The 56,768-nt window shown below is 60.8% G+C and carries 54 protein-coding genes and 1 pseudogene (2 of these 55 cut by a window edge); 28 read left to right on the forward strand and 27 right to left on the reverse strand.

The window, feature by feature from the left end; all coding sequences use genetic code 11:
- On the forward strand, positions 1-212 hold the 3' portion of the coding sequence (locus F759_RS0100290) for an SDR family oxidoreductase (protein WP_027798071.1). Its footprint begins 505 nt before the window's first position; 212 of the gene's 717 nt are visible here — the last part of the coding sequence; its start codon lies beyond the left edge, outside the window; the stop codon is at positions 210-212.
- Here F759_RS0100290 and F759_RS0100295 read toward each other — a convergent pair.
- Positions 189-1,121 (reverse strand): LysR family transcriptional regulator, encoded by a 933-nt coding sequence (locus F759_RS0100295; RefSeq protein ID WP_027798072.1) that lies wholly within the window; start codon positions 1,119-1,121, stop codon positions 189-191. The genes F759_RS0100290 and F759_RS0100295 overlap by 24 nt on opposite strands.
- Positions 1,122-1,343: 222 nt before the next feature.
- Complete coding sequence (locus F759_RS0100300) at positions 1,344-2,459, reverse strand: alkene reductase (RefSeq protein ID WP_027798073.1); 1,116 nt, start codon at positions 2,457-2,459, stop codon at positions 1,344-1,346.
- A gap of 253 nt (positions 2,460-2,712) precedes the next feature.
- On the opposite strand from F759_RS0100300, the gene F759_RS43595 reads away from it, so the two are divergent.
- Positions 2,713-2,946, forward strand: a complete 234-nt coding sequence (locus F759_RS43595) for a glutathione S-transferase N-terminal domain-containing protein (RefSeq protein ID WP_051377022.1) — start codon at positions 2,713-2,715, stop codon at positions 2,944-2,946.
- 346 nt (positions 2,947-3,292) lie between these two features.
- Here the strand turns inward: F759_RS43595 and F759_RS0100310 are convergent, their stop codons facing one another.
- The 4 genes from F759_RS0100310 to F759_RS0100325 form a co-directional block, all read right to left on the reverse strand.
- Positions 3,293-4,312 carry a Gfo/Idh/MocA family protein gene (locus F759_RS0100310; protein ID WP_027798074.1) on the reverse strand — a complete coding sequence of 340 codons (1,020 nt, stop codon included), beginning with the start codon at positions 4,310-4,312 and terminating at the stop codon, positions 3,293-3,295.
- 124 nt (positions 4,313-4,436) lie between these two features.
- Positions 4,437-5,231 carry a shikimate dehydrogenase family protein gene (locus F759_RS0100315; RefSeq protein ID WP_244438761.1) on the reverse strand — a complete coding sequence of 265 codons (795 nt, stop codon included), beginning with the start codon at positions 5,229-5,231 and terminating at the stop codon, positions 4,437-4,439.
- A gap of 186 nt (positions 5,232-5,417) precedes the next feature.
- Positions 5,418-5,870 (reverse strand): cupin domain-containing protein, encoded by a 453-nt coding sequence (locus F759_RS0100320; RefSeq protein WP_027798076.1) that lies wholly within the window; start codon positions 5,868-5,870, stop codon positions 5,418-5,420.
- A 122-nt stretch (positions 5,871-5,992) separates the two neighbouring features.
- Complete coding sequence (locus tag F759_RS0100325) at positions 5,993-7,426, reverse strand: MFS transporter (protein WP_027798077.1); 1,434 nt, start codon at positions 7,424-7,426, stop codon at positions 5,993-5,995.
- An 85-nt stretch (positions 7,427-7,511) separates the two neighbouring features.
- Between F759_RS0100325 and F759_RS0100330 the strand changes: the two genes are divergently transcribed.
- The 6 genes from F759_RS0100330 (at position 7,512) to F759_RS0100355 (ending at position 13,700) form a co-directional block, all read left to right on the forward strand.
- On the forward strand, positions 7,512-8,324 hold the full coding sequence (locus F759_RS0100330) for an IclR family transcriptional regulator (RefSeq protein ID WP_027798078.1): 813 nt from the start codon (positions 7,512-7,514) through the stop codon (positions 8,322-8,324).
- Entirely contained in the window at positions 8,321-9,133 is an 813-nt protein-coding gene (locus F759_RS0100335) for a 2-keto-4-pentenoate hydratase (RefSeq protein WP_027798079.1), read from the forward strand. The genes F759_RS0100330 and F759_RS0100335 overlap by 4 nt, the downstream gene beginning before the upstream one ends.
- A 13-nt stretch (positions 9,134-9,146) precedes the next feature.
- Positions 9,147-10,040, forward strand: a complete 894-nt coding sequence (locus F759_RS0100340) for a fumarylacetoacetate hydrolase family protein (RefSeq protein ID WP_027798080.1) — start codon at positions 9,147-9,149, stop codon at positions 10,038-10,040.
- 28 nt (positions 10,041-10,068) lie between these two features.
- On the forward strand, positions 10,069-10,764 hold the full coding sequence (locus tag F759_RS0100345) for a hypothetical protein (RefSeq protein WP_027798081.1): 696 nt from the start codon (positions 10,069-10,071) through the stop codon (positions 10,762-10,764).
- A gap of 97 nt (positions 10,765-10,861) precedes the next feature.
- Positions 10,862-12,433: a UxaA family hydrolase gene (locus F759_RS0100350; protein WP_027798082.1), complete on the forward strand. Its 1,572-nt coding sequence runs from the start codon at positions 10,862-10,864 to the stop codon at positions 12,431-12,433.
- A 79-nt stretch (positions 12,434-12,512) separates the two neighbouring features.
- Positions 12,513-13,700, forward strand: a complete 1,188-nt coding sequence (locus tag F759_RS0100355) for a fumarylacetoacetate hydrolase family protein (RefSeq protein WP_027798083.1) — start codon at positions 12,513-12,515, stop codon at positions 13,698-13,700.
- Between the two features lie 106 nt (positions 13,701-13,806).
- Here the strand turns inward: F759_RS0100355 and F759_RS0100360 are convergent, their stop codons facing one another.
- From F759_RS0100360 to F759_RS0100390, 7 genes and pseudogenes are all read right to left on the reverse strand, one after another.
- Positions 13,807-14,472, reverse strand: coding sequence for a glutathione S-transferase family protein (locus tag F759_RS0100360; RefSeq protein WP_027798084.1), 666 nt, complete (start codon positions 14,470-14,472; stop codon positions 13,807-13,809).
- Positions 14,473-14,946: 474 nt separating this feature from the next.
- On the reverse strand, positions 14,947-15,825 hold the full coding sequence (locus F759_RS0100365; RefSeq protein ID WP_027798085.1) for an isocitrate lyase/PEP mutase family protein: 879 nt from the start codon (positions 15,823-15,825) through the stop codon (positions 14,947-14,949).
- 37 nt (positions 15,826-15,862) lie between these two features.
- Complete coding sequence (locus F759_RS0100370; protein WP_027798086.1) at positions 15,863-17,269, reverse strand: MFS transporter; 1,407 nt, start codon at positions 17,267-17,269, stop codon at positions 15,863-15,865.
- An 80-nt stretch (positions 17,270-17,349) separates the two neighbouring features.
- A complete protein-coding gene (locus F759_RS0100375; protein ID WP_036023288.1) occupies positions 17,350-18,018 on the reverse strand; it encodes a GntR family transcriptional regulator in 669 nt (222 codons plus the stop codon).
- Between the two features lie 424 nt (positions 18,019-18,442).
- A pseudogene (locus tag F759_RS43890) lies at positions 18,443-18,687 on the reverse strand (N-acetyl-gamma-glutamyl-phosphate reductase); the annotation flags it as partial.
- Between the two features lie 297 nt (positions 18,688-18,984).
- A complete protein-coding gene (locus F759_RS41920) occupies positions 18,985-19,269 on the reverse strand; it encodes a hypothetical protein (protein WP_152530554.1) in 285 nt (94 codons plus the stop codon).
- Entirely contained in the window at positions 19,269-19,652 is a 384-nt protein-coding gene (locus tag F759_RS0100390) for a nuclear transport factor 2 family protein (RefSeq protein ID WP_027798088.1), read from the reverse strand. The genes F759_RS41920 and F759_RS0100390 overlap by 1 nt, the downstream gene beginning before the upstream one ends.
- A gap of 494 nt (positions 19,653-20,146) precedes the next feature.
- On the opposite strand from F759_RS0100390, the gene F759_RS0100395 reads away from it, so the two are divergent.
- The 6 genes from F759_RS0100395 to F759_RS42760 all read left to right on the forward strand — a co-directional run bounded on the left by F759_RS0100395 (position 20,147) and on the right by F759_RS42760 (position 26,353).
- Entirely contained in the window at positions 20,147-21,046 is a 900-nt protein-coding gene (locus F759_RS0100395) for a LysR substrate-binding domain-containing protein (RefSeq protein ID WP_027798089.1), read from the forward strand.
- Positions 21,047-21,197: 151 nt separating this feature from the next.
- Positions 21,198-22,493, forward strand: coding sequence for an MFS transporter (locus F759_RS0100400; protein WP_051377025.1), 1,296 nt, complete (start codon positions 21,198-21,200; stop codon positions 22,491-22,493).
- Positions 22,494-22,501: 8 nt separating this feature from the next.
- A complete protein-coding gene (locus F759_RS0100405; RefSeq protein WP_027798091.1) occupies positions 22,502-23,761 on the forward strand; it encodes a metal-dependent hydrolase family protein in 1,260 nt (419 codons plus the stop codon).
- A 180-nt stretch (positions 23,762-23,941) separates the two neighbouring features.
- The gene (gene lhpI / locus F759_RS0100410) at positions 23,942-24,859 is read left to right on the forward strand and encodes a bifunctional Delta(1)-pyrroline-2-carboxylate/Delta(1)-piperideine-2-carboxylate reductase (protein ID WP_027798092.1); all 918 of its coding nucleotides are present in this window, start codon (positions 23,942-23,944) and stop codon (positions 24,857-24,859) included.
- 179 nt (positions 24,860-25,038) lie between these two features.
- Entirely contained in the window at positions 25,039-26,046 is a 1,008-nt protein-coding gene (gene lhpH, locus F759_RS0100415) for a trans-3-hydroxy-L-proline dehydratase (RefSeq protein WP_027798093.1), read from the forward strand.
- Between the two features lie 166 nt (positions 26,047-26,212).
- Positions 26,213-26,353 (forward strand): hypothetical protein, encoded by a 141-nt coding sequence (locus F759_RS42760; protein WP_154670893.1) that lies wholly within the window; start codon positions 26,213-26,215, stop codon positions 26,351-26,353.
- A 340-nt stretch (positions 26,354-26,693) separates the two neighbouring features.
- Here the strand turns inward: F759_RS42760 and F759_RS0100425 are convergent, their stop codons facing one another.
- Entirely contained in the window at positions 26,694-27,725 is a 1,032-nt protein-coding gene (locus tag F759_RS0100425) for an AraC family transcriptional regulator (RefSeq protein WP_027798095.1), read from the reverse strand.
- A 263-nt stretch (positions 27,726-27,988) separates the two neighbouring features.
- Here F759_RS0100425 and F759_RS0100430 point away from each other — a divergent pair, with 263 nt between their 5' ends.
- From F759_RS0100430 to F759_RS0100455, 5 genes are all read left to right on the forward strand, one after another.
- Positions 27,989-28,927 (forward strand): BKACE family enzyme, encoded by a 939-nt coding sequence (locus F759_RS0100430; protein ID WP_027798096.1) that lies wholly within the window; start codon positions 27,989-27,991, stop codon positions 28,925-28,927.
- Positions 28,928-29,042: 115 nt separating this feature from the next.
- Positions 29,043-30,383 carry an MFS transporter gene (locus F759_RS0100435; protein ID WP_027798097.1) on the forward strand — a complete coding sequence of 447 codons (1,341 nt, stop codon included), beginning with the start codon at positions 29,043-29,045 and terminating at the stop codon, positions 30,381-30,383.
- Between the two features lie 213 nt (positions 30,384-30,596).
- Positions 30,597-31,388 carry an SDR family oxidoreductase gene (locus tag F759_RS0100445; RefSeq protein ID WP_027798098.1) on the forward strand — a complete coding sequence of 264 codons (792 nt, stop codon included), beginning with the start codon at positions 30,597-30,599 and terminating at the stop codon, positions 31,386-31,388.
- A 14-nt stretch (positions 31,389-31,402) separates the two neighbouring features.
- Positions 31,403-32,143 carry a 3-oxoacyl-ACP reductase FabG gene (gene fabG, locus F759_RS0100450; protein ID WP_027798099.1) on the forward strand — a complete coding sequence of 247 codons (741 nt, stop codon included), beginning with the start codon at positions 31,403-31,405 and terminating at the stop codon, positions 32,141-32,143.
- 63 nt (positions 32,144-32,206) lie between these two features.
- Positions 32,207-33,907, forward strand: coding sequence for a tannase/feruloyl esterase family alpha/beta hydrolase (locus F759_RS0100455; protein ID WP_027798100.1), 1,701 nt, complete (start codon positions 32,207-32,209; stop codon positions 33,905-33,907).
- Positions 33,908-34,315: 408 nt separating this feature from the next.
- On the opposite strand, the gene F759_RS0100465 is transcribed toward F759_RS0100455, so the two are convergent.
- Both F759_RS0100465 and F759_RS0100475 read right to left on the reverse strand, forming a co-directional pair.
- Positions 34,316-34,831, reverse strand: a complete 516-nt coding sequence (locus F759_RS0100465; protein ID WP_027798101.1) for a DUF2867 domain-containing protein — start codon at positions 34,829-34,831, stop codon at positions 34,316-34,318.
- A gap of 209 nt (positions 34,832-35,040) precedes the next feature.
- Entirely contained in the window at positions 35,041-35,616 is a 576-nt protein-coding gene (locus F759_RS0100475; RefSeq protein ID WP_027798102.1) for a TetR/AcrR family transcriptional regulator, read from the reverse strand.
- Positions 35,617-35,757: 141 nt separating this feature from the next.
- Here F759_RS0100475 and F759_RS0100480 point away from each other — a divergent pair, with 141 nt between their 5' ends.
- Complete coding sequence (locus F759_RS0100480; RefSeq protein WP_027798103.1) at positions 35,758-36,441, forward strand: glutathione S-transferase; 684 nt, start codon at positions 35,758-35,760, stop codon at positions 36,439-36,441.
- A 350-nt stretch (positions 36,442-36,791) separates the two neighbouring features.
- Here the strand turns inward: F759_RS0100480 and F759_RS0100485 are convergent, their stop codons facing one another.
- Entirely contained in the window at positions 36,792-37,547 is a 756-nt protein-coding gene (locus F759_RS0100485) for a TetR/AcrR family transcriptional regulator (protein ID WP_027798104.1), read from the reverse strand.
- 281 nt (positions 37,548-37,828) lie between these two features.
- On the opposite strand from F759_RS0100485, the gene F759_RS0100490 reads away from it, so the two are divergent.
- The 4 genes from F759_RS0100490 to F759_RS0100505 all read left to right on the forward strand — a co-directional run bounded on the left by F759_RS0100490 (position 37,829) and on the right by F759_RS0100505 (position 43,631).
- Positions 37,829-39,010, forward strand: coding sequence for an isovaleryl-CoA dehydrogenase (locus F759_RS0100490; protein ID WP_027798105.1), 1,182 nt, complete (start codon positions 37,829-37,831; stop codon positions 39,008-39,010).
- A 96-nt stretch (positions 39,011-39,106) separates the two neighbouring features.
- Complete coding sequence (locus F759_RS0100495) at positions 39,107-40,714, forward strand: carboxyl transferase domain-containing protein (protein WP_027798106.1); 1,608 nt, start codon at positions 39,107-39,109, stop codon at positions 40,712-40,714.
- Between the two features lie 28 nt (positions 40,715-40,742).
- Positions 40,743-41,528, forward strand: coding sequence for an enoyl-CoA hydratase/isomerase family protein (locus tag F759_RS0100500; protein WP_027798107.1), 786 nt, complete (start codon positions 40,743-40,745; stop codon positions 41,526-41,528).
- Positions 41,529-41,600: 72 nt separating this feature from the next.
- Entirely contained in the window at positions 41,601-43,631 is a 2,031-nt protein-coding gene (locus F759_RS0100505; protein ID WP_027798108.1) for an acetyl/propionyl/methylcrotonyl-CoA carboxylase subunit alpha, read from the forward strand.
- A gap of 39 nt (positions 43,632-43,670) precedes the next feature.
- Here F759_RS0100505 and F759_RS0100510 read toward each other — a convergent pair whose 3' ends face one another.
- Together F759_RS0100510 and F759_RS0100515 are read right to left on the reverse strand one after the other, a co-directional pair.
- Positions 43,671-44,462, reverse strand: a complete 792-nt coding sequence (locus F759_RS0100510) for a phosphate/phosphite/phosphonate ABC transporter substrate-binding protein (RefSeq protein WP_027798109.1) — start codon at positions 44,460-44,462, stop codon at positions 43,671-43,673.
- Positions 44,463-44,493: 31 nt separating this feature from the next.
- Positions 44,494-44,772, reverse strand: a complete 279-nt coding sequence (locus F759_RS0100515; RefSeq protein WP_027798110.1) for a DUF1488 family protein — start codon at positions 44,770-44,772, stop codon at positions 44,494-44,496.
- A gap of 241 nt (positions 44,773-45,013) precedes the next feature.
- Between F759_RS0100515 and F759_RS0100520 the strand changes: the two genes are divergently transcribed.
- Together F759_RS0100520 and F759_RS0100525 are read left to right on the forward strand one after the other, a co-directional pair.
- Complete coding sequence (locus F759_RS0100520; protein ID WP_027798111.1) at positions 45,014-45,202, forward strand: hypothetical protein; 189 nt, start codon at positions 45,014-45,016, stop codon at positions 45,200-45,202.
- Between the two features lie 383 nt (positions 45,203-45,585).
- Positions 45,586-46,737: a porin gene (locus F759_RS0100525; protein ID WP_027798112.1), complete on the forward strand. Its 1,152-nt coding sequence runs from the start codon at positions 45,586-45,588 to the stop codon at positions 46,735-46,737.
- 172 nt (positions 46,738-46,909) lie between these two features.
- Here the strand turns inward: F759_RS0100525 and gph are convergent, their stop codons facing one another.
- The 3 genes from gph to F759_RS0100540 form a co-directional block, all read right to left on the reverse strand.
- Positions 46,910-47,638 (reverse strand): phosphoglycolate phosphatase, encoded by a 729-nt coding sequence (gene gph / locus F759_RS0100530; protein ID WP_027798113.1) that lies wholly within the window; start codon positions 47,636-47,638, stop codon positions 46,910-46,912.
- On the reverse strand, positions 47,635-48,405 hold the full coding sequence (locus tag F759_RS0100535; RefSeq protein ID WP_027798114.1) for an HAD family hydrolase: 771 nt from the start codon (positions 48,403-48,405) through the stop codon (positions 47,635-47,637). The genes gph and F759_RS0100535 overlap by 4 nt, the downstream gene beginning before the upstream one ends.
- 178 nt (positions 48,406-48,583) lie before the next feature.
- Positions 48,584-49,300 (reverse strand): MotA/TolQ/ExbB proton channel family protein, encoded by a 717-nt coding sequence (locus F759_RS0100540; protein WP_027798115.1) that lies wholly within the window; start codon positions 49,298-49,300, stop codon positions 48,584-48,586.
- A 237-nt stretch (positions 49,301-49,537) separates the two neighbouring features.
- On the opposite strand from F759_RS0100540, the gene F759_RS0100545 reads away from it, so the two are divergent.
- Positions 49,538-50,683, forward strand: coding sequence for a YVTN family beta-propeller repeat protein (locus F759_RS0100545; RefSeq protein ID WP_027798116.1), 1,146 nt, complete (start codon positions 49,538-49,540; stop codon positions 50,681-50,683).
- A gap of 63 nt (positions 50,684-50,746) precedes the next feature.
- Here F759_RS0100545 and F759_RS0100550 read toward each other — a convergent pair whose 3' ends face one another.
- Positions 50,747-53,098 carry a TonB-dependent receptor gene (locus tag F759_RS0100550; protein ID WP_027798117.1) on the reverse strand — a complete coding sequence of 784 codons (2,352 nt, stop codon included), beginning with the start codon at positions 53,096-53,098 and terminating at the stop codon, positions 50,747-50,749.
- Positions 53,099-53,302: 204 nt separating this feature from the next.
- On the opposite strand from F759_RS0100550, the gene F759_RS0100555 reads away from it, so the two are divergent.
- Complete coding sequence (locus F759_RS0100555) at positions 53,303-54,325, forward strand: histidine kinase (protein WP_027798118.1); 1,023 nt, start codon at positions 53,303-53,305, stop codon at positions 54,323-54,325.
- Here the strand turns inward: F759_RS0100555 and F759_RS0100560 are convergent.
- The 4 genes in view from F759_RS0100560 to pqqC are tightly spaced (at most 4 nt apart) and all read right to left on the reverse strand, a layout consistent with a single transcriptional unit that may run on beyond the window.
- Positions 54,295-54,957 (reverse strand): response regulator, encoded by a 663-nt coding sequence (locus F759_RS0100560; protein WP_027798119.1) that lies wholly within the window; start codon positions 54,955-54,957, stop codon positions 54,295-54,297. The genes F759_RS0100555 and F759_RS0100560 overlap by 31 nt on opposite strands.
- 2 nt (positions 54,958-54,959) lie before the next feature.
- Positions 54,960-56,162, reverse strand: a complete 1,203-nt coding sequence (pqqE, locus tag F759_RS0100565; protein WP_027798120.1) for a pyrroloquinoline quinone biosynthesis protein PqqE — start codon at positions 56,160-56,162, stop codon at positions 54,960-54,962.
- A gap of 4 nt (positions 56,163-56,166) precedes the next feature.
- Positions 56,167-56,436, reverse strand: coding sequence for a pyrroloquinoline quinone biosynthesis peptide chaperone PqqD (gene pqqD, locus F759_RS0100570; protein ID WP_027798121.1), 270 nt, complete (start codon positions 56,434-56,436; stop codon positions 56,167-56,169).
- Positions 56,433-56,768: the end of a pyrroloquinoline-quinone synthase PqqC gene (gene pqqC / locus F759_RS0100575; RefSeq protein WP_027798122.1), read on the reverse strand. The gene runs 417 nt beyond the window's last position; only the last 336 of its 753 coding nucleotides appear in the window; its start codon lies beyond the right edge, outside the window; the stop codon is at positions 56,433-56,435. Before pqqC ends, pqqD begins: the two co-directional genes overlap by 4 nt.

The raw sequence follows: 56,768 nt of genomic DNA on the forward strand, positions 1-56,768 counted from the left end.
GTCCGACCGAGACCGCGCTGTTTCGCGCGAACAATCCGCCGGGTAGCGAGGGTGAGAAGCGCTATCTGGCCTCAGTGCCCATCGGCCGCTTCGGTCAGCCTCATGAAATCGCCGCGACGATCGACTTTCTGCTTTCTGATGCGGCGGCTTTCATGACCGGTCAGACGCTTTACGTCGACGGCGGCGCATCAATCGGCAAGCTCGCTTTCTGAGGACGGGCCGCCGTTGCTGCTGCCGGCGGCACCGAGTATCTCTTCGACGAAGGCGATGAACGCTCGCGCCTTCGCACTCACCAGGCGTCCGGCCGGGAAGACCGCCCACAGGTCGATCGGGGGCAATTCCCAATCGGTCAGTACCGCTTGAACCGCGCCGTCGGCAAGTTCCGGCGAGAACATCCATTCCGACGCGATCGCAAGGCCCAGTCCACCAAGCACCGTCGTACGCATCCCTTCGGCGGCGCTCACGCTGACGCGCCCGGACACGACCACCGCCACTTCCTTGCCGTGCTGGCTGAACGCCCACGACTCGCCGCCGCCTCGCAACGAATACACGATCACCTGATGCTGGCTGAGGTCCGCAGGGGTTTTCGGCTCGCCCGCTTCGGCGAGGTACGCAGGCGTTCCGACGACCAGCCGACGGCTTTGCGCAATGCGGCGCGCGGTCATTGTCGAATCGTCGAGCGATCCCATGCGCAGGGCAACGTCCACGCCCTTTTCGAGCAGATCGATGGTGCGGTCGTCCAGCACGATATCCATCTGCAAATCAGGGTGCCGATCGAGAAACGTCTTGAGCGCGGGGAGGATATGCAGCCGCGCGAAGGTCACGGCCGCGCTGATACGCAGCACGCCGGACAGCCCGGTAGAAGCATCGCGCGCGACATGTTCGGCGAGGTCGACTTCTTCGATTGCGCGCCTCGCGTGCTCGTAGAAGCGCTGACCGGCATCGGTGGGCGTGAGTCCGCGTGTCGAGCGCAAAAGGAGTCGCACGCCGAGTCGCTCTTCGAGTTGCGCGATTGACTTCGAGACGGCCGGCTGCCCGAGCTTGAGTCGCTTGGCGGCTGCCGAGAACGAGCCCGCCTCCACGACGCTGACGTACGTTTCCATTGCTGCCATCCGGTCCATGCCGCTGCCTCTCCTTGAAGGACTGTGAAGTCCGTGTCGTGGCTGAGATGTGTTAAGGCGAAAGTCTAGCGCGTCAGAACTTGCGGCCGATTAAATTACTGGTGACAAGTCTCTGCCAGCTTCAATTGCAGGCACGATTCACGGACACAATCCGCAAAAGCAAACCGGCCCCGCTGCGGGCGTTCCTGCGGCGGGGCCGGTTTGCTATGGGTGCGCTTCGGCTCACATAACCGGCGCCGTGCTATGGAAGGAATAATCGGTGTACCCGCGTGCATTGCCGCCATAGAACGTCGAGCGGTCGTAACGGTTCAGCGGCGCCCCGACGCGCAGTCGCTCGGGCAGATCCGGATTGGAGATAAACAGGCGCCCGAACGCGACGAGATCGGCGTCACCTGCTTCGATCATGCGATGCGCACTGTCCGCGGTGAAGCCGCCCGCCGCGATGAGCGTGCCTTTGAATACACGCCGCAAGTCTTTCGCCGAGACCGCCGACGCCGCTGCGGCGACGTCATCGTTACCGCGGACACGCGGCTCGACCACATGCAGATACGCGAGCCCATAGCCACCCAGACGACGCGCGACATAGCCGAACGTGGCATGCGGATCGCTGTCGGACATCGTGCCGTACGAGCTTCCGGGCGAAAGACGGACCGCGATCTGGCAGGCGTCCCACACCGAACCGATTGCATCGAGCACCTCGAACAGAAAGCGCGCGCGGTTCTCTAGTGAGCCGCCGTATGCGTCCGTACGGTGATTCGTGCCGTCCTGCAGAAACTGGTCGGGCAGATAACCATTGGCGGCATGCAGTTCGACGCCATCGAAACCGGCCTGTTTCGCAAGCGCCGCCGCGTAACGGAATTCTTCGATTACGCCGGGAATCTCTTCTGGTGCGAGTGCACGCGGGAGCACCTGTTCGACTTCGATAACCTGGCCGTTTTCGTCGTGGATGGCCGAGTGTTCATAGGCGCGCACGGCAGAAGGCGCGATCGGCACTTGTGCGCCGATGTTGGCGGGATGCGCCTGGCGTCCGGCATGCCACAGTTGCAGGAAGATGCGTCCGCCTTTTGCGTGGACAGCGTCGGTAACGCGTCGCCAGCCGTGTGCATGTGCTTCGGTGTAGATGCCCGGCGCGCCCACATAGGCGAAGCCGAGCGGAGACACGGAGGTTGCGTCGGAAATCAGCAAACCGCCCGACGAGGCGCGCTGCGCGTAGTAATCGACCATCAGATCGCCGGGAACGTTGTGCGCGTCGGTGCGCATCCGTGTGAGCGGCGCCATGACGACGCGGTGACCGAGCGAATAGGGGCCGACCTGAGCTGGGGTGAAGAGTGTGTTCATTGCGCGTTACCTGAAAAAAGCAGAAGAGGGAAGACCTCTGGATCTTCAGGGCAAGCGCGAATCTGCAGAAGACAGCACTGGGTGATAGCTGTCATTCCTGCCTGGAATAGTTAGAAGCGCGAGGCGTCGAGCGCCATTGGTCGTTCCTTGCGGGAATAGCGCTTATCACTCCGGCCGGGCTTCAGCGGATGTCGCACGCCGCGCAAAGTTCGTCTCACGTCAAGCCGATATCTCTCTTAAAGAATCACGGGCCATGCATCACGTTCATGCATTTGCTACGCCCAATTCCGTCAAGGTGCCGATCGCACTCGAAGAACTCGGAATTGACTACGCGCTGCATGCCGTCAACGTTCGAAAGGGCGAACGGAAGAGCGATGCGCTTCTCGCATTGAACGCCAACGGGAGGGTGCCCGTGCCGACCACCGACGACCGCGATTTCACGCTACCGAGTCTGCGGCCATATGGCGTCGTGCGTTTCCAAACCTGATACTGGATGCGGGGCGAGCGCCCAGTGGCAACTTCAGCACACGACCCAACTCAGACGTTGCAAGCCGCGATGTTCAATGGCCGCTTTTGAGGCACCATCAGCCTCCCCAGTCGCTATCTTCGAGAAAAGTTTTAAGGAGCGCTACGGGCACCAGTAGGTGCCAGCGAAAAAATGTGGATGGAAAGCTGCATCCTTCAGTTGACCGTAAAAGCCGCAACGTCGCAATGCGATGGAGGCAGCAGCGCACGAACGTGGCGGGATGCTGTTCCCAAGATGTCTTCACACGGAATCGTGCCCTCTGTAGCAATCCTTATTGGCTCCAGGACACTACGAGTCGACGGCTCAGTCACACGGAAATTGGCTTCAACGTCTGAAGTGCGCCGCCCTGCTGGGCCGAAGCGTAGGCGGCGTCCATGACTTGCATCATCCGCTCCGCATCGCGCAACGACGCGATCGGTTTGGCGCCACTTTGACATTCGGCGAGCACCCGCTTGACGAAGAGCGGGTAGTAGATGTCGGTCTCGAGTTGGAGGCGGCGGCTTCGCGTGCCGGCTGAAAGGTTGTTCCTGTCACGAATCTCGATTCGGTCCGGTCCGGATTTCACATACAGACGATCAGAAGCAAGAGTAAAAGAAAATTCGCGCTGCTCGTCGGCAGTACTGGGAAAGCTGTACCCCGTCTCCACCAAGCCAATCACGCCGTCTTCGGTTTGCATGGTCAGCAGCGAATAGTCTTCCACGGCACCCCGATGTGTTCTCGAGTTCATGACTGCGGAGACGCGTGCGATTTCCTTGCCAGTGAGCAATCTGAACAAGTCGATGAAGTGCGTGGCCACATTGATCGTCGAACCGCCGCCGGAATGGATGGGATCGAGCGCCCAGCCGGCGCCTGCCGCTTCGTATCGATTGGGCGGACCCACAACGAAACGGAACGACATGTAGTTGAAATCCGACGGTATGCGGCCCTCTGCATCTTCGAGTGAGCGGAGCAAGTCACTCATTCGGAAGATCAACGGTACCGCGCAGTAAACATTGGCTTCCTCGGCCAGTGCGCGAAGTCGGGTGACTTGCGACATGTTGACCCCACACGGCTTTTCCAGTGCGAACGGAATTTTGCGTGCGATCACCGCCTCAGCGAGCGCTGGCATTTCAGAATGCCGACCGAATACAAATGCGAAATCGACCTCCTCGCGCTCGAGCAACTCATAGGCCGACGAGTACAACCTGCTTCCGAATCGTGCGGCAATCGCCTCGCCCTTCACGTGCTCCGCATCGGACACAGCAACAACCTGAATTCCTGGCGCTTCAAGCGCATCAAGGTAAAGCGGAACATGCCAATGGCTGGCCTCCAGCAATGCAACTCTCATACGTGTTCTCCCTTGAGATATTTCACGACTCTTCTCCATCAGAAGTCAGTTGATGAAGACTGCTCGGCCCGAGCGCTTCCCTTATGTTCCACACCGTGGCCAGCCATGTCGCCTGACTCGGCGTTCATCGTAGGGCGCCGTCCGGTAGTGATCGTCCATCGGGACGGTAGTCGAATCCAAGAAAGTGCAGTGCATACAGCGCCTGTCCCTGGTGCATCGGACCGCCGTCCTGAGTGCGGCAACCGCGCGCATGCGCGGCGCGGCGAAGCGGCGTCGGCTCTGCCGAATTGACGATGTCTACGACGATGGCACCGGGTGTAAGCCGCTCTGGATCGACTGGCATGGCATCGTTCGCTTTCATGCCAAGCGGCGTTGCATTGATCACGACCTCGAAGCCGTGTGGATCGGCGGGGGCCGAGCGTGTATCGCAGCCCGTCGCAGCAGCGACAGCTGCCGCAAGATCGTCGGCCCGACGCTCATCGACATCCGATATGGTCAGCGCGCTAGCGCCCGCCGAGGCGACGGCGAATGCGATCGCTCGGCCTGCGCCTCCCGCGCCAACGAGAAGCACAGATTTGTTAGCCGGATGGTTGCCTTCCCACTGCATTCCAAGGACGCAGCCGACGCCATCAAATATCGCGCCGACCCAACGTCCATCCGCTTCGCAGCGAATGACGTTGAGCGCGCCCACCTGACGAGCGGTCGAATCCAGCTCGTCGACAAATGCGAGCATCCGTTCCTTATGAGGCATCGTGACCAGCATGCCGGACAGATTGCCCATCGCTCGTGCACCACCGACGAAGGCCGGCAGGTTATCTCCCTTGACCCAGAAGGGGACGCAAGCCGCGTCGGTGCGCTGCTCAATAAACAGCCGGTTCAACAATTGCGGCGATTTCGCCGCGCTCAGCGGGTCGCCCACCAATCCGTAGAGTCGCGTTGTGCCAGAGATATGTAGTTGCATTGCGGCTTGATATCAGATGTAAAACGAAGGACGATTCCTGCACATTCGCTACGCCGTACAGCGTCGAGGTGCCCACCTGCTTGCGACGTACAACGTGCCTTGCGCAGAAAGCCCGCACCCAGGAAAGCTGGATGCGCTTATTTGCTACTTCCACGGTGCCGGCGGTTGAGCCAGATCCCACGTCCCGAAGACCGCCGGCTCGTTGATCTCAATCACTTCGAGGTCATCCGAGCGCCACATCACATTGTGCGGAACGCCGGCGGGCTGGGACAGGCCGTCACCGGCGCTGAGCGTGACATCGCTGTCCACCCCGGCAAATCGAAACGTGACCGATCCGCGCAGCACATACAGGTAATGCGCGGTCATGTCATGCCAGTGCCAGCCAGTGGGTGCGGTGAACGGCTTAAGCGCGCGAATGTGCTTCGCCCCAATGCGACCGTTGGTGACGGTGGCAAGCCCAAGGTCGCGATACTCTGAGTCGGCGCGCAGGCCCTCCTGATTCCAGGGGGTCTCGGACGCGCTGATTTGCGACAATGCGCTTAGGGACCGCGCGAGTTCGCGCGGGCCGTCGTAACGCGGCGTGCCTTCGTTGTGCATGTGCCTCTCTCCTCTGTTGCTTCGGGTACTCACAGTAGCTGCGGACGGCAAATCGCGCGGCTCAACGGCTCAGCGAGACTTGCACCCCGCGTTCGGGGCGACGAGTGCTGCGCTAACGGCGGCTAGGACCGCAATTCATTGGCAAGCTCTCCGGCATCGGCATCCTTGATCGTCCGAACCATAGCTTCACTGCGCAGGCGTTCATATTCAGCCTTCGGTACGGGGACCGCATTGCGGTCGCCCAGATCGTTAAGGCGAATACGGTACGTTTCTCGTGTAGAGAACGCGGCAAACGCGGCAACAAGACAAATGCCCAGGGTGAGAAAACCTATCCTCAGCGGGATATGGGTGGACCCCGGAGGCGCGACTGCGACGAAAAGCGACGGCAGCAAGGCACACAAAGTCGTCCCTACGTTTTGTCCGATCGCCATCCCGGAGACGCGCACGCGCGTGCGGAACAGTTCGGGGAAGAGGCTCGGGAACACGCCGTTGAAGCCCTGGTAAGCGACGCCCCACATGAGCAACGAGAAGATGAGTGAGAGCCAGATACTGTGGATGCTGATAGCGTACAGGTAGCCGAAAGCGAAGATCCCGGAGCTAACAACGCCGACGATAACGGGGGGCCTGCGACCGATCTTGTCCGAGAGGTTGCCGACGAGCGGGATCAGTATTACGGAGCAAAGGTTGCCGAGGACCGGCACCCACAGAAAGACGCCGGCAGGAAAGCCAATGCCGTACGCCGGCTGGACTGCATAGGTCGCGCCGAACACAGTCGCAAGGAGCGCGGTGACGGCGGCGAGTGCCATGCCGACGACGCGTAACACGTCGCCCCAACTCTCGCGAAGGACCTCGATGACCGGCGAGGCCGGAACTTCCCCATGCGTCTGCTCTTCTGAAAAAGCAGGGGTTTCATCTACCTGACGGCGAATGATGTAGCCGACGATGATCACGACGATGCTGAGGAGGAACGGAATGCGCCAGCCCCACGATACAAACTGGTCCTTAGGCATGAAGTGCGCGAGCGGCAGGAAGATAGCTGCCGCAAGGAGCTGCCCCGCCTGCACGCCTTGAAGGGTGAAGCTCGCAAAGTATCCCCGCCGTCCGAACGGCGCATGTTCAAGAATCATGGAACTCGCGCCGGACATTTCGCCTGCCACTGCGAACCCCTGGATGAGTCGCAAGATGACGAGCAACACCGGGGCCCACACACCGACCTGCTTGTAAGTGGGCAAGAGACCCACGCACATCGTTGCGAAGCCCATCAGGAACATGCAAAAAATCAGCACTGTCTTGCGACCGTGTCGGTCGCCGACGTGTCCGAGCACCATAGCGCCAATCGGTCGAGCGACATAGCCCACACCAAAGGTCGCCAGTGAAGCGATGATGCCCACCGTCGGATTATCAGAGGGAAAGAAGAGTTGCGGGAACAGCAACGAGGCGGCGGTCGCATAGATAAAAAAGTCATAGTACTCGAGCGCTGAGCCGATCCAGCCGCTAGCTGCTGCAACCTTCGATTGGCGCTTGCCGTCGGGCCTCGCCGGTGCACTGGGGTTCATGCCTGTCTCCATTTGTAATTGACTTTCCGGTGTTCTTTGTCTATTGTTGTAACACCGTTCCAATAAGAATCATGTTACGTCAATTATGAGAGTTGTCAAGGGAGCAGTTGACCGGTCGCTACAGGCGATCGAGTTGCTCGCAAGAGAGGCGCGATGGATGCGTATGTCGGACATCGCCGCGGAACTAGAGCTCGAAAAAGGGCCCGCCCATCGGGTGCTCGCGCAACTCTGCGAGCAGGGTTGGGCGGAACAGGACGAACAGACGTCCCAGTACCGTCTGACATTGAAGCTGTCCTTGTTGGGCCAGCGGTACCTGCATGGGCTCGGTCTGCCAGGGCTGGTGCAGCCCATCCTCGACGGAGTCGCAGCCCAGTGCCGCGAGCTGGTCCGGTTGACGGTCGTCAACGAGGGCACGCTCGCGTGGCTGGCGTCGTCCCAAGGTGCGGCGCCTGGGCTGATGTATTCGCCGTCGATGGACAAGCCCATCGTCCTGCACGCCACGGCCAACGGCAAGGTATGGCTGGCGACCATGTCCAACGACGAGGCAATTGAATGCGCGTTGCGCGGTGGACTCGGCAAAGGGGCCGCCAGTGGCGCCTGCGCGCCGAAGGCCATCAGCAGCATCGAGCAGTTGATTCCGGAGTTGGAGCGGACCCGGCAGCGTGGTTACGGGCTTGTGGTCGAAGAGGCCGAGCCGGGCGTGGTGGCTCTCGCGGTGCCGGTGCGTTCGCTGACTGACGGTGCAGTGGTCGGCACAATGAGTATTGCCGGACCGGTCATGCGGGTTCAGCCGGAGCGTTACGACGCCTTTTACGCGCTACTGCAGGAAGCGTCCGGGAAGCTCGGTGCCGTATGGCCGCGCCAAAGCGTCGGTTTGCATGCGAGCGAGGCGGCGTGAACGCGCCGGGCGCAGCTCAGGGTCTCGAGCGAATTGCCGCGTTGGGTAAGCAGGCAGCACGTATTCTCGTCGCGGCGCGCCGGCAAGGCACGCTCGTGGAGCGTCTTCCCGTCGACCTGCGGCCTGCGAATCTGGACGAGGGTTTCGCTATCCAGCAGCAGGTGGGCGATCAGCTCGGCGGGCAGCCTGGCGCGTGGAAATGTGCGCTGCCGCCGGCGGGCAAACTCATCGCCGCGCCAATCTATGACGCCGTCATCCATCGAGGCGCCCAATGCCGCATTCGCGCCGTGCCTGCGCAGTCTTGCGTAAGGGCAGAGCCTGAACTCGCCTGTTTGCTGGCTCGCGATCTGCCGCCACGGCGTGAAGCGTATGGCGAAGCCGAGGTGCTCGAGGCTCTCGGGGATGTTCACCTTGCGCTCGAAGTGCTGGGCAGTCGCTATGCGCACCCGGAATCGCTGACGTTTCCCGAATTACTGGCAGACGGTCTGTTCAACGCCGGTCTTGTGATTGGGCCACGCGTTCAATTGCGCGACGGTGCGACGCTGGCCGATCTCCCGATCGAGTTCACGATCAGCGTGACTCGCGCCGAACGCGACACGGCCAGTTTTGCTGGCCGCCACCCTGATCGCAGCGTGCTCGCGCCGATCGTGTGGCTCGTCAATTTTCTTCGCGTCCGCGGCCTTGGATTGCATGCCGGCCAGGCTGTGATCACGGGCTCCTACGCGGGCGTGCTCGAGTTGCCGATCGGCTGTGAGTTGCAAGTCGGCTTCGGTGATCTCGGCACGTTGCCCATACTTTTTTCGCCTTGATAGGAGTATTCAAATGCGTCTCGTCCGTTTCGGCCAGCCTGGTCAGGAGCATCCCGGTGTCATCGATCCGAGCGGCACGATCCGCGACCTGACCGGCGTCGTCGACGACATCGACGGAACGACTGTTTCCCCAGCGGCCCTTGCGAAGCTGAGCGAACTCGATCTGAATCGCCTGCCCGTCGTGGAAGCGGGCACGCGCCTTGGCGCCTGTATCGGCAATGTCCGTAACCTCGTGTGCATTGGTCTGAACTACACCGACCATGCCGCTGAGACCGATACGCCGATCCCGCGGGAACCTGTCGTGTTCAACAAGCATACCGGTTCGATCAGTGGTCCGAACGATCCTGTGATTTTGCCGGCAGACGCGCAAAAGCTGGATTGGGAGGTCGAACTGGGCGTGGTAATTGGCAAGCCCGCCTGGCAGATCGATGAAGCCACCGCGCTCGATCATGTGGCCGGTTACTGCCTTGCCAATGACGTTTCCGAACGCGCGTATCAGCTCGAACGCGAAGGCCAGTGGACGAAGGGCAAGAGCGGCTTCTCTTTTGCACCGCTCGGCCCGTGGCTTGTAACGCGTGATCAAGTGCCCGACCCGCAGATGCTCGACCTGTGGCTCGACGTCAACGGCACACGTCGTCAGACGGGTAACACACGCACGATGATTTTCAACGTCGCGCATATCGTGGCGTACCTAAGCCGCTTCATGCCGCTGATGCCCGGCGACGTCATTATCACTGGGACGCCCCCAGGCGTTGGGCTCGGTCAGAAGCCGCCCGTCTTTCTGAAAGCGGGCGACACCATGACCCTCGGCGGCAGCGGACTCGGCGAGCAGCGCCAGAAGGTGGTGCCGTACGCCGATTCGCTTGGCGCGGCATGGGGCCGCGGCGAATATCCGTTGGCAGGATAAAACGATTCGATCTGTAGGAGGATGAGATATGAGCCTTGCCGGAACTGGCGTCGTGGCAATCTGGCATGACCTGCTGCCCGAAGCGAAAGATGAATTCTACGAGTGGCACAACCGCGAGCACATGCCGGAACGCGCCGGGATTCCTGGGTTCAGGCGCGGCCGGCGCTATATTGCGCTGGACGCGGGGCCCGAATACTTCAATCTGTATGAAGCCGACACCGTGGAGGTGCTCGGTGCACAAGACTACCTGCTTCGGCTGAATTCGCCGACGCCGTGGACGAAGCAGGTCGTTCCCTCGTTTCGCAGCGTGGCCCGCTCGATCTGCCATGTGGCGTATTCCGACGGCGTGGGACAGGGCGCCAATCTCATGACAGTGCGCTTCGATGTCCCTTCGGCGGCGCGGGCCCATGTCGTGAAGGGATTGCGTCAGCAGGTCTTGCCGCCGCTCGTCGACCAAGCCGGCATCACGGGCGTGCACCTGTGTCTGGCCGATGAGGCCGTCAGCAAGGTCGAAACGGCTGAGAAGAAGGCGCGCTCGGAAGGCACCCTGGTGCCGACATGGATCGTGATGATCGAAGGATGCCGCGCGGACTATGTCCGCACAGCAGTGGACGTTTTCATTGCCGGGCTCGCTGCTTTGCCCGGGGCCGCTGCGGTAGCGCCGGACTCTACGCTCTATCAACTCGAGTACACGCGCTGCAAGACGCCGTGGAGCGCTGGCTGAAACGTCGCTTGAATACGGCTGCACGGGCGCGTCACGCGACGCGGCGCGGCCGGCCCTGAAACTGTTCTCACGCATTGAGAAACGAAGGAGTAGTTCCATGTCGTCCCCTGTTGCGAGCACGTCCGTCGCATCGACCGCGGTCAGACCGGTTCGCGTCATTCGACTCAATCCCGCTGACGATGTCGTCATCGCCCTCGATCAACTTATGTCCGGCACCGTGCTGGATGGGGAAGCGGTGACGGTCTCGGGATTGATCCCGCCCGGTCACAAAGTGGCGACACGCGACATCGGTGAAGGGGAGGCTGTGCACCGTTATGGCCAGATCATCGGCTTTGCGAGTCAGCCGATCCGCGCGGGGCAGCACGTTCATACTCACAATCTCGCGATGGGCGAATTCGCCCGTGACTACGCATTCAGTCAGGGCATACGTGCCACTGTCCCGTCAACTGAATGCGCGACATTTCGTGGCATTGTGCGTGAAGACGGCCGTGTGGCAACGCGTAATTACATCGGCATCCTAACGTCGGTGAATTGCTCCGCCACGGTCGCGCGAGCCATTTCCGACTATTTCCGCCGCGACATTCATCCTCAAGCGCTGGCCGCGTTTCCGAATGTCGATGGCGTCGTCGCGCTCACCCATGATTCGGGTTGCGCCATCGATTCCGAAGGCGACGGTCTCGCGATCCTGCAGCGCACGCTTGGCGGCTATGCGTGCCATCCCAACTTCGCGAGCGTGCTGGTCATAGGCCTGGGCTGTGAAACGAATCAGATTTCGCGGCTGCTCGAAACTCAAGGGCTCAGAGAACACGACCGCTTGCGAACCTTCACGATTCAGGACACCGGCGGCACGACCCTGACAATTGCAAAGGGTATCGAACTGGTTCGACAGATGTTGCCCGACGCGAACGACGTTAGGCGGGAAACGGTTTCGGCAAGTCATCTCACCGTCGGCCTTCAATGCGGTGGGTCGGACGGATATTCGGGCATCACGGCCAATCCCGTGCTGGGCGCAGCCGTCGATTTGCTCGTGCGGCACGGCGGTACAGCGATTCTCTCGGAGACGCCGGAGATTTATGGCGCGGAGCACCTGTTGACCCGCCGCGCGGTAACGCCCGAAGTGGGACAGAAGCTGGTCGATCGCATCAGGTGGTGGGAAGCATACGCGCAGCGGCAAGGGGCGCAGATCAACAACAATCCGTCGGCGGGCAACAAGGCCGGCGGTTTGACGACCGTCCTCGAGAAATCGTTGGGCGGCATCGCAAAGGCAGGCTCGACGAACCTTGTCGAGGTGTACGAGTACGCCCAGCCGGTCAAGGCGCGCGGTCTGGTGTTCATGGACACGCCCGGCTACGACCCGGTTTCGGCCACAGGCCAGGTTGCGGGCGGTGCAAACCTGATCTGCTTCACGACGGGACGCGGTTCGGCTTACGGCTGCGCGCCCTCGCCGTCGGTAAAGCTCGCGACAAACACGGCCCTCTGGCAACGTCAGTCCGACGATATGGACCTGAACTGCGGAGAAGTGCTGGAAGGAAGCACAACGATCGAGCAACTCGGCGCAGTGTTGTTCAAGCTGCTGCTCGACGTGGCCTCCGGGACACGGTCCCGCAGCGAGCAGCACGGTTACGGACAAAACGAATTCGTGCCTTGGCAAATCAGCGCAATCATGTGAGCAGTTGCAGTCCGGCATAAGTAGAGCATGCACCGCACTGATGCCCGGCAATAACGCATATCAGGTTGGAGAAAGATAGATGCTATTGAATGACCGGTCCGCATTGCCTGACGATCTGGAGCAGGCCGTGCTCGTGGGGCGCGCGTGGTGCCCCGATATCGGCGCACCGCGTCCTGTCGCTGTTATCGGTGGCGAACTGGTGGATGTATCGTCGTTCGCGCTGACGACCAGCACGCTGCTTGAACAGCCGGAAATCGGCCTTCGGCTGAAGGAGGCCGCTGCGAACCTGCCGCGACTTGCGACACTGGACCTGGTTCTTGCCAATTCCGCCTTCGATCGACGCGATGCGTCCACCCCCTGGCTCATCGCGCCATGTGACCTTCAGGCGGTCAAGGCGAGTGGTGTCACGTTCGTCGAAAGCCTTCTGGAGCGGGTGATCGAGGAGCGCTCCGTAGGCGACGCGAGCCGGGCCGACGAAGTGCGCGCGCGTGTCATGTCAGCGCTGGGCGATCGGCTCGCAAGCGTTCGCCCGGGGTCTGCGGAAGCCGAGGCGGTGCGCCACGTACTTATTCAGGAAGGAATGTGGTCGCAGTATCTGGAAGTCGGCATCGGTCCCGATGCGGAGATCTTCACGAAAGCGCAGCCCATGTCCGCCGTCGGCACCGGCAGCGAAATCGGAATTCATGAAAATTCGCAGTGGAATAATCCGGAGCCGGAAATCGTGCTGGCGGTGACCAGCCGGGCGGAAATCGTCGGCGCCGCGCTCGGGAATGACGTGAATCTGCGGGACTTCGAAGGCCGCAGTGCGCTGCTCCTCGGTAAGGCGAAGGATAACAACGCGTCGGCCTCCATTGGCCCGTTCATTCGCCTCTTCGACAGTACATTCGGTCTCGATGATGTGCGGGCCGCAGAGCTTTCGCTGCGTGTAGAAGGAACAGATGGCTATGTTCTGACAGGGGCGAGCTCCATGAAACGCATCAGCCGGGACCCGACAGAACTCGTTGCGCAAGCGATGGGCGCTCACCATCAATACCCGGACGGAATGATGCTTTATCTCGGGACGTTGTTTGCCCCGACCGCGGATCGTAGCGTGCTGGGACAAGGATTCACGCATCAGATCGGCGATACGGTGACGATATCGAGCCCGCGATTCGGAGCGCTCGTCAACACGGTCAACTATTCGCACCGCATCACGCCTTGGGAGTTTGGGGTCGGCGCACTGCTCGCGAGCCTTCTTCGTCGGTACGCCGGAAAAACGGGGACTTAGTCGAAGACCTGGCAGTCATCCGCTTATGCTGATCGGTTGCAGCTCTTGTCCATGTTAGTAACAGCATTGCCCTCATCGCTCTCGCCTAACTTGAGATTCGCCAAAATCATCGAGTATCGGGGGCCGGGACAGTCGACACGCCTTGCGCGAGGGCCGCGGCTTCTTGTGCCTGCAACGCGCGCATATATGCGTTTCTCTCTTGCAGCCGCTCCCAATACGCTGTCACGGCGGGCGTAAATTGGGCGCTCAGCCCAAGATGTTGTGCAAGCATCAGCGCATATCCGACAGACACATCTGCGGCCGTAAAGCGATCTGCACACAGAAATGCCCGTTTGGTAAGCAGCGGCTCCAGTGATCGCAGTCTGGCAAGAAACCATTTCGCATAGTCTTCCGCCACCGAAGGTTGCCGCCGATGTTCGGGCTCGAAGCGGGAATATCGCAACACGAGCGTCTGCGGGAATGTAAGCGTGGCTTCGCCAAAATGAAGGTAGTTCAGGTATGCGCCAAACTCGTGATCATGCGGTTCAACCTGCAAAGGCGTGGGCGCATGGACTGCGCAGAGGTATTGGCAAATCGCGGCCGACTCGGTCATTCGCGTTTGGCCGTTGATCAGCAAGGGAATCGTGCCCAGCGGATTGACATCGAGATAAGCGCGTTGGAGGACTCGGGGAGGGAACGGCAACATCACTAGTTCGTATGGAACGCCCAATTCCTCCAGCATCCAGAGAGGCCGGAATGAACGAGCACTCATGCAGTGGTATAGCTTGATCAAGACTGCTCCGAAGATTAAGGTGTCGTTGAATTCGAACGCACCTCTAGTTCCGCATCGAATCGACGCAGGCTTCGATCGAATCCTTGGTTCCGACCGTTGTCTGTCTCCGCAAAGCGTTGGTCCGCGCTCCATACTCAACAGGATACCGACATTCGGACGATGCGAGCGGCAAAGCGCTCCAATCGATTATCGTCCTTGTCGGGCAATGACAGTCGAGCTTATCTCCTTGGATTTCTACCTGGCCCGATGAGGGGTTGGACGACGCCCCGTCGCAAGAATGGGTTGGCGCTCCTTTCTCCACAAACACTTTCACGGCTTCGTGAGTCATCGCGGCGATCTCTGCTTCTGCGCCAAGCGGCGACCACCGGCAGCTTCAGGGCAAATGCCGTTTAGCTCGATACTCAGTCTCGCAATTTATCGCCCGGAAAAGCAGGCGCTGGGCGGCGCAACCAGAACGATGCGCCAGCTCCCGCTTCAATCTGCATGCGCGCGGTCAAACGCCCATACTCCGGGGAACCCCATCAACTCACACATATCGGGGAACGGATACATGGCGTCGGCTGCGCCTTCGGTGCTCTTGCGCGCAAGAATCTGCCCGTACACGTCTTTGAGCGCCTTCGCGACGGTCAAAAAGCCTGAGGCCGGATAGATGGCGAGAGAAAAGCCGAGTTTCTCCAGCTCGTCGGGCGCGAGCTGCGGCGTCCGTCCACCTTCTACGACGTTCACAAGCAACGGAATATCAAACGTGCGCCCAATTGTCTCGAGTTCCTCGATACTTTCCGGCGATTCAATGAAAAGCACATCGGCGCCAGCCTTCGCATAGGCTTCGCCACGACGCAACGCGTCATCGAGGCCGAGGGATGTCCGTGCATCGGTGCGCGCAACGATCTGAAAATTGCTATCGCTGCGGCTTTCCACGGCGACCTTGATCTTGCGCACCATGTCCTCAAGGGGGATCACCCGCCGCCCCGGTGTATGGCCACATTTCTTTGGGAATTCCTGGTCCTCGAGCTGGATGCCTGCCGCTCCTGCTTGCTCATAACCGCGAACCGTATGCGCGACATTCAGCAGTCCGCCATAACCCGTGTCGCCGTCGCAAATCATCGGCGTGTCGGTACCGTCGCAGAATGTGGCGACGCGATTGACCATGTCGGTGTAGGTCGCGAGCCCTGCATCCGGCAGACCAAGATACGACGCTACCGTGCCGAACCCAGTCATATAAAGGCAGTCAAAGCCCATTGAGTCGGCCATCTTCGCGGAGATCATATCGAAGATGCCCGGTGCAGTGACAATATCCTTGCGCGCCAACCGCGCTTTCAACGCCTGGCGCTTGCTTTCCTGTTTGATGCTCATAAGTGTCCTGCTTAATAAATGAAGTGAAGTTTTAACCTTACGATTCGTGTGAAAGCGATGACGCAGGCAGTGCATCGTCGGTGTCGATCGAAGGCGCGATGTCCTCCAGCGAGCGTCGATTGGTCTCGATACCGAGCACCGCCAGCACGACCACCAACACGACCAGCGCGCCAATAATCATCGCCAGCACGTCTTGTACACCGCCCATTGCGTACATCATGACGACAAGTTGCGGCGCGAAGATGCCGGTGATACGCCCGGCGCAGCCCGCGATGCCGTTCGCACGCATGCGGTTCTCCGTGGCGAAGAGCTCGGGGATATACGTCGCAATGCCCAGCGCCACCATCAGATATGTGAGCGTGAACAGCAGGAAGCCCAGCAGGGTCGCCATTTCGATGCCGGTGGAATGCCCGTACAGCCAGCCGATCACCGCCGCCAGCGCGGACACGGCGATGAGGCCTTTCCTGCGCCCGATCCTGTCGGCGAGAAGTACGCCGAGCAGCGCGCCAGCCGGTCCGCCGAGCGACATAAGCGCCGTATAGCCGAGCGACGAGGCCATGCTGATGCCCTGTTTCATCAGGAACGTCGGCACCCAGACGATGAAGCCGTAGATCACCATGTTGATCGCGACCTGCACGATGATCGACACGAACATGCGGCGAATCTGCGACGGCCCGAAGAGCTCAAGCAGCGTGGTTTTCCTCGTGACGGTGCGCGGCGCATCGACGACGGGCGGCAGCGTCGCATGACGCGCCGACTCCTCTTCCGCTGCGCGCAGGATCGCTTCGGCTTCGTCGTAACGGCCTTTCGATTCAAGCCAGCGCGGTGACTCGGGCATCTTTTTACGAAGGACCCACACGATCATCGCGCCGACGCCAACGATTGCGAACATCGCGCGCCAGCCGATAGACGGGATGATCAGGTAACCGAGAAACGTCGAAAAGAAGAGCGCCGAGTTCGTGATGAGCGACAGATACGCCGACCACTTTCCGCGCACGGCGGGCGGCATGAATTCGCCCACCGATCCATAACCGACAACGATCTCTGCGCCTAAGCCGAGGCCCATGAAAAAGCGGCACACGATCAACCACGTCATGTTCGGCGCAAATGCGCCCGCGATCGACGCAAGGCCGAGCACTGCGAGATTGAATTGATACGTGAATTTGCGGCCTTTGGCGTCACCGAGCACGCCCGCTGTGAACGCGCCAATCAACATGCCGACAAACGTCGAAGAAAGGAACGCCGCGTTCAGGTGCATCGTCGACCAGCCGATCTTGGCGAGCGCACCGAGCACGCCGCCCGCCAGATAGATGTCGAAAGAATCGAGGAACATACCCGCGCCGATCAGCCACAGCACGCGCCTGTGAAAGCGTGAGATCGGCAACCGGTCCAGACGGGCACCGGCGCTCACGGTGCTTAGGGTTGTGCTACTGGTGCTCAGCATGCGTCGTCTCCAGTGTTGTCGTCGTCGCGACTATCAAATGACTGCTCGTGATGCTGTTGCTGTCCGAACCGCTGCTTGATTCAGGAGCGGGGATGCTCCCGGTCGGGGCGGTCGAGCACCGCGTTTTCGGCAGCGAGAATGTGGCAGCGCATGGCGGCTTCCGTCCACGCGGCGTTGCGCTGTTCTAGCGCGCGAACGATTTCGAAATGCTGACGTGCGCTGCGTACGCGGTCCTCGTCGCTATACGTGCCGAAGGTCCATTTGATCAGCGGCGTTTCCTTCATCGATCTCAGCGAGCGGTCAAGCCGCGCGTTGTTCCCGGCGGCCGTGATGATTGCGTGAAACTCCCCGTTCGCGGCGAACCACGCTTCGCTGGACTGAGCCGTCGATGGGCGTTCGGTGATAGCGAGCATCGCATCGGCCAGCGTCTCTAGACGCCTAATGTCGGACGCTGCGATAGACGAGGCCGCGCGTCCCGCGAGATACGGCTCCACCAGAAGACGCGCCTCGAAAATCTCGCGCGCATCGTCAAGGGTCCACGTTTTCACGCGTACGCCGTAATTGGGTCGCGTTTCCACCCACCCCTCGGCATCGAGACGCCGCAAGGCCTCGCGTACCGGCGTGCGACTCACGCCCAGGCTCCTGGCAAGCTGTTCCTCGCGCAGATATTCACCTCCGCGATATTGGCCACTCGTGACAGCGTCCTTGATCGCGGCGTAGACGTCATCCGCTGAACGCGCCGGTTCCATCTGTATTGTATGCAAAGAGCGATTTATGTCCGACATAGCTGGCACTAAAAGGCTTGTTAAGACCATATTGTATGCAATGCACGGCGCGAGGAGACGTTGGGAGTTTCCCGTAGGCCGGTTAGTCATCGAGTTCGGCGTGCGAGCGTACAAGTTGCATTGGCGCCGCGACTCGAACGTGAGCAGAAGAGGATGGCCAGCCACTTCCTCCTTCGCAGGATTAGCGGCCTGCTGACCGGTGGTGAACGATGAGATGCAGCGAGTACCGATCTCACGTCTCGAGCGGTCCGAAGTTTGACAAGAATAAATCTCCAACGATTGATATGCAGTACATATTTAATTGCACTATCGGTGCGCTCGACGGCCACGACCAGATTGGCAACGATTGTCGGCATATGGGGCGGCCGAACGCCGGGCTCAAGTCATCGGCCATTATTGACGCGTGAGCATGAGGTTCATGAAATACGCTTGAGTGCATGTCGTTCGTACCTTTCAGCACTTGCGGGTCCAAGTGTTTTAACGGATTCGATTCGTGCAACGGCAAGACTCGTACGTGAGTTACCTCGGCATAGCGGCGTGCGAGGCATGCGTGTAACGTCGCGGCACTCGCGCCGGATGCCACCAGCCGCAACGCAGCGGCACCGTCAGCACGATGCCCTGGCGGAACGCTCCGTTCCCGTACCCGCGCTGCAGCCGGCACGACACGCTCTCAGTAAGTAATCGTCGCGGTCACGCTGTCAGCATAATCTCCGGGCACTGAGGTCACGCGTGGCGGCATGTAGCAGACCAGGTTCGTCGATATTGAAAGGCTGCGCCAAGACAATTGCTCCGCCAGCTTTGCGCGCTAGAGCGCGTCAACGCAACCGGTCATCAACGAGAAAGTTCTGCGCTGGCCACATGCCGCGAACCTGGTCCGCGAAGTCGATGCCGCTCGTCTTCACGGGGCTGTTCCACGTCCGAAATTTGAAGTCAGATGCGGCGCGCCGACGAGCACCTTGAGCGCTTCGTCTGCGTCACGGCGTGTTCTGCCCTGCATCCAGGCACTTCGAGAATAGAGCAGATTTTTACGGGCACCTTTTGATTGTCTTCTACGACGACCACCTGCTGCGCCGCTGCCGCAGCAGGTGGTCTTATCAACGCCGGTTCTGGAATCCTTCTTGCCGCTTGATACCTGATACGAAAGGTGGCGTAGCCGCATTGCATGACGTTGCCCGAAATAATTCGTTCTGCTGTCTCTTGAATCGGCCCCGACATTAGCGAACTCGTGCGGCCGTGTCGAAAAACTGTGTCCAGTTCCTGAGCAGCCCGTCCTTAATTGTCATAACGTGGACCCATTCGCTCTCGAACGGCTCATTGTTTGAGCGAATATTGGCTTCTACCCATCCCAGTACGACGAGGCGCTCGCCAGCTTCAATGAATTCGCGAGGTTCGAAACGCGTTATCTCGTCGGAGGCCGCTAGCTGCTGAAAATAAGCACCGACTTCCGCCTTCGATTTGCAATGTGTCGGGTAAGGCAGGCTTGACGGACCCACCACCTTCCAGTCAACGTCGTCAGCGATGAGTTCGAGTACTCCGGGAATGTCACCGCGCCCGAATGCTTCATACGCTCTTTTCGCAAGAGCTATTGGCGTTTCCATATGCGCCTCCGTAGACTGAGAGCCGGGAGAAAAGAGCTGACTGGTACATTCATCGGCAGGCCGTCGATAGCCACCCGGCAAGACTAGCGCGCTGCTCGTACCTATGGTCTAGCTGCTTGCCGGCGTCGGAAGACGCGTGCGGAATCGACTTGTGCGTCGCGAGCGTTCGCAGTCACGACGCGCCGGCCTAGTCAGCATAGGCGCCGGACATGGGAACGCAAGGCGAGCGCAAGTGATTCGTTAATCAGAGCGGCCAACGGCACACCATGTGGTCGTTTTAATAAACTGTTCCACGAGCCGTTGCGGAACTTTGCGTCGCCCGCAACTCCCGACCGCCGCGACGAAAGCGTTCCTAAGATGAACTGGTCAGCTATTAAACTGTTCGAAAGCGCACAGCGTTTCACGAACTCTATGGGTGTAGACAATCATGGCCCGCTGCCCGCTGCGATTAGGCTATCCTGCTGCGTTACTACGACTTGCACAGCCCGCACATCATGGCTCTCTCTCCGTTGCCTCCACTAGCCTGTCTGCAAGCATTCGAAGCGAGCGCGCGTTACCTGAGTTTCACCCGCGCCGGGCAGGAACTGCACCTGTCCACCAGTGCCGTTAGCCGCCAGATATCTCAACTAGAAGAATTCCTGGGACGCCGCCTGTTCGTGAGGGAACATAACACCCTAAAGCTCACACCAGCAGGAGAAACCTATGCGGTCGACGTACGGCGCATGCTGGAGTTGTGCACGAGTGTTACCTCCAGCCTCATGGCTCGCGTCGTCAAGTCTCGCCTCACGATTTCCTGTACAGCCGGCCTCTCGGTATTCTGGCTCGCGCCCAGAATCGGCTCGTTCATCGATGAGAATCCGGATGTGGACCTGCGCATCATCGTGCGGGACCACTTTGGTGCTGTCTCGCCAGCCGAGTACGACGTAGGCATTTTCTATCTCCGGAACCCCGAGGTTCCTGCAACGCACACACGGAAGCTTTTTGACGAACAAGTATTTCCGGTCTGTTCTCCTGCGTATCTCGACCGGCGCAGACTGACGCCAGTAGAGCTCCTGTCCTGCACATTGCTTGTTCTGGAGGACGCGGAACGTAGCTGGATGTCGTGGCACACCTGGTTCGAACAGGCAGGGCTTGAACGACCCATGCTTAGTCAAACCATCATTGTCAACAGCTATCCACTCATTGTTCAGCTCGCGACGCATGGCAAGGGCGTCGCGCTCGGTTGGGACCGGGTTATCGACCCGCTACTTGAGCATGGCGCGCTCGTTAGGGCATCGGACTGCCATGCCACAATGGGCGGCTCATATTTTGTCACCTGGCCGTCAGAGCGTGCGGAAACACCTGCCGCCCGTCGTTTCCGCCAATGGGTAATCGGTCAGTCAGTTTTCCCCTGAGCTCTCCGCCGCAAGCCTCCTGATGCCTTTGCGTTTTTTGCAAGCGCGTTTGCGAATTTAGCGTTATGCGCGCGTCACGCCAAAAATTACATTGATTGCGTGACGAATCGCGAATGCTCACCTCGCTAAACGACAATTCAGAGAGGTTTAAATGGCAACGAGTGCATCGAATGGCATGCTGGTGGGCGAAGCGCCCATAGGGATGGTGACGCGTCGGAAGGCGATTTTCGCTACCGTCATTGGAAGTGGTCTGGAGTGGTTCGATTTTTCCGGATACGCGTTCTTTGCGGCAATCATCGGCAAACTGTTTTTTCCCTCTGGGAACGAGACGACCTCGCTGCTGCTGGCGCTCGCGACCTTCGGCGTAGGTTTCGTCATGCGTCCGCTCGGCGGCATTGCTTTCGGCATCTATGCGGACAAGGTTGGGCGCAAGCGGGCGCTCTCGCTCGCGATGCTTGTGATGGCGCTCGGCTCAGCCCTCATCGCTTTCGCTCCTACTTACCAGAGCATCGGAATCGCGGCGCCGTGCCTCATCGTCGTCGCGCGCATGCTGCAGGGCCTGTCCGCAGGCGGCGAAATGGGGGGAGCAACTGCGTTCCTGACTGAGCATGCTCCAGCGAATCGTCGAGCGTTTTTTTCCAGCTGGATTCAGACCAGCATCGGTTTCGCCGTGGTCATCGGCAGCATTACCGGCGCAGTCATCACCTCAAGCATGTCGGTCGAGTCGCTGACATCTTGGGGCTGGCGTATTCCGTTCGTTGTCGGAATGCTCGTTGCTCCGGTCGGCTATTACATCCGCCTGAAAATAGAAGAGACACCGGAATTTACGTCGGAGAAGCGTCATGCCAGCACGCCGCTCCGTGACGTAATCCGCGAATACCCACGAGGAGTTGTCGCAAGCCTGTTGATGGTCGTGCTGTGGACCGTGTGTACGTACGTCATCCTGTTCTACATTCCGACCTACGTTGTGAAGTACCTTCACATGCCTCAGCGGGAAGGCTTTATCTCAGGCATCGTCAGCGGTGGTGTGCTGATGGTAATGGCTCCCATCTTCGGTGCCCTGTCAGACCGCGTCGGCAAGCGACCCGTCATTACGATTGCAGCGCTTGTCATTCTCGCCGCCAGCTATCCGCTGTTTTCTCACCTCATCAAGTCGCCTACATTCGGAACGCTGCTCACCTTCCAGGTCATTTTCGGTGTGCTCATCGCGGCCTACACCGGTCCAATCCTGGCGCTATTCACCGAAATGTTCCCGAGCCGCGTGCGTACAACGGGACTATCGTTGGCGTACAACGGCGCCGTGACTATCTTCGGCGGCTTCGCCTCTTTCATCATTACCTGGCTCGCGCAGGTAACTGGCGATGCCGAATCTGCCTCTTACTACATCATCTTTGCCGCTGTCCTAAGCCTCCTCGGCACGCGGTTGATGAGGCCCTACCAGTCGTGAGGAAACAAATGAGCAAGCTTGTACTTGAAGGCGTAGCGGTGTTCGACCCCGCAACGCGAAAACGCCAGACCAGCGTTAACGTCTGTATAGCCGATGGAAAAATAGCTGCAATCGGCGACGTGCCCGCCTCGTTCGATGATGCCCGCAGGTTAACCCTGCCTGGCCGCACGGTTTTGCCCGGTTTCATCGACCTTCACGTACACGTCGTCGCAGGCAATACCAATCTGGGTGCGAGCGCGGCGATGCCAAACTTCCTCGCTGCACTCAAAACGTTGCCCGTACTGCGTGGAATGCTGAATCGAGGCTTCACTACCGTACGAGACGCCGGTGGAGCAGACTTCGGTATGTGTGAGGCCGTGAACAATGGCGTCCTCTGGGGCCCGCGCATTCTGTCATCGGGGAAAGCGTTGTCCCAGACTGGCGGCCACGGCGACTTCCGTCAGCGCAACGATAAGTTGGACGACGCGTGCGGATGTCTGGGCCGTCAAGGGTCCATCGCTCGGGTCGTAGACGGGGTCGACGCGATGCGTCTGGCAGTTCGCGAAGAGTTGCTCAAAGGTGCCTCCCAAATCAAAGTCATGGCGTCGGGCGGCGTAGCCTCGCCCAACGACCCGATAACGAACACGCAATATTCGGAGGAAGAAATCCGGGCAGCCGTGCAGGAAGCAGAGGCTGCGGGCACCTATGTGATGGCCCACGCATATACCGCTCGCGCCGTCCGACGCGCGGTTGAATGCGGCGTCAAATGCATTGAGCACGGCAACCTGATTGACGAAGAGACTGCTCGTCTGCTTGTAGAGCGCGATGTCGCAGTTGTCCCAACGTTGTCGACATTAGACAGGCTATCGGAGAAAGGTCCAGCGCTCGGCTTCCCCGTCGAGTCACTCGAAAAGATTGACGGAGCACGGTCCGTAGGGCGCGAGGCTTTAGCACTGATGTCGCGTGTCGGTGTGAAAGTCGGCTTCGGGTCGGACATGCTCGGCGAATTGCATGCCTTCCAGTCTGATGAATTCGCAGTCAGAGCGGAAGTGGTCGGTAACATCGAGGCAATTCGTTCCGCGACCTGTGTTGCCGCAGAAATCACCCGGGAAACAGGCGTACGGGGAACCGTAGCTGTCGGTGCTGTGGCCGACCTGATTGTCGTTGACGGGGACCCGGTGGAGGACATCTCCCTGTTGCTAGGTCAGGGCGAGCACATCCCTGTTGTCATCAAAGGCGGCGTGGTCATGAAAGAAGATGGTCGTCTGCTCGAGCCTGTCGGGAACTGATGGATAGCCCTTCGGCTTTGGAGCAGCTTGCTGCCGCCTTAAACACACAGGTCTGGGCCAGCGGCAGGTGCCTACCAGGGGAGTGAAGTCTCGTCGGATTGCCCCTAATGCAGCCAGATTGCTGCTGCCTCTCACCGCCGAACCCATCGGCTCAAGACACTCGAACGAAAAGGCTTTCGAATGACATCACGCGACATCCGGAATTTCGACGCAGCTGCGACTGCCTCGCTCCTCGACTACCAGATTCTTGTGAGCGTGCTCGCTGACACCATCGTCGAATACAGCGCTAGCAAGGTGGTGAGTCCGGAACGGATGGCAATTCCGATGCAGGACGGAGGATTGATGCTGTCGATGCCGGCAAGCGCGAGCGACCTCGCGATTCACAAGTTGGTCAACGTCTGCCCCGGCAACGCGAGAAGACAGTTACCCACTATTCACGGGCAAGTCATCGCCTGTGACGCCTTCACCGGCGAGATGCTTTTCGTACTGGACGGTCCTACGGTGACCGGCCGCCGCACAGCGGCGGTGACCGCGCTTGGCATCCAGACGCTTCACGGCCACTCGCCGAAAGAGATTGTCATCATCGGTACCGGCAAGCAGGCGTCGAACCATGCGGAAGCACTTGCGGCCATATTCCCTGAAGCCCAACTGCGCGTTAAGGGGCGCTCCGAGCCCAACGCACGCGAGTTCGTGGCTCGTAACCGCTCAGTTGCGCCCAATCTAACCGCCATTACCGATGAAGCGATTCCGGAAACGGCAGACGTCGTCATTACATTGACCACCAGTAAAAAGCCTGTGTACACGGAACCTGGACGCGAGGGCCGCCTCGTGATTGGCGTGGGCGCCTTCACACCTGACGCAGCAGAAATTTCGAAGAGTACCGTTGATAGCAGTTCTCTGGTTGTCGACGACCCCGTCGGAGCAAAGCACGAAGCTGGCGACTTGATTCAAGCTCAGGTCGATTGGACCGACGTCATGCCGCTGGCTAAAGCTCTTCAAGGTGAGTTCAAGGCGAGCAAACCAGTTCTTTTCAAAAGCGTGGGATGCGCTGCGTGGGATTTGGCTGCGTGTCGGGTCGTCGCGAACGCGTTGCGATAACTGACCTCGCGCTTCGGATGAGAAGCGGAAGCATCTTCTGGAGGAAAAGCCGTTGTCGTTTATATACTCATTCGATGCGAACGGTGACCTGAACGGAGCACCTACGACCGTTGACATTGAAGGACGGCCTGCCAGTCGCGTAGGGCCGATGAAGTCATTAGCCTGGTTACGAAGCACATATGAAAATCACTCGCACCATTTCGACTGTTGAAGTACATACCGGCGGAGAGGCGTTCCGTATCGTAACGAGCGGACTTCCCCGGTTGCCGGGCGACACCATCGTAAAGCGCCGCGCATGGCTGAAAGAAAACGCCGATGAGATTCGCATGGCGTTGATGTTCGAGCCGCGTGGTCATGCCGACATGTACGGCGGCTACCTGACCGAGCCGATAAGTTCCGACGCCGACTTCGGGATCATCTTCGTGCACAACGAGGGCTACAGCGACCATTGCGGACACGGAGTAATCGCGCTGTCTACCGCGGCCGTCGAGTTGGGATGGGTGCAGCGCCAGATTCCCGAAACGCGCATCGGCATCGACGCTCCATGTGGCTTTATCGAAGCGTTCGTGCAATGGGATGGCGAGCATGCCGGCAACGTTCGTTTCGTGAACGTCCCGTCGTTCATCTGGAAGAGAGATGTCACCGTTGAAACGCCGTCCTTCGGCACGGTCAAAGGCGATATCGCATTTGGAGGCGCGTTCTACTTTTACACCGACGGTGCGCCGCATGGTTTGGAAGTTCGCGAGTCTTCTGTCGAGGAACTCATTCGCTTCGGTGCCGAAGTGAAGGACGCAGCAAACAGGACGTTCCCGGTTGAGCATCCGGACATTCCAGAAATCAACCACATCTACGGCACTATCATCGCGAACAAACCTCGGCATGAAGGCTCCACGCAAGCCAACTGCTGCGTGTTTGCCGACCGGGAAGTGGACCGCTCGCCGACCGGCTCTGGCACTGGCGGGCGGGTTGCTCAGCTCTACCTGCGTGGTGAATTGGGCAAGGAAGAAACGCTTGTAAATGAGTCCGTTATCGGAACCATTTTTAAGGGCCGCGTGCTTAGCGAGACTACCGTCGGGGAGTTCAAGGCAGTCATTCCCGAGGTCGAAGGCAATGCATATGTTTGCGGCTTCGCAAATTGGATTGTGGACGAACGTGACCCTTTGACCTACGGGTTCCTTGTTCGATAAGCGACTCCGGTAATACCAGTTAGCGCGGGAGCTCCCACCGAGCATTCCGCGCTTTTCTCGTCTGGAAACAATTCGGAGGCTTCCGACAAATGGGTCGGTGCCGGGTGAACCGGACCTGTTGCAGCATGGGCACGCTCGAACCGGCGGGGGCGGCGCGCTGCGCTCGATGCACCTGTCGATCAGCACGCTTTTCTTTTCACTGGCCACGGTGTTCGTGGTCGTCGCGCTGCTGCCGGCGCCGCTCGACGCCGTGCGGCGTGGCGCGCGCAGGGCAGACGCGGGTGAGGTTCAAAGCGCCATGGAATAGAGCGGTGCGCCCGGTGCGATCTGGCGTGCGTCATCCTGGATGAGTGACGCGGCTCATCCGCGATGGAACGGGCGTTGCGGGCTGCGGGTCCGTCACTAACGCACTGTCCGAGTTTCGTGAGTTTCGCCTATTGCACCGCGTGGCAATGGTTCGTATGTCTGCGATGTAACGCCACGCGCAGCCGGGTTGCCGCCGAGCCGGATCATCTGCACGTGATGCAGCACCGTGAACGCGTCATCCGGCTGGCCCGCGGGTGTCGACGACGGTCTCGACCAACGCCTGGGCTCGCAACGCATCTGCATGAACTTGCTGCTTGGCTCCAGTTGGTAATCGACGGCACTCACCGCTGGTCGCGGATCTCGCCCGGCCCCTTGCCGGTCCAGCGCTTAAGCGCTCTGCGGAAATTTGCCGTATCGGTGAAACCGACCAGCATTGCCACATCATCGGTACTCAGCTTCGTTGTCTTCAGGTACTCGGTCGCGAGCGAGCATCTGACGTCATCGACTATGGCAACAAACGACGTCCCTTCGGCTTCCAACCTGCGTCGAAGCGTGCGGCTCGTCATCTTCAATGCCGCCGCAACGGTTTCCATACCGGGGAAGACGCCGGGTTTGCGCATCAACAACTGATAGACCTCGCCCGCTGCGCCTGACGAAACCTTTGCTTGCCCGATGAGCCGGTCGCACGTCTCCTGCAAAAGCGCAGCCGAGTGCCGGTGCGCGAGATGCGGTTTCATCTCGAGGATCGCGCTGTCGTAGATGAGCTCGCATTCCTCGGCATCGAATTCGCACGGACAGCCCAGATACTCGGGATAGACAGCGGCGTAGTCGGGCGCCGGATAAGAGAACCGTGCAAGCAACGGAGGACAGCTTCGGCCGGCCACGTCCTGCAGGTGGGTCACGTGTTGCGTGTACTGCTGCTCCAGCAAGAACTGCTGCACGTCGTGCGGCAGGTTGGATGTGAACGCGTCCGGGAAAGTCCACACCGAGGTATCCGGGCGCTCGGTCCATTCGATCGTGATGGTCGGCGTCGCCAGCCGGTGATATTTGACGCCGAGTCGAAAGTAGTCTCGCAGCGAAAGACACGACATCAGCGCGTAGCCATACATGCCATACGCCGCAAGATGAAGACGGGCGCCCGTTCTGAACGGCGTGCCCGGATCGGACGACAGCGCGACCGCATTTCTGCACACTGCCGCGTACTGCCGCACCGAGGTCAGCACCGACGCGTCGTAGATCTGGTCGGGCGACACACCGCTGCCCTTCAGGCTGTCCTCGGGGGCAATGCCTTGCTCGGCCAGCACTTCCACCAGCGCAGCAATCTTGTACGGCGCGTAAATGCGCTCGTTCAACAACGGAAATCTCGACGACACCGCGCCTCCTGTCGGTGTCCTGCGGGGACACCAGCTTGTCCGTAAATGACCTTACATCGCCGATCGTATCTCACTACTATCAGTGGAACAAGAGAGGCTCGCACGGCAGTGGCGCAGCGCTTCAGACCATCGGAGACAGATGTCGATCTTTCGTCGGCCTCATCTTGCGCTTGCCGCTTATATGCGCTGCGCGCGCCGGAGCCGCGCACGCGGCGATTCCCACATCTAGCGGTTGCAAATGTCGCCACTGGAACGATAGAGAAATGAGCAATTCCCCAAGCAAAGTCATCATCACCTGCGCTGTGACAGGCTCGGCGCATGTGCCGTCGATGTCCGAATATCTGCCGCTCACGCCCGAGGACATCAGGACTCAGGCGCTCGAGGCCGCCGAAGCCGGCGCGGCGATTCTTCACCTGCATGCACGCAACCCCGAAGACGGCCGGCCGACGCCGTCGCCAGACGTCTTCCGGCAATTCGTGCCGGCGATCGCCGAGCAGACCGACGCCGTTATCAATATTTCGACGGGCGGTAGCACGCGCATGACATTGGACGAGCGTCTCGCTTACGCGCGTGTGGCCAAACCGGAAATGTGTTCGCTGAACATGGGCTCGATGAACTTCTCGCTGCATCCGGTTGCGGCCAAGATGTCGTCGTGGCGCTTCGACTGGGAGAAGGAATACGTCGAAGGCATGGAGGACATGATTTTCCGCAACACCTTCCGCGACATCAAAAATATCCTCGCGGAGTTCCGCGATTACGGCACGCGCTTCGAATTCGAATGTTATGACGTCGGACACTTGTACAGTCTCGCGTACTTCATCGACATTGGGCTCATCAAGCCGCCGTTCTTCGTCCAGTCCGTTCTCGGCATTCTGGGCGGCATCGGCCCTGATCCGGAAAACCTCGCCGTCATGCGATCAACCGCCGACCGTTTGTTCGGACGCGAGAACTACCAGTTCTCGATTCTCGGTGCGGGGCGTCATCAGATGTCGCTCGTGACCATGGGCGCGATCATGGGCGGGAACGTGCGTGTCGGACTCGAAGACAGCGTTTATCTGTCGCGTGGCGTCAAGGCGAGATCGAACGCGGAACAGGTCCGCAAGATCCGCCGGATTCTCGAAGAGCTGTCTTTTGAAATCGCGACGCCGGCAGAAGCTCGGCAAATCCTCGGCCTGAAGGGGCGAGAGAGCGTCTCGCTTTGAACACATGGCGACGCAACGCGTCGAGCCGAAACAGACCCACTCCTGCCGCACGTGCATCAACAGTATGCCAAAGCGGAACATGACAAAAACAAACAGGATAATTACTGGAGACATCATGAGCGCTACAACACTCGACCGCAGTTCAGGAGAGGTACATTGGCTTGCCACCCGCAAGGCAATGGCGAGGCTCCTTCCCCTGATGTGCGCAATTTACTTTCTGTCATTCATCGATCGCACCAACGTCGCGTTGGCCAAGAGTGCGCTGGCAGCGGACCTTGGTATCAGTGCCGCGGCCTACGGGCTCGGTGCCGGCATTTTCTTCATCGGCTATGCGTTGCTCGAGGTGCCGAGCAACCTCATGGCGCACCGCATCGGGCCTCGCGTATGGATCGCGCGAATCGCAGTGACATGGGGCGCGCTGTCTACCGCGATGATGTTCGTCCAAGGCGAGTGGTCGTTCTACGTGTTGCGCGTGCTGCTGGGCGTCGCCGAAGCAGGCCTCTTTCCTGCGCTGATGTACATGGTGACGCTCTGGTTCGCTCCGAAGGATCGCGCCGTCGCGGTCGGCTGGATTTATACGGCTCCGTCGATCGCGCTGATCGTCGGCAATCCGCTCGGCGCGAGCCTCATGCAACTCGGAGGAATGGGCGGACTTCACGGCTGGCAGTGGATGTTCCTGCTCGAAGGCGTGCCGACTATCGTGTTTGGCATCGTCCTGTTTTTCAAATTGCCGAACCGGCCTTCCGATGTCCGCTGGCTCTCGCCGCAAGAAGCGCAAGCGCTCGAGGCGAACGCGGTAATCGACACTCACGGCCACGCCGATCTCACTTCCGCAAACTGGATCGCGGCGCTGAAGCGTCCCACCACGGTGCTTATCGCGCTCATCTATTTCCTGAATCAGGTGGCATTTGTCGGCCTGTACTTCTTCACTCCTTCGATCGTCGCACAGATGCATGTGAAGTCGCCGGTGCTCGTCGGCGTTCTGTCGAGTAGCGTCGGCATAGGCTTTCTCATTGGCGTGTTGACGCTTCCGCGCATCCACCGGCGGATAGCGAGCGACTGCGGCTTTATCGGCGCATTGACTGCGGGCGTTGTCGTAAGCGCATTTGCGTTCATCGCGATCAAAAGTCAGGCTGCGCAGATCGTTCTGCTCGGCATCACGGGCTTCTTCGCGGGCGGCATTCTGCCGTCTTACTGGGCCGTTGCGATGAAGCGGCTGCAAGGCGTGCAAGCGGCCGCGGGCCTCGCTTTTATCAACACCGTCGGGCTCCTGGGCGGCTTCGTCGGGCCGTATCTGTTCGGGCTCGCCGAGACGGCCACGGGCCGAAGCGACTCGGGCTTCAATGTCGTCGTGGTCGCGTCGGTGCTCGGCCTGTGCCTCGTTCCGGCACTTGCCAAAGCTATCCATAGTGCCGAGCGTCCCGCCGTCGCCACCTTGACGGCGTCGAAAGGTTGATGCCGCGTCACGCCGACAGCGTGCGCGCGGAGGTCACACTTGAATCCGATTAGGGACTTCGCGATCGATGTCGCTGCGATCCGGACGATAGGGCATGACCTGCCGCGTCCCGCATGCATACTCGCGCGCCGCGACGGTTCCCTTCTCGCAGCGGACGCGCGAGTAGCTTTGCATTTCTCGCCAGGTGGCGATACATACTTTTGAGTGCAATACATGAACACTTTCGAACTGTTGAAACCGCGAGCCGGCCTGCGCGTTCTGATCTCCGGCGCGGCCTCGGGCATCGGCGCGGCCATTGCCGACGCATTCCTGCAAACAGACGCGCACGTCTACGTCTGCGATGTGGATCCCGCTGCAATTGAAAAGGTGAAGCAACGCAGCCCGAAGCTGCACACGGGTGTTGCCGACGTTGGCAATCGCGAGCAGGTAGACGCGGTCATCGACGATGCGCACGCCAGGCTCGGTGGCCTCGACGTCCTCATCAACAATGCGGGCATTGCGGGTCCGACGGGCGACGTCGATGCCATCGCGCCGGACGAGTGGGAAAGAACCATTTCGACGAACCTCAACAGTCAGTTCTATTTTTTGCGCAAAGCGGTGCCGCTTCTCAAAGAGACGTCGGATTGCGCGAGCATCATCGCGATGTCCTCCGTTGCCGGCCGGCTCGGCTACGCATATCGCACGCCGTACGCTTCGTCGAAATGGGCCATCGTCGGGCTCATGAAGTCGTTGGCCGTCGAACTGGGGCCGAGCAACGTGCGCGTCAATGCGATTTTGCCGGGCGTCGTCCAGGGCGAGCGCATGGATCGCGTGATCGCAGCAAGAGCCGAGTCGACGGGCGTGTCGTTCGAAGAAATGAAACAGCAGTACCTCGACAAGATTTCGCTTCGCCGCATGGTCACCGTCGACGATATCGCGGCGCTGGCGCTTTTCCTCGCGTCGCCGGCTGGCCGGAATATCTCCGGGCAAGCCATTAGCGTCGACGGCAACGTCGAATATCTATAAGGATGCGTAAATCAATGAGACTCAAAGGCAAGGTCGCCATCGTGACGGGCGCGGCACAAGGAATTGGTGCAGCGACAGCACTGAAATTCGCCCGTGAAGGCGCCGTGGTCGCGGCGTGCGACCTCAATGCGGAGGCAGTGAAGAGCGTGGTCGGCGCGTGTCGTGAACTGGGCGCTGAAGCTGCGGGTTTAGCTGTCGATATGGCAAACCGGCAAGCGGTTCGCGATATGGTCGCCAAGGTACTGCAGCAGTTCGGGCGAGTGGACGTGCTCGTGAACAACGCGGGCATTACGCGCGATGCGCGTCTGCAAAAAATGACGCAGGAGCAGTTCGACGACGTCATCGATGTGAACCTGCGCGGCGTTTTCCACGCAACTCAGGCTGTGGTCGATTGCATGATCGAGCAGCAGGCCGGCGTCATTTTGAACGCGAGTTCAGTGGTGGGCATCTACGGCAACTACGGACAGACGAACTACGCGGCGTCCAAATTCGGCGTCATCGGATTTACGAAGACGTGGAGCCGAGAGCTTGGACCGAAAGGCATCCGCGTGAATGCCGTGGCTCCCGGCTTTATCGACACGCCCATTCTCGCGACGGTACCCGACGAGGTGATCGAGAAGATGCGAGGCCAGGTTCCACTGCGGCGCCTGGGAAGGCCGGACGAGATCGCCAATATCTACGCATTTCTCGCAAGCGATGAGGCGAGTTACATCAACGGCGCCGTCATCGAAGCATCTGGTGGCATGACACTTTAGGCGTTCGAGGCCGCGCGGCGCGGTTGGGTCGCGGTGTGAACGTTGACCATAACGGAGACATCCATGAAATCAGCCCATTCATGCAGGCTCAACGTTGCACGCGCGATCGCCGTTCTGGCCATTTCGGCGGCCTGTGCATCGGGCATGGCCGCGACTTTGCCGACCGTACACGCGGCCGCGTGCGAGCGCCTGCTTGGCTTTACCGTGCCCGCTTACGACATCGGTTTGCCGACGTCAGGGGCGAGCGTTACCGCGGTCAAGCCGGTCGCCGCGAGTGGAAGCGGCGCGAGCGCGCTGCCCGAGTACTGCGAGATTACGGGCAAGATCTCGCCCGTCGACAGGTCCGCCCCCGACATTCAGTTCAAGGTCGCGCTGCCTGCGCGTTGGAACGATAAAGTGGTGATGTTGGGCGGCGGAGGTTTCGACGGCACGATTCCCGACGTAACAGGCAATGTACCGAATGGGCCGGTCGACAAATCGGGGCCGTTAGGCCGCGGCTATGCGACGTTCGCGAGCGACTCGGGGCACCAGGCCAACGCGCTCGGCTCTCAGGACGGCCGCTTCGGCCTGAACGACGAGGCAGTCAGAAACTTTGGCGGGGACGCGCTGAAGAAAACGCGCGACGCGGCACTCGCCATCATCAAGGCTCGCTATTCACACTTGCCGCGCGAGGCGTATTTTGCGGGAGGATCGACGGGCGGACGTGAAGCCGTCACCGCGATTCAGCGCTGGCCGTCCGATTGGAATGGCGCAATCGCCTGGTATCCGGCATGGGACGATGCGGCGGCGCTCCTCGGAGGTCAGCGTATGAGCCGGGCGCTCGCGAAACCGGGCGCCTATCTGTCCGTTGGAAAACGGCAAGCGGTGTATGACGCGGCAATGCAGGCGTGCGATGCACTCGACGGCGTTGTCGACGGACTCATCAGCGATCAGCAGCAATGCAATGCGCGCTTCGAGCCGTCCCTCGCCACGCTCAGTGGCGCGCCGTTGCGTTGTCCGAAAGGTGCCGACACTGGAGAGAACTGTCTGTCCGACGCGCAAATCGAAGCATTGAACGCGATCAATACGCCGACGCACTTCCGCTTCTGGCTGGCCAGCGGCGAGACACAGTACCCGGGCTACAACGTCTGGGGCGCCGATCTTGGCATTACCAGCCGCATGTCGCCGGTCGAACCTGTCGTGACTTTCCTCGCGTTCGGCACATCGCAGCCTGCCAATCCCATGCCGTTGACGGCGCCCTACATCAGCGTGCTGACTGACCAGTGGATCAAGTACTCGGTCACTCGTGATCCGAACTTCGATTCTCTGTCGCTCGATCCGCAAGCGCCAGGCGTGTGGGCAAACCGCATCAGCCGGCTGAGTTCGCAGCTCGACGCGAACAGGGACATCTCTGCGTTCAAGGCGCGCGGCGGGAAGCTGCTGCTCGTTCACGGCCTGGTGGATGTGCTGGTCAGCACGCGTGCAACCGAGGAGTACTATCGACGCCTGCAAGCGCAGTTCGGCGCTGCTCAGGTTCGCTCATTCGTGCGCTTCTACGAGATCCCCGGCATGGGCCATGCCGCGAGCAGCACATTCAACGCGACATGGGATTCCTTGTCGGCTCTGGAGGACTGGGTGGAAAGACGGAACGCGCCCGTCGACCAGGTAACCACCGACACAGCTGGCGTGCCTGGACGCACTCGGCCACTATGCGAATACCCGACGTGGCCGCGGTACGAAGCTGGCGACGTGAATCGAGCCGATTCTTTTAAGTGCGCGGAATGAGCGGAAGATGGGGGAGTCTTCTGTGGCATGTGCTCGATGTGCCGGCCTCTGGGTTCGGTATGCAATCGGACATCCTCGCGAGCTACGCAAAGCGATACAGATTGCAGCGGAGAACATCGCAGGCGCAACGCTCATCGAGATGGTTCCAGACAGACGTTGGACCTGCGTCTCATTTGACGAACTCGCGAAGGGCGCTGCATGGGACGACATCGTCGAATACTACTTTCGCTGCCTACATTGCGATGAAAGGTTTGGCTGCACGCGCAAACCTATCACGGTAGTGGTGGTGCTTGGGAACCAACAGACGCCAATTCGATACGCGAAAAGATCGGGACTGAATGACTGCCAGATCGCGAGAGCGGGTTAAAGTCTCTGGCTGAGCCGCGCAGACGGCTCAGTGGATCGCCGTTATGCATTGGGCCATCCTAGCCGCTGCGCTCGATGAAGCGAGGCTCGTACGACAACCCGGTGAAAAGGTGCGATGAGCGTAATATAGGCTCGCCCCAGCGGACGATTGTAGAAAACGAGTGTCGTCACTATGAGGCGGGATCGACCGTGAGATGACGGCTGCAGGAGGACCGACACGCGGAAATCCAGATGCATGTCATCCTCACCGAGAACGATCTCGTCGTCATATCGGTCGAATACGTGAAATAGGCTTAGCCTGTCGCCTCCTTTCTGCTTGAGGTCAGCTGCTGTCTTCAGGCCGAACGGCCGCACGAGAATGTCCCGGAATCTCAGCAGCATGCCAATCCATGCAGGCTGCCTGGCAAAGACGTGTCGTGCGAGAACCTCTGCATCGTGGCAGGCTCTTTCTGGCAGGTCCACCGAGAACGCGTCCGCGAAATCAGCCCGGCCGTACGAGCGTCTCAGCCGCGAGGCCGGCGGCAAATCGGACTGTTCGATCTTCGGATAGCAATACATGTGCGATCACCAATGCGAGAGCCCTGCGCCGAGACATTAGAGCAGCGAGATGTCGCCGTCGCCCACCGACTCCCCGCCCAACATGTGCCGTGAAACGTCAGTCGCCAGAAATAGCGCCGCTGTGGCGATATCGCTCGCTTCGCCCATCCGGCACAGCGGCACCTGCACATCGAAGGCCAGGAGGCGTCGTACCGACTTTTTTTCTGCTGCTATGCCGGCAAAAGACCAGCAATACGATAGCTTTCAATTAACGCATCATAGACAGAGATGTCCGCGCGACTTCTGGCGATGAGTTGAGCGCCAGCGACGGCTGCGAAGATGGCGCGAGCACGTCCCTCGTGCTCCTCGGCGCGGACAATGGCCGTGGCGGATAGCACCTTGCTCAGCCATGCAACATTCACATCAGCAAAGGTTTGGACCTCTTTCGTCACCGCCTCTGGCAAGTCATCGCATTCGGCGGCCATGAAACTGCAGAGGCATATGCGATTATCCCGCACCAGTGCCTTGCGAAAGGTATCCGGATAGCGGCGCAGACAGTCGATCGGATTCGCGGATTCGACCCAAAGTGCGTCCAGCGCGGCTGCCGAATCCTCCCAATAACGCCTCGCCACCGCTGCTCCGAGATCGGACTTGCTGGCGAAGTGATGGTAGATGCTCGCGGCCTTGATGCCGACAGCCTCAGCAAGCTCACGAAAATTCAGGCCGCTGTAGCCATGCGCTTGCGCAATCTCTGTAGCTGCCACCAGGATTCGTTCCCTGGAGCTCAAGCCCGAATCGTTCTTCACTACGACCGCCTCCACCAACTGGGATGACTGTTGACACAGTGAATTATACCCTCTATGTTAAACCTAACAAACGTTAGGTAGATAGACGGATACTTTCCCATTTCCTCCGATCGCGAGCAACAGCCACCTGGAGAGGTAAGCATGACACCGAACATCGTTCATTCCGATGTAACCAAACTGCCCATCATGACGATTTACGATTTTCCCAAGGGACCTTATCCGACACGCGTGCGTATCGCCTTGGCCGAAAAGAATCTGCAATCGCGTGTCGAGTTCGTGATGGTCGATCTTTACAGGGGGGAGCACAAAAGGCCCGAGTTCATCTCTCGGAAAAACTACTCGGGTACGTTGCCGGTTTTGGAACTCCATGACGGAACCTGCATCGCCGAATGCACCGCCATCACCGAATACCTCGATACGCTCGGCGGCGCACCCACGCTGACCGGCAAAACACCGCTCGACAAGGGCGTGATCCACATGATGAGCAAGCGCGCCGAGCTGGAATTGCTCGACGCCATCAGTGTCTATTTCCACCACGCCACGCCAGGGCTCGGGCCCGAAGTCGAGCTTTATCAGAACCCCGAATGGGGGTTTCGTCAGCGCGACAAAGCCCTCAGGGGCATGCAGTACTTCAATGACGTCTTGAAAGAGCAGCCGTTTGTCGCCGGGGATGCGTTCTCGATGGCCGACATCACCGTCATTGGCGGCCTGGTCTTTGCGTCGATCGTGAAGCTGCCCGTGCCTGCGGAGTGCGAAGCCCTTCTCGCCTGGTACGCGAGAATGCGGGAACGGCCGAGCGTCAAGAACCAGCCGACATTTGCCTGAAATCGCAGCTGTTGTCGGCCTTCATTGACGAGCGATCAATCTTGGTTGCAAAACTGGGGCGCCCTGTACGCACGAGTTGGACGACTGGTGAGCTCAGTCGCGAACGAATGGCTACATCACCTCAAGCAACTGAACGCGTCAGTGTTTTCGAGGTCCGTACTATCGCAGCATCGCCGGCAAGTTCGTCGAGTCGAGAGACACCTTCGATGTCATCGATCCGCCACCGGCAAAGATCTCGGCGCCGACGTGGCGCGTTCGGTTGCCAAAGAGCAGCAGACATGCGCACAGGGCTGGCCCACGTTTAATTTCGTGGCGAAGTACGGCCAAAATAATCAGCCAGCTAGCTTGGGTTATTCGCCGCTTGCTGGGTCCACGGCGCGCGCAGTTGCTTCACGTGTAGCTTCTTCGAAACGCCGGTTCGCTTCCGCGACTTCCGCCCGGAACTGTTGCAACGCATTCACCGCGAGATCGGGAGGCGTCAACGCGGCCCACAATACGTCGATCAACTGGTCCGCGGTGGCGTCGATGTCAGTATGCCGGTTCGCGAGCGTCGCGTCCCATAACACATGCTCCATCGGCCCGAACACCATCGAGCGCAATAAACGCAAAGGCATGTCTGCGCGAATCTGGCCGCTTTCCTGGCCTTGGGCCAATACGCGCATCAGCGGTGCGGTGTAGCGGCGCTGCAATTCGGTCAGCGCTTCGCTCAACTCGTGATGCCGCGCGCGTCCTTCCGACAACACTAGCGCGCACAGGTCGGTGCCGTTCACGAGCATCAGCCGCAAATGGGTTCGCACGATGAACGCGAATTGTTGCCGTACGGTGCCGTCGCGCGGCAGTCCGGACTCGATGGCATCGATGATCTCGTCGTACCAGTCGCCGATAACCCGCGCGCACAACTCGCGCTTGCCGCGAAAATAGCTGAAGACGGTCGCTTCGGAAACGCCCAGGCGTTGAGCAATCTCCGCAGTCGTTGCACGTTCGTAGCCCTTCTCGGAGAACACGTCGCGGCCCGCCTGAAGGATCTCCTTCACGCGCTGCTGCGACTTGCGCCCGGCCGGCTGGCGGCGCGATGCGGGCAACTCGGCCTTGAGAGCAACCGTCATATGAGTCGAAGTCAAGTTTGTGGAAGAGTTCGTCTGGAAAAGCCCATTTGAGCCGATGCTACCACAGCATTGGGGCGCATGAACCGGTCGAGCCATTTTCTGAGTGATACTCAGAAATACCTATTGACGCTTACGTAAATCTAGCGTGAAATTCGCCTTGAACGCCGCGCGCCTTAAGTAAAGCGAGAGACGCGGCCTGTGAGGCCGCGGACGTCCGCCGGGCCGCACTGGAATGCGCCGGCATCAGCGTCCGGCTGCCAATGAACTCTGGAGACACCGCAATGAGCAACCTGCCCGGTTTGCAATTCCCGCTCGGCGAAGAAATCGAAATGCTGCGTGACAGCATCGCGGGATTCGCTGCAAAAGAAATCGCGCCGCGTGCGGCTGAAATCGATCGCACGGACCAGTTTCCGATGGACCTGTGGCGCAAATTCGGCGATCTGGGTGTGCTCGGCATGACGGTCTCGGAGGAATACGGCGGCGCGAACATGGGCTATACGGCGCATATGGTCGCGATGGAAGAGATCTCGCGTGCGTCCGCTTCGGTCGGTCTTTCGTACGGCGCGCATTCGAATCTGTGCGTGAATCAGATTCATCGCAACGGCACCGACGCGCAAAAGCAGAAGTACTTGCCGAAACTCGTATCCGGCGAACATGTCGGCGCGCTAGCAATGAGCGAGCCGAATGCGGGCTCGGATGTAGTCAGCATGAAGCTGCGCGCCGATAAGAAGGGCGACCGCTATGTGCTCAACGGCACCAAGATGTGGATCACCAACGGTCCCGATTGCGACACGCTGGTCGTCTACGCGAAGACCGACGTCGAAGCGAATTCGCGTGGCATTACCGCGTTTATCGTCGAAAAGGGTATGAAGGGTTTCTCGGTTGCGCAGAAGCTCGACAAACTCGGCATGCGCGGCTCGCACACCGGCGAACTCGTGTTCGAAGACGTCGAAGTGCCGGAAGAGAACATCCTCGGCCAATTGAACGGCGGCGTGAAGGTGCTGATGAGCGGGCTCGACTACGAGCGCGCGGTGCTCGCGGGCGGCCCGACCGGCATCATGGTCGCGGTGATGGATGCGGTCGTGCCGTACATCCACGATCGCAGGCAGTTCGGTCAGTCGATTGGCGAGTTCCAGCTGATTCAGGGCAAGGTGGCCGACCTCTACACCACGTTGCAGGCGTGCCGCGCGTATCTGTACGCGGTCGGCCGTCAACTGGACACGCTCGGCACGGGGCACGTGCGCCAGGTTCGCAAGGATTGCGCGGGCGTGATTCTGTACACGGCCGAAAAAGCCACGTGGATGGCGGGCGAGGCGATTCAGATTCTTGGCGGCAACGGTTATATCAACGAATATCCGGTCGGGCGCTTGTGGCGCGATGCGAAGCTCTATGAAATCGGCGCGGGCACGAGCGAAATCCGCCGCATGCTGATTGGCCGCGAGCTGTTTGCCGAGACTGCGTAAGCGCTCACGCGCCAACTTTCAAAAAGCGGCATGGGATCGCAGTAAGCGCTAAAACGCGGACTCCGATTCTCCGATCGACACAGGAGAAGCCACGCAATGCCGATCATCGAATCCAAGCTCAACCCACGCTCCGACGACTTCCGCGCGAACGCGGCGGCGCTCGAAGCGCTGGTGGCCGATCTTCGCATGAAGGTCGAAAAGCTCGCGCTGGGCGGCGGCCAGGCTGCGCGCGAAAAGCACACTGGGCGCGGCAAACTGCTGCCGCGCGAGCGCATCGAGAAACTGCTCGATCCGGGCACACCGTTTCTTGAGTTCTCGCAACTGGCAGCCTATGGCATGTATAACGACGATGCGCCGGGCGCGGGCGTGATCACCGGCATCGGACGGATTGCGGGCCACGAGTGCGTGATCGTCTGCAACGATGCGACGGTCAAAGGCGGCACCTACTATCCGGTCACGGTCAAGAAACATGTGCGCGCGCAGGAAATTGCCGCGGAAAACCGCTTGCCGTGCGTGTATCTCGTCGACTCGGGCGGCGCAAATCTGCCGAATCAGGACGATGTATTTCCCGACCGCGACCACTTCGGCCGCATCTTCTACAACCAGGCGAATCTATCGGCAGCGGGTATTCCGCAGATCGCCGTCGTGATGGGCTCGTGCACCGCGGGCGGCGCATATGTGCCGGCCATGAGCGATGAGTCGATCATCGTGAAGAATCAGGGGACGATTTTTCTCGGCGGCCCGCCGCTCGTGAAAGCCGCAACCGGCGAAGTGGTCAGCGCGGAAGACCTCGGCGGCGGCGACGTGCATACGCGTCTGTCGGGCGTGGTCGATCATCTCGCGCAGAACGACGCGCATGCATTGGCGATTGCCCGTAGCATTGTCGGCAACCTGAACCGCACGAAGCACGTGCCAGTCATGTTGCAGGCGCCCAAGCCGCCGCGCTACGACGTGAAGAGCATGTACGGCGTGATTCCCGTTGATACGAGAAAGCCGTTCGATATACGCGAGGTGATTGCGCGCATCGTCGACGACTCGGCATTCGACGAATTCAAGGCGCGCTACGGCACCACGCTTGTGTGCGGCTTCGCGCATATCTGGGGCCATCCGGTCGGCATCATTGCAAACAACGGCATTCTGTTTTCGGAGTCCGCGTTAAAGGGCACGCACTTTATCGAGTTGTGCTGCCAGCGCAAGATTCCGCTCGTGTTTCTGCAGAACATCACGGGCTTCATGGTGGGCCGCAAGTACGAGAACGAAGGTATCGCGCGTAACGGCGCCAAGATGGTGACGGCGGTGGCCACGGCGAAGGTGCCTAAGTTGACGGTGATCATCGGTGGCTCGTTCGGTGCGGGCAATTACGGCATGTGCGGCCGCGCATTCTCGCCGCGTTTTCTATGGATGTGGCCGAACGCGCGTATTTCGGTGATGGGCGGCGAGCAGGCGGCGTCGGTACTGGCCACGGTCAGGCGCGACGGCATCGAAGGCAGGGGCGGTTCATGGAGCGCCGACGAAGAAGAGGCGTTTAAACAGCCGATTCGCGAGCAATACGAGTATCAGGGCCATCCGTACTATGCGAGCGCGCGTCTGTGGGACGACGGCGTGATCGATCCGGCGCAAACGCGCGACGTGCTCGGTCTCGGTCTGTCGGCCGCGATGAATGCGCCAATCGAAGATACGCGTTTCGGCGTGTTCCGGATGTGACAGCGCGCGACGCATGGGAGCCGCCACGATGCACTATGAAACACTGAATGTCGAGATCGCCGGGCACATTGCGACCGTCACGCTGAATCGCCCGGATGTGCGCAACGCGTTCAACGAAACGATGATCGCAGACCTTACGTCGGCCTTCACGATGCTCGATACGCGCGACGACGTCCGCGCAGTCGTGCTCGCCGCGAACGGCAAGGCCTTTTGCGCGGGCGCCGATCTGAACTGGATGAAGAAGATGGCCGCTTACTCGGACAACGAGAACCGCGCCGACGCGATGCTGCTCGCGAACATGCTGTCGTCCATCTATCGCTGCAACAAGCCGGTGATCGCTCGCGTGAATGGCGATGCCTACGCAGGCGGCATGGGGCTCCTCTGCGCATGCGACATCGTGGTGGCAGTGGACAGTGCGCGCTTCTGTCTGTCGGAGGCGCGTCTTGGTCTGATTCCGGCGACCATCGCGCCGTACGTGATTCGCGCGTTGGGCGAGCAGGCGTCGCGCCGCTATTTCATCACCGCCGAGCAGTTCGACTGCGCGACGGCATTGCGCCTTGGGCTCGTCAGCGAAGCGGTCAGCGCGGAACAACTGGACGTCACCGTACAGCAGATCGCGCAAACGCTGTGCGCGAACGGTCCGCAAGCGGTACGCGCGTGCAAGCAACTGGTGCAGGATGTGGCAGGCCGCGAGCTGAACGATGCATTGATCGACGATACGGCCGCGCGCATCGCGCGCACGCGGGCCGGCGCGGAAGGCCGCGAAGGCGTCGCATCGTTCCTCGAAAAGCGCACGCCGGCCTGGCGTAACTGACGCGCGGCTCACTGACATTCCGAGGCGCCGGCTGGCCTTCACCAGAACAATATCCCGAGATCGAGACAACTCATGTTCAACAAGATCCTGATTGCCAACCGGGGCGAAATTGCGTGCCGCGTCGCGGCGACCTGCAAGCGGCTCGGCATCGCGAGTGTGGCCGTTTATTCCGACGCGGATGCCAACGCAAAGCATGTGAGCGCGTGCGATGAAGCCGTGCATATCGGCGGTTCGACCGCGGCGGAAAGCTATCTGCGCGTGGAGCGCATTATCGAAGCCGCGCGGGCAACCGGCGCTCAGGCAGTGCATCCCGGTTATGGTTTTCTGTCGGAGAACGAAGACTTCGCGCATGCATGCGAAGCCGCCGGCATCGTGTTCATCGGGCCGCCGGTTGAAGCGATTGCGGCGATGGGTTCGAAAGCCGCGGCTAAGGCGCTGATGCACTCGGCAGCGGTGCCGCTCGTTCCCGGTTATCACGGAGACGATCAGAACCCCGAACTATTGCATCGCGAGGCGGATGCGATCGGCTACCCGGTTCTTCTCAAGGCAAGCGCGGGCGGTGGCGGCAAGGGCATGCGTGTGGTCGAGCGCAGCCAAGACTTCGTCGCGGCGCTCGCTTCGTGCAAGCGCGAGGCGGCGAGCAGCTTCGGCAACGATCGCGTGCTGATCGAAAAGTATCTGACCCGGCCGCGACACGTGGAAGTGCAGGTGTTCGCGGATCGTCACGGCGGCGCCGTTTATCTGTTCGACCGCGATTGCTCGGTGCAACGTCGTCATCAGAAGGTACTGGAGGAGGCGCCCGCGCCAGGGTTGTCCGCGGAAATCAAGCGCGAAATGGGCGAAGCGGCAGTGGCCGCCGCACGCGCGGTGAACTACGTCGGTGCGGGCACCGTCGAGTTCATCATGACGGCCACGGGCGAGTTCTACTTCATGGAGATGAACACGCGCTTGCAGGTCGAGCACCCGGTCACGGAAATGATCACCGGTCAAGACCTCGTGGAATGGCAATTGCGCGTAGCCGCCGGCGAGTCGCTGCCGCTCACGCAAGAACAGTTAAAGATTGACGGCCACGCAATCGAGGCCCGGATCTACGCCGAACATCCGGCGCGTGGCTTCCTGCCGTCGACCGGCACGCTCAAGCATTTGCGTATGCCTGAAGGCGTGGAATTCACGATCGATGCGGCCACAGGCGAGGGCCGCAAGGCGCCGGTGCGCATCGACAGCGGTGTGCGCGAAGGCGACACCATCACGCCTTTCTATGACCCGATGATCGCGAAGCTCATCGTGCACGGCGCCTCGCGGGAGGAAGCACTCGCAAGAATGAGCCGTGCGCTGCATGCGTGCGAAGTGGTCGGCCCGCATACCAACGTCGAGTTTCTGCAACGCATTGTCGAGAGCGAGCCGTTTGCAACGGGCGATCTCGATACGGGCCTGATCGAACGGCATCACGAGGCGTTGTTTGCCCCGGTGAAAAAACCGTTCAAGGAAGCGCTCGCGCTCGCGTGCGCGGCGCTGCTCACGCGCGAGGGCGGCACGGCGCACGGCGCCTCACCGTGGGACGCGCTGTCGCACTGGCGTCTGAATGGCGGCTACACGCAAACGCTCGGCTGGCGCGATGTCGAACGCGAGAGCGCATTCACGGTCACGTTCGCTCGCGATGGCGGCACGCAGACCGCGCAAACGCTCGAACACGACGGCGTGCGGGAAGCCTTCACCTGGTCGAGCGGCTCCGGCTTGCACGAATATCGCGCGACGATAGGCGATGCGCGGGCCACGGGCCGTGTGTTTATCGACGGCGATACATTCCATGTGTTCTGTCTCGGTCACACGCTGGCGTTCGAATGGCAAAACCTGCTCGCGCACGCAGCGGATGCCGAACATGGCGAAGGCCGCTTGACCGCGCCGATGCCCGGCAAGGTGATCGCAGTGCTGGTCGAGCCGGGCACGGTGGTCGAGAAAGGTACGCCGCTGATCGTCATGGAAGCGATGAAGATGGAGCACACAATCGGCGCGCCGGCAGCCGGCACGGTGTCCGAAGTGCTGTATGCGGTGGGCGATCAGGTCGCCGACGGTGCACAGCTTCTGGTGCTCGACATGCCATAAGCGCGAATCTTTGCGGCTTCGCAAAAACGTCGGCGAACCTCAGCCGAGCCGCGTATATCCGGCCGCGCGCGCTTCGCTTTCCAGTTGCGCGATGCGGTCGTAGTCCTCCATCGGCAACGTGGAAAAGCCCTGCAAACGCAGGCGTTGTGTGCGCTCGGGACGCAGTGTGAGCGCTTCGTTCAGTGCCTGACGCAGCGCTTCCACAGTTGCAGCGGGCACGATGTCCGATGCAATCAGCGGCAGACCCGGCGACGCCGCCGTCATGCCGATGCGCCGGACACGGCGCGCGAGTTCCGGCATTTCATCGCAGACGAAAGCGAACGTCACGCAATCTATCGCGGCGACGTCGGCGCGATTGTCGGCGACCGCCTGTAACGAGCCGACGTGTGAACCGGTTCGCACGACAGCGCGGAAAAACGTGCCCTCCTGCGAATGAGGGGCAACCGCGTGACGCAGCGCGTTCATGCCGCTATTCGAATCGTCCTGGTTGTAGGCTGCGCGTGTGCCGCGGCACGATGCGAGCGTGTCGAACGGCGCATCGGCACGCGTAACCAGTACGCTCGCGTAATGCGCGCCTTCACAGCCGGGCGCGTCAAAGCGCGGCGTCGCGATCAGCTGCACCTGTTGGTGCAGGCCGTGCATCAGCGGATAGCCGCACGTTTGCGAAATCAGCAGGTTGGGCCGCCGCCAGAAGCCATGCAATTCCTCGTCCGGCTCGACGATGCGGCACGCCGGCTTGACCATGCGCAGCACGTCAGCCAGCCACTCGCGCCATTCGAATTCGAGCGAGGGCGTGACGTTGTACATCGGCAGGGCGGCGATCCAGGTCATGATGCGATTCTTGCACAGTTAACTGGCGGACTCAGTGTTTGACCATACGGAACTCGTCCACTCCAAGCGGCACCGGTTCGGTTGGTCTGAAAGTCCATGTCTGCGCGGCAACCGTGAGTATGTCGAGTTGCGCGTCTTCGAACGCCGCGAGCAGATCTTTCTTGCGCGCGCTCGCCGCACCGCAATAGGCGATCAGCGCGTCCGCGCTGATTTCGAAAATCTGCGCCCGGTCGTCGCAGCACACCCTGAACGCGACGGTTGCGCACTCCGTGACGTAGGGCCGGAATCCTTCATCGACATAGACCGACATGGCGACCTCCTTTCGCGCGCGCGCCTGAATCGTCAGCATGACAAGCTCCGCCGCGCCGGTATGTGGGAGAGCCAGCATTCGCGAAGAGATCGTGCCGGTGTTGCCGTGAGCGCAGCCGCAAACTGTTTCGGCGGCGCAAGGTTTTGTAACCGGCGTGATTTTTCGACTCGTGTTCGATCGTTCGCGCGGCGGCGCGTTGCCTAAACTCGCAGTATTCGGACGCATCGGGACGGGGTGAAAGATGACGGGTATCAGTCAATCCAGCGACACCGCGCAGCGCACAATCAGGCACCTCGTGCTGGCCGCTGCAGTGGCGGTGCTATTCGGCGTGCAGGGATGCGCGAGCTCGATCGAGACATTCGGCCTTGGCGCGGGCGTGGGCATTGTCGGCGCTTTCAGCCTGCTTGGTTGCGCGATTGGTTGCCACTGACCATTTCAAAGCAGTGCGTGAAAAGTCGCGATCGGGAAAGAATTGGAAATGGAGAGGTGAATTAATGATCTGAAATATTTTTATCGAATCAAGACTGTTTATCGGTAAGGTGAAGCAAGACAATCCATCTCGTGATGGCTTGACTTCGCGAACCCGGCTCATTAAAGTGGCCCACGTTTGGCTCCTTCTCCAAGTCTCCACGCAGAGAAAAGTCGTTGCGCCGGACTCGGGGCTATGTGTCCGCACACAGCCATTAATTATTTATGCATTAGTTGGTAATGCTAATGGTGTCGCAGTTTTAAAAAATTTTATTGAAGTTTTATTTAATCGATGTATGCTGCGCATCCCTAATGCCTCTCTAGAACTTGAATAAAGGAACAAGGATGAATAAGACAGCATTGACTTCGGCATCTTTCGCATTGCTGGTCGCGGCGGGGTCTGCGCATGCACAGAACAGCGTAACGTTGTACGGCGTGATCGACGCGGGCATCGGCTATGTGCATAACGCCGATTCGGGCAGCAACCTCACGGGCATGATCAACGGCAACCTGAGCGGCGACCGTTGGGGCCTGAAGGGTCAGGAAGAGTTGGGCGGTGGCCTGAAGGCGATCTTCACGTTGGAAAACGGCTTCGATGTAGGTACGGGCAAGCTCGGTCAAGGTTCGCGTGAGTTCGGCCGCCAGGCATTTGTCGGGCTGACCGGCGCTACGTGGGGCACGGTGACGGCCGGCCGCCAGTACGATCCGATCGTTGACATGGTGCAGGGCATTACCGCCGACAACTTCTTCGGCTCTGCGTTTGCAACGCCGGGCGACGTCGATAACAACGACAACAGCGCTCGCGTGTCGAACGCCGTCAAATACGTGTCGCCGAACTACGGCGGCCTGCAGTTCGAAGGCCTGTATGCATTCAGCGGCGTCGCGGGCCAGGCAGGCCAGGGCTATACGTACAGCGGCGCTGTGTCGTATTCGAACGGCCCGTTCTCGCTCGCTGGCGGCTATCTGCGCGCGACCAACGCATCGGCTACCGCCGGGCGCACGAGTTGGGCGAGCAGCACGACCGATTCGATCTTCGACAGCCATATCAACGACGGCTACGTGTCGGCGAAATCGGTCAGCATCGCGCAGATCGGTGGCCAATACGCGATCGGCCCGGTCACGCTGGGCGCTTCGTACAGCAACACGCAATTGAAGAGCGATGCCTCGTCGGCCTTCACGGGGACCGAGAAGTACAACAGCGGCAAGGCGTTCGTTGCATACCAGGCGACTCCGGCACTCGTCGCGGGTGTGGGTTATGCGTACACGGCTGCGTCGGGCGACACGTCGGCGCATTATCACCAGGTCAGCATCGGCGCGGACTACAACATCTCCAAGCGCACGGATTTCTACGCGGTCGCGGCGTACCAGCACGCAAACGGCACGCAGCGTCTCGCGGACGGCACGACGCAGGACGCGCAAGCTTCTATCGGCTCATATGGCTACAACGGCACCGATTCGCAAGCGCTTGCGATCGTCGGTATCCGTCATAAGTTCTGATTCTGCTGGTTCTGCTGGTTCTGCTGGTTCTGCTGGTTCTGCTGGTTCTGCTTTAGCCAGCGGCAAGCCGCTTCGGCGGCTCGTTGGCGGCACAAAACTGACGACCCGGTCGCACTGCGCGTCCGGGTCGTTTTGTATTGCGTCTGTGCGAACGCAATGGGACGGGTGAGAACTACCGTCCGGCACTGGCACCGGCTCGCAAGCGCTCATCGCGTGACGCAAGCAGATCCGGCAATTGCACCAGCGAATCGATCAACGCGTCGGATTGCAACGCCGCTGCGCCATCGGGCCCGCCATATCCATAGCTCACGATAAACACCGGCATACGTGCCGCTCGTGCCGCGCTCACGTCGACCGGCGAATCGCCGACCAGTACGCTGCATTCCACATCCACGCCGAGCAGTCGGCAGGCATGCCATAGCGGTTCGGGATCGGGCTTCATGCGCTCGATCGAATCGCCCGCGACCAGCACATCGAGGTCGCGCGCGAGTCCTGTCATGAGCAGTAGCGGCGCGGCCAGTGCCTCCGGTTTGTTGGTCACGCACGCAAGCCGGTAGCCGAGCCGCCGAAGTTCTCGAAGACCCGCCGCGACGTGTGGAAACACATGACCGAAGCTGCCATTGGTCTGTTCATAATGCCGGTGAAACACCGTCAACGCTTCGCTCATCTCTACCTGGTCGCTCAGCGCGGCCGCTTCGAGCGTGCGTCGTACGAGGTTTGGCACGCCTTTGCCGATAAAACCGCTGACCGTGTCGAACGGCAACGGCGCCTGGCCGAAGTCGGCGAGCATGCGGCTCACCGCTTCGACGATATCCGGCGCGGTGTGAACCATCGTGCCGTCGAGATCGATCAGCACGGCACGCGTGCGCGCTTGCGGCGAAAAAAAAGGTTGCTTGCTCATACGGCAGCGGCTTCGTTCAACGCATTGCGATGCCAGCGACGCAACGTGTCGAGATCGACCCATGCGGGCCTCTCGTCTACGGTTGTCGAGCGGATCGGCGCATGTGGATCGCCGAGATGAGGCAGCACGGCTAACGCGCCATCGAAAGAATCGCGCGATGTGTATGCGGTCGGTGTCACGACAGTCGGCACGAACGCCGCACGCGCCGCCCGCAGACCGTTGGCCGAATCCTCGAACGCAATGCAGTCCGCGCCTTTCAGGCCGAGTTGCCGAAGTACGTCGAGATAGACATCGGGCGCAGGCTTCTTTGTCTGCGTGGTGCCCGCGTCGCAGATCGCGGCAAAACGGCTGCGCCATCCGGAGCCGAACGGTCCTTGCAGCAGCGCGTCGAGATTGGCTGGCGTGGTGGTCGTCGCGATTGCGACGGGAATAGAGGCAGCGGCGGCTTCCTCGATCAGCCGCGCAATGCCGGGCCGCAACGGCAAACCGCCGCCGCGCACGCGTGCCGCGTAATGACGGGTCTTGATCGCGTGCACCGTGTCGATGACGCCGCTCACGCCCGAGCCCTCGGCTTCTTCCGGATCGGCGATACGCCAGTAATGCAGCAGGCGCTCCTTGCCGCCCGCTACCTTGAGAAGACGCGTGTAAAGCGCTTCGTCCCAATGCCAGTCGAGGCCGGCTTCCGCGAATGCCGCATTGAATGCGTGCAGATGCGCGCTTTCGGTATCGGCAAGCGTGCCGTCGACATCGAAGATCAAGGCTTGCATGGCCGTTCCTCTTCATGTTGTGCAGCGGCGGCATCATGCATGCCGCCGGTATGCAGCCACGATAGCGGAGCGCCACGGTGATTTGAATTCAGAGATTCTTTGGACCTCGATAACGCATCCTTTAACGATTCGCAGCGGCCGCGGCCTGCCGCACGAGCGTGACGTGCACTCTATCGTTTCACCCACGCGGCAATTGCAGGCCGGTCACGAAGTACGCATGCAGTCCGTGCGCGAAGCGCTTGAGCCGCGTAACGACCGACTTGTTCGCGCGCGTCAGGCCGTTGTATCCAAGCACCGCGGGTATCGCGACAAAGAGTCCGAACGCGGTCATGATGAGCGACTCGCCGACCGGTCCGGCGACACGATCGATCGATGCCTGACCCGTTTGGCCAATCACGATCAGCGCATGATAAATGCCCCACACAGTACCGAAGAGGCCGACGAACGGCGCGGTGCTGCCGATCGACGCCAGCACCGCGAGACCGCTTTGCATATGCGCGATGATGTCGTCGATGGTGCCCTGCAGACGGCGCGCGATCCAATCGGACACGTCGATACGGTCTTGCAGATGGGGCCTGTTTTGCCGGTGATGAGCCGCCGCTTCAGCAGCGGCTACCGCAAGCGCCAGAAGCGGATTGTCGCGCAGCACAGCGGCCGATGCGTCGCCACGGTAGCTCTCGAGGCCACCCAGGTCCCTGAGTCCGTGTTCGAAGCTGTCCGCTTGCCAGAACAGCGCGTCGGTGCGCCCGGTTACACGCTTGATGCGCATGACGCACCACAGCTTGACGACGATGACCGTCCACGACAGGATGGACATGACGAACAGCGTGCCGAGGATCGAGCGTGTGACGAAATCGCCGCTCTGCCAGACATTCGCGACACCATAGTGCTGCATGACCGATTCCTTCGACTGGCTGGACGTGGAAGGTTAGAAGCCGGTGACTGGGCATCGTCCGGTTCTGCACATTCATTCTCCGCTGGTGAACGGCGCTTTAGAACGTCTACTGAACGTGCCGAGTCAATTCGGGAAAATCTCCTGCTTATTCTCCGTTGTCAAACGATCCCTCAATGAACTACTTTGTTAATGGCGGCCTTTGCGCGGCGCAGCGCTTTCACAAACGGAGTACAAAACATGCTGGAGACACGCTTTCGTAACGCAACACGGGGACGTCCCATCGCTTTAGCTGCGGCCGCTGCCGCTGTCGTCGCCGCGCTTGCGGCCGGTCCCGCGCAAGGCGCGACCCCAACGGCTTATGTGTCGAGCGAGAAGGCCGGTGTCGGCGTGATCGACCTCGATAAGATGACGCTAACGAAGACGTTTCCTGTCGGCGCGGACGGCCCGCGCGGGCTGAGTCTGAATGCGGACGGCTCGCGGCTGCTCGTGGCCAACAAGAATACCGGCGACCTCGCGGTAATCGATACGGCTTCGGGGGAAGTCGTGCAGCGCGTGAAGATCGGCAAGAACCCGGAGTTCGTGCGCGTGCACAACGGTTACGCGTACGTCACATACGAGCCCGGCGAAGAAGGCGGGCCGCCTGCCGCGAACGTGCAGCCCGGCAAAGAAGCCAATGGGCAGCCCAATCAGCAAGCCAATCAGCAGGGCACCAAGCCGCACGCCGACGACGATGACGATGCGAACAAGCCGCCCGCGGAGATCGCGATCGTCGATATGAAAACCTGGCGCGTGTTGCGTTCGGTGACGAGCGGTCACGAAACCGAGGGCATTGAATTTTCACGCGACGGCAAGAGCATGCTCGTCACGAACGAAGGCGATGACACCGTTTCGGTCTATCACGTGCGCACCGGCGCGCCGATCAGGACCGTGAAGCTCGCGGCGGGCGGGCGTCCGCGTGGCATCCGCTTGTCGCCGGATGGCAAGGAATATGTCGTCACACTCGAGTCGTTGAGCAAGCTGGTCGTAATCGACGCGCACACGTTCAAGGTCGTGAAGACCGTCGATACGAAGCTCGGTCCTTACGGCGTGGCATACGGTCCCGATGGCAAGAGGCTCTTCGTCGCCGCGTCGCGCGACAAGACGCTCCAGGTGTTCGACGGCCACAGCTACGAGCATCTCACCGACGTTCCCGTGGGGCAGCGCTGCTGGCATTTCAGCTTTACGCCGGACGGTGCGAAGCTGCTGGTGGCCTGCGGACGCTCCGATGCCGTGTATGTGCTCGACGCGCACAGCTATCAGCCGATCACCCAGATCGGTCAGTTGCCGCTTGCGTGGGGCATCGTTACCTATCCGCATAGCGACGGCTCGATCGAATCCCACTGAGTGTCATTATGCGCGAGGCGATGACGCGTCCGTCATGCGTCAGCGCCTCGCGCATGCACCATGTCATTTCCACGCATAGCGCAGGCCGACCCAGAACCCACGCGGCGCGCCCGGCCCGACGAATTGCTCGTTGCTCGGGTTCGCGCCGTCGAACGTATGGTTCGGGCCGTTGAAGAAGTTTTCTCCGAGGGCGCCGAAGCTCGCATAGCGCTTGTCGAGCAGGTTCGTGACGTTCGCGAACACCTGCAACTGTTTGGTCACCTGGTAAGACGTATCCAGATCGATCAGCAGATAGCCGGCGATCTTGCCGTTCACGTCCTGATTGTTTTCGTCGCCCTGTGCATAGATGCCGCCGCGCCACGTGAGGTTCGCGCCGACTTTCCACTTCGCGGTAGCTGCATAGTCGAGTTGCAGTTTAACCGTGTTCGCCGGAATGCCGGGAAGGTGGTCGCCGGGCTTCACGCCGATATTACCGTCCGCGTCCGCGCTCGAATTGCTTGGGCTGTTCTCGGTCCAGGCCGACCGGTACGTTGCGTCGATATAGCTGTAGCTCGCCGTCACGGCGAGCGGCCCCAACTGGCTGTGTCCGGATAGCTCGAAGCCTTGCCGGCGCGTGCGGCCGACATTCTGGAAGAAGCCCTGATTACTCGCCGCGCCGTTGCTGCTGATGAATTCGATGTCGTTGTCGAGCGTCGTTCTGTAGACGGCCGCGCTCCATGTCGTCGCCGGGCCGATCCGTCCGCGCGCGCCGAGCTCGAATGTCTTCGAGATCACCGGTTGCAGCGGCGGGTCCGACACGAAGTCGTTCGGCAGCGAGCAGGGCGCGGCGGGATCGGCGCAGGCGAGTTCAATCGCTGTCGGCGAGCGCATGCCTTCGTTGTACGTTGCGTAGGCCGTGAATGCCGAGGTCGGATTCCAGTTGATGCCGACTGCCGGATTGAAACGCGAAAACGTATGGTGCCCGTTCAGTTGCGGCTGAAGGCCGCTCGAGTCGCCGATCGTGGCGTCGGCCCAGTTGTAGCGTCCCGCAAGCGTCAGCGACCATTGCTCTGTCAGCGACAAGGTGTCTTGCAGATAGATGCCGTAGTTGCCGTTATGCGTTTTTGCCGCGGTCTGCTGCGTGAAATCGCCGATGCCGAGCGTCGCGCGCGAATCGGTGAAAACAGCGTCCTGCGACGACTCCGTGTAGCGCGAATTCGCGATGTCCGCCGACACGCCGGCCACGAACTGGTTCTCCATGCCGCCGAGTTTCCCAAGCAGCGTGAGTTGCAGGCTCGCGCCGTAGCTGTCCGTCGAGACCACTGATTTTTCGTTGGTCGCCTGCGTGGTATCGATGTCGCCGTTGTCCTCGACGGAGCCGAAGTTCGGATTGGTGTTGCTGCTCAGGTTGCTGTTGCGGAAATGCCGGTAGTACGCGTTGCCGCTCAGTTCCACGTTGTCGTTGAAGTAATGTTCGCCGGAGAGCGTCACGTAGCCAGCACTGTTCAGGTTCTGGTCCGGATACGTGTAGGGCTGCTTCGGGTTGCCAAGAAACGAACGCGGAATGGTCTGCGTGCCGTGCAGATCGTTGTCCGCGCCGCCCGCCGACAGCGACAGCGTGGTGTCCGCATCGGTATAACGCAGCTTGCCGAAAATCTGTCGCACGCGGCTTGCATTCTGCTCGGCCCAGCCGTTGTCGTTGGCTACGTTGCCGGTCACGTAGTAGTCGATATTCTGTCCGATCGTGCCGCCCTGTTCGATCTGCGCAGTCTTGCGGCCCCACGAGCCGAGCGCCACTTCTGCCTCGCCGCCGGGGCTCGTCTTGCCGTTCTTCGTGGTGATCGCGAGCGCGCCGCCGAGCGTGTTGAGGCCATAGGTCGGATTGGAACCCGGGATCAATTGAATCGTTTCGATGGCCTGCTGCGGCAGCACGTCCCAGTTGACCACGTCGCCGAACGGCTCGTTCACGCGCACGCCGTCGACGAACACAGAAATGCCTTGCGGTGTCCCAAGCAACGGCGATGCAGTGAAGCCGCGATAGTTGACGTTCATCTGATACGGGTTGCCCTGTGCATCGGCGATATCGACGCTCGGCAGATTCTTCGCGAAGTAATCGGTGAGCGTGCTGCGATGCTGCTGCGCGATGTCTTGCGCGTGAACCGTCTGCACATTGGCCGGCACCTGTGCGAGCGGTGTGCCTATGCCGAGAAGCGGTGTGGTGCCGACTACCACGACGGGAGCGAGTGTGGTTGTCGGCGTGTCCACTGCCGTATCGGCAACTTGCGCAGGAGCCGAAGCCCCCGCCGCCGGTTGCGCGTCAGCCCACGCGCCGACCGAAATGCTCGCGAGCGCGCTGCCGAATCCGAGCGTAAGGCCGGCGCGTCGCCGCAGTTTGTGTACCGTGTTGGCGCGCCGCGCGCGTGATGGAATATTCATTATTCTGTCTCCTGCCAGGACGACGCTATTTTCGTGGCGCAGCCGCGTTGCGGCATGCATAGCGCTTTCTTTCAAGGTGTGCAAAGCTTCGCATGCGCCATCGCGCGAAAGCTCGGGAGGTTTTCCCGAAATCGCGAGGAAGCGTTCCCAAACTCGTTGCAACCAGACTTCGTGTCCGACTGGCCTGAGTAGAATGCAAACGTGATGTCGAGCGATTCCCCGAAACCTTCCTCAGCGCGCCGTGATCCGCCGCATTCCACGGTTCCGCGCGATCTCGCATGCGTGTTCGCGCTAACCGCGCTGGCGGCCGTGCTCGGCTCCGTGTTCGATGTGAGCGAGCGTGCATATCGCTGGACGCGAGGTCTGGAGCGCTTCCAGCTCGACGAATTGCCGGGCACGCTATGCGTGCTCTCGATGGGCCTCGCCTGGTTCGCGTGGCGGCGCTATCGCGAGACGCGTCGCGAGCTTGCCCATCGCCGTGCGCTTGAGGAACAAGCCGAACGCCTGCTGGCCGACAACCGGCGTCTCGCCAATCAGGCGTTGCAGGCGCAGGAGATCGAGCGCCGCCATCTCGCGCGCGAACTGCACGATGAACTCGGCCAGTACCTGAACGCAATTTCGCTCGATGCGGCGCGTATTCGCGATCTATCGGCGGCGCGCGAGCCGGAGGTTCATCGCGTATCGCTCGGTCTGATGCAGAGCGCGAGCCATGTCTACCGGCAGATCGGCGGCATGATCCGGCGACTGCGGCCCATCGGCCTCGACGAATTCGGCTTGCCGAGCGCGCTCGAACATTGCATCGACGGCTGGCGCGAGCGGCTGCCCGATGCGTCGTTCTCGCTGACGATAGAAGGCGATTACACGGGGCTCAGCGAAGCGTTGACCATCACGCTTTACCGGCTCGTGCAGGAAGGGCTGACGAACGTCTCGAAGTTCGCGCGCCGCTCGCGCGTGGAAGTGTTCATGGTGCGCGCACCGCGCGACGCGCATCGTTCGGATGGCAGCACAGAGCAGAACGGGCTCATCGACGAAATCGTCGTGACGATGGCCGACGACGGCCCCGGCGTCGATCTCGATGCACCGCGCGATGGGCTGGGTCTGATCGGCATGCGCGAGCGCGTGGAGGCGCTCGGCGGCGAATTTCATGTGGCGAGCAAGCCCGAAGGCGGCTTTCTGTTTTGCGCGCGCGTGCCTGCTCAGGCGGGGCTGGCGGAACCGGTGAACTGAAGGCCGAGGCGGCTTGCCATCTGCGCGAGTTGAACGCCGTTGTCGGCGCCAAACTTCTGCCGGATCACCGACTGATGATTGGCCACCGTCTTCTGGCTGAGACCAAGCTTTTCGGCGATGCTCGGCAGCGTGTAGCCCTGCACGAGCAGGCGCAACACTTCGAATTCGCGCGCGGATAATTGCCGGCCAGGCGGGCCTTCGCTGAACGCATTGCGCAGCGCGAGCGCCTGGGAGATGTCGGGGCTCAGATAGCTCGCGCGCCTCGCGATCGTGCGAACTGCTTCCACGAGCACGTCCGGCGCGCTCGCCTTGGTCACATAGCCAAGCGCGCCCGCATCGAGCGCGCGGCGCACGAAAATCGCTTCTTCGTGCACGCTGAAAATCAGCACGCGCGCATCGGGCTCTCGCGCGAGCATGCGCCGCATCGCCTCGATGCCGCTCGCTCCCGGCAGCGACACGTCCATCACGACGACATCGGGCCGCAGCGCGCAGAAGCGCTGATAGGCCTGGGTGGCATCGGCTGCTTCGCCGCACACGTGCACGTCGGCGTTCACTTCGAGCAGACGCCGGTAGCCTTCGCGCACCACCGCGTGATCGTCGACGAGCAACACTGAAATGTCCGCCCCTGCCATGCTCAGTCTCCCACGCTGCCGTCACGCGGCGTATCCACCGCACGCCCGGCCGCAAGCTTGCGCGAGTTGGCATCGTTACGGAACACAATCGGCTGCTCGCGCGGCTCGCTTGCCGTTGCCGCCAGACGCGTCACGTTCACCACTTTTTCATGCGACGGCGACTTGTCGCAAACCGGATCGGCATTGGCTGCGTCGCCGGTGAGCAGATATGCCTGGCAGCGGCAGCCGCCGAGATCGCGTTCCTTCTCCTCGCAACTGCGGCACGGCTCCTTCATCCACTGCAGACCGCGAAAGCGGTTGAACGCGTCGCTGTCGTACCAGATCTCGCGCAACGGCATCTCTTTGACATTCGGCAAAACGAGTCCGGGCAGACCGCGCGCGGCGTGACAGGGCAGCGCCGCGCCGTCGGGCGCAACGCCGAGGAACACCGCGCCCCAGCCGTTCATGCAGCGCTTCGGACGTCGTTCGAAATAGTCCGGCACGACGAAGAAAATCTTGCACCGATCGCCATGCGTGCTTCGATAACGCTCGACCACGGCTTCGGCTTCTTCGAGCTGCTCGCGCGTCGGCATGAGTTGCGCCTGATTGTGATGCGCCCAGCCGTAGTACTGCGTATTCGCGAGTTCGAGATACTCGGCGCCCATCGCGAGCGCCATGTCGATGATCTTGTCGACGTGCGGCAGGTTGTAGCGATGTAGCACGCAGTTCAGCACCATCGGAAAGCCATGCCGCTTGATCGATGCCGCAACCCGCTGCTTCAGATCGAACGTGCGCGTGCTGCTCAGAAAGTCGTTGAGCTCCTGCGTCGAATCCTGAAACGACAACTGGATGTGATCGAGGCCGGCCGCCTTCAGATCGCCGAGGCGCTTGTCGGTCAAGCCAATACCGGAGGTGATCAGATTCGTATAGAAGCCAAGCCGCCGCGCTTCCTCGACGAGCACTTCGAGATCGTCGCGCACTAGCGGCTCGCCGCCCGAGAACCCGAGTTGCGCGGCACCCAGCGCGCGCGCGTCGCGCAGCACATCGAGCCATTGTTCGGTGCTGAGCTCGCGACTGTGATCGGTGTAGTCGACCGGGTTGTAGCAGAACGCGCAATGCAGCGGACAGCGGTAGGTCAACTCGGCGAGCAGCCACAGCGGCGGCGCCACGCCGTCTCGCACAGCTTGAGGCTGGGCGCCGGCAACGGGTTGCGAAAGATCGGTCATCGCGCTACTCCAGCCATCCGCGTGAATGCGCTTCGGTGACGAACGCACGCACTTCGGCGCCGAGACCGGTCGTGTTGAACGCCTGTTCCAGATCGGCGATCAACGCGTTCATGTCGCGCGTGCCGTCGCATCGTTTCAGGATCTCCGCTGCGCTCTGGTTGAGCTTCACCATCCCTTCGGGATAGAGCAGCACGTGAGCGTTCTGCGCCGGTTCCCATTGAAGGCGAAACAGCTTGTTGAGCGCGGGACGTTCGGCGTTGGACATGTCGTTCATTGCGGAAAAGCCTTTTCGATCGAGTCCAGCATGGTCCACAGAATGTCGAGCTTGAATTGCAGAATCTCTAGCGCGCGCTCCTGCTGTTCGCGTCGTGTGAAATGATCGAGCGTGACTTCGAGGCCGTGCTCCACGTCGCGCTGGGCGAGCGTGATGCGCGAGCGGAAATAGGCAAGGCCGGAGGCTTCGATCCACGGATAGTGTTCGGGCCAGCTCGCGAGCCGGTCGCGATGCACCTGCGGCGCGAACATTTCCGTCAGCGAAGAACACACCGATTCCTGCCACGGCGCACGGCGCGCGAAATTCACGTAGGCGTCGACGGCAAAGCGCAC

It is taken from the genome of Paraburkholderia dilworthii, from assembly GCF_000472525.1.
GTDB lineage: Bacteria > Pseudomonadota > Gammaproteobacteria > Burkholderiales > Burkholderiaceae > Paraburkholderia > Paraburkholderia dilworthii.

Excerpts from the sequence above, each read along its gene's own strand:
- F759_RS0100320 (WP_027798076.1), bottom strand. The coding sequence starts at position 5,870 with ATGCACAACGAAGGCACGCCGCGTTACGACGGCCCGCGCGAACTCGCG.
- F759_RS0100395 (WP_027798089.1), top strand. The coding sequence starts at position 20,147 with ATGGCTCTCTCTCCGTTGCCTCCACTAGCCTGTCTGCAAGCATTCGAA.
- F759_RS0100295 (WP_027798072.1), bottom strand. The coding sequence starts at position 1,121 with ATGGACCGGATGGCAGCAATGGAAACGTACGTCAGCGTCGTGGAGGCG.
- pqqD (WP_027798121.1), bottom strand. The coding sequence starts at position 56,436 with ATGAACGACATGTCCAACGCCGAACGTCCCGCGCTCAACAAGCTGTTT.
- F759_RS42760 (WP_154670893.1), top strand. The coding sequence starts at position 26,213 with ATGCACCTGTCGATCAGCACGCTTTTCTTTTCACTGGCCACGGTGTTC.
- F759_RS0100350 (WP_027798082.1), top strand. The coding sequence starts at position 10,862 with ATGTCGTCCCCTGTTGCGAGCACGTCCGTCGCATCGACCGCGGTCAGA.
- lhpH (WP_027798093.1), top strand. The coding sequence starts at position 25,039 with ATGAAAATCACTCGCACCATTTCGACTGTTGAAGTACATACCGGCGGA.
- pqqE (WP_027798120.1), bottom strand. The coding sequence starts at position 56,162 with ATGACCGATCTTTCGCAACCCGTTGCCGGCGCCCAGCCTCAAGCTGTG.
- F759_RS0100365 (WP_027798085.1), bottom strand. The coding sequence starts at position 15,825 with ATGAGCATCAAACAGGAAAGCAAGCGCCAGGCGTTGAAAGCGCGGTTG.
- F759_RS41920 (WP_152530554.1), bottom strand. The coding sequence starts at position 19,269 with ATGTCGGGGCCGATTCAAGAGACAGCAGAACGAATTATTTCGGGCAAC.
- F759_RS0100490 (WP_027798105.1), top strand. The coding sequence starts at position 37,829 with ATGAGCAACCTGCCCGGTTTGCAATTCCCGCTCGGCGAAGAAATCGAA.
- lhpI (WP_027798092.1), top strand. The coding sequence starts at position 23,942 with ATGACATCACGCGACATCCGGAATTTCGACGCAGCTGCGACTGCCTCG.
- F759_RS0100340 (WP_027798080.1), top strand. The coding sequence starts at position 9,147 with ATGCGTCTCGTCCGTTTCGGCCAGCCTGGTCAGGAGCATCCCGGTGTC.
- F759_RS0100505 (WP_027798108.1), top strand. The coding sequence starts at position 41,601 with ATGTTCAACAAGATCCTGATTGCCAACCGGGGCGAAATTGCGTGCCGC.
- F759_RS0100435 (WP_027798097.1), top strand. The coding sequence starts at position 29,043 with ATGAGCGCTACAACACTCGACCGCAGTTCAGGAGAGGTACATTGGCTT.
- F759_RS0100465 (WP_027798101.1), bottom strand. The coding sequence starts at position 34,831 with ATGTATTGCTATCCGAAGATCGAACAGTCCGATTTGCCGCCGGCCTCG.
- F759_RS0100560 (WP_027798119.1), bottom strand. The coding sequence starts at position 54,957 with ATGGCAGGGGCGGACATTTCAGTGTTGCTCGTCGACGATCACGCGGTG.
- F759_RS0100555 (WP_027798118.1), top strand. The coding sequence starts at position 53,303 with ATGTCGAGCGATTCCCCGAAACCTTCCTCAGCGCGCCGTGATCCGCCG.
- F759_RS0100325 (WP_027798077.1), bottom strand. The coding sequence starts at position 7,426 with ATGAACCCCAGTGCACCGGCGAGGCCCGACGGCAAGCGCCAATCGAAG.
- F759_RS0100550 (WP_027798117.1), bottom strand. The coding sequence starts at position 53,098 with ATGAATATTCCATCACGCGCGCGGCGCGCCAACACGGTACACAAACTG.
- F759_RS0100545 (WP_027798116.1), top strand. The coding sequence starts at position 49,538 with ATGCTGGAGACACGCTTTCGTAACGCAACACGGGGACGTCCCATCGCT.
- F759_RS0100355 (WP_027798083.1), top strand. The coding sequence starts at position 12,513 with ATGCTATTGAATGACCGGTCCGCATTGCCTGACGATCTGGAGCAGGCC.
- F759_RS0100375 (WP_036023288.1), bottom strand. The coding sequence starts at position 18,018 with ATGGAACCGGCGCGTTCAGCGGATGACGTCTACGCCGCGATCAAGGAC.
- F759_RS0100520 (WP_027798111.1), top strand. The coding sequence starts at position 45,014 with ATGACGGGTATCAGTCAATCCAGCGACACCGCGCAGCGCACAATCAGG.
- F759_RS0100480 (WP_027798103.1), top strand. The coding sequence starts at position 35,758 with ATGACACCGAACATCGTTCATTCCGATGTAACCAAACTGCCCATCATG.
- F759_RS0100535 (WP_027798114.1), bottom strand. The coding sequence starts at position 48,405 with ATGCAAGCCTTGATCTTCGATGTCGACGGCACGCTTGCCGATACCGAA.
- F759_RS0100495 (WP_027798106.1), top strand. The coding sequence starts at position 39,107 with ATGCCGATCATCGAATCCAAGCTCAACCCACGCTCCGACGACTTCCGC.
- F759_RS0100400 (WP_051377025.1), top strand. The coding sequence starts at position 21,198 with ATGGCAACGAGTGCATCGAATGGCATGCTGGTGGGCGAAGCGCCCATA.
- F759_RS0100485 (WP_027798104.1), bottom strand. The coding sequence starts at position 37,547 with ATGACGGTTGCTCTCAAGGCCGAGTTGCCCGCATCGCGCCGCCAGCCG.
- F759_RS0100510 (WP_027798109.1), bottom strand. The coding sequence starts at position 44,462 with ATGACCTGGATCGCCGCCCTGCCGATGTACAACGTCACGCCCTCGCTC.
- F759_RS0100345 (WP_027798081.1), top strand. The coding sequence starts at position 10,069 with ATGAGCCTTGCCGGAACTGGCGTCGTGGCAATCTGGCATGACCTGCTG.
- F759_RS43595 (WP_051377022.1), top strand. The coding sequence starts at position 2,713 with ATGCATCACGTTCATGCATTTGCTACGCCCAATTCCGTCAAGGTGCCG.
- F759_RS0100500 (WP_027798107.1), top strand. The coding sequence starts at position 40,743 with ATGCACTATGAAACACTGAATGTCGAGATCGCCGGGCACATTGCGACC.
- F759_RS0100405 (WP_027798091.1), top strand. The coding sequence starts at position 22,502 with ATGAGCAAGCTTGTACTTGAAGGCGTAGCGGTGTTCGACCCCGCAACG.
- F759_RS0100300 (WP_027798073.1), bottom strand. The coding sequence starts at position 2,459 with ATGAACACACTCTTCACCCCAGCTCAGGTCGGCCCCTATTCGCTCGGT.
- F759_RS0100540 (WP_027798115.1), bottom strand. The coding sequence starts at position 49,300 with ATGCAGCACTATGGTGTCGCGAATGTCTGGCAGAGCGGCGATTTCGTC.
- F759_RS0100310 (WP_027798074.1), bottom strand. The coding sequence starts at position 4,312 with ATGAGAGTTGCATTGCTGGAGGCCAGCCATTGGCATGTTCCGCTTTAC.
- F759_RS0100525 (WP_027798112.1), top strand. The coding sequence starts at position 45,586 with ATGAATAAGACAGCATTGACTTCGGCATCTTTCGCATTGCTGGTCGCG.
- F759_RS0100445 (WP_027798098.1), top strand. The coding sequence starts at position 30,597 with ATGAACACTTTCGAACTGTTGAAACCGCGAGCCGGCCTGCGCGTTCTG.
- F759_RS0100455 (WP_027798100.1), top strand. The coding sequence starts at position 32,207 with ATGAAATCAGCCCATTCATGCAGGCTCAACGTTGCACGCGCGATCGCC.
- fabG (WP_027798099.1), top strand. The coding sequence starts at position 31,403 with ATGAGACTCAAAGGCAAGGTCGCCATCGTGACGGGCGCGGCACAAGGA.
- gph (WP_027798113.1), bottom strand. The coding sequence starts at position 47,638 with ATGAGCAAGCAACCTTTTTTTTCGCCGCAAGCGCGCACGCGTGCCGTG.
- F759_RS0100370 (WP_027798086.1), bottom strand. The coding sequence starts at position 17,269 with ATGCTGAGCACCAGTAGCACAACCCTAAGCACCGTGAGCGCCGGTGCC.
- F759_RS0100430 (WP_027798096.1), top strand. The coding sequence starts at position 27,989 with ATGAGCAATTCCCCAAGCAAAGTCATCATCACCTGCGCTGTGACAGGC.
- F759_RS0100390 (WP_027798088.1), bottom strand. The coding sequence starts at position 19,652 with ATGGAAACGCCAATAGCTCTTGCGAAAAGAGCGTATGAAGCATTCGGG.
- F759_RS0100515 (WP_027798110.1), bottom strand. The coding sequence starts at position 44,772 with ATGTCGGTCTATGTCGATGAAGGATTCCGGCCCTACGTCACGGAGTGC.
- F759_RS0100330 (WP_027798078.1), top strand. The coding sequence starts at position 7,512 with ATGAGAGTTGTCAAGGGAGCAGTTGACCGGTCGCTACAGGCGATCGAG.